The organism is Roseovarius sp. 10, from assembly GCF_033100315.1.
Lineage (GTDB): Bacteria > Pseudomonadota > Alphaproteobacteria > Rhodobacterales > Rhodobacteraceae > M30B80.
This window is the reverse complement of the sequence record NZ_JAWLVH010000003.1, coordinates 461191-517555: the sequence shown is the minus strand read 5'-3', so window position 1 is coordinate 517555 and position 56365 is coordinate 461191. Positions and strand designations below refer to the sequence as shown.

Genomic DNA, 56365 nt, shown 5'->3' with positions numbered 1-56365 from the left:
AAAATGGGCGAAATCCGATTGGCAATTTGATACCACCGCGAATTTGATCCAGGGAAATTGAGCGGCAAAATTGTTGCCCCCGATGTGCGGATCATCTTTGCGGTAAACACATTCCATTCCGCTTCAACCGCAGGGCCAAAGGCGGTTTTTGCGGCGGCGACCACCCCTGATGGGAAAAGCGCAATCAAACCGCCCGCCTTGAGATGACTCATCGCTTTGTCGCGCATTTCAACCATTTTGCGCTGGGCCTCGGATTCATGGGGAAACGGCACGGGGATCATGTATTGAGCCGCGCTTTCATCAATCCCAGTCAACAGCGCGCGGGTCAAAATGCGGTAATCTGGCCTTTTGCGCCCGATCAGATCAGCCAAGATCATGCCATCCACCAAACCATGCGGATGATTGGCCACCAACACCACGGGCCCTGTTGCGGGAATACGGTCAAGCTGTGCCTCTGGGGTCAGCAAATCAATGCCCATGACCTTCATCGTAGCAGGCCAAAACTCCTGCCCTTTCGGGGCACCAAGTTTTTCAAATGCACGCACGCGGCGGATGATCGTGATCTTGCCCGTCATCCATTCTATCGCCCGAATAATCGTGCGTGTGACGGGGCTGTCGAATGTGTTGGAGTAGGTCAGGCTGCGCCGATCATAGACGGGGCCTTGCGGCACTTCGGCCGCCACGATGGGCGCTGCGCCAGATTTTGTTTCTGTCGTCTCAGTCACGCAGTCTGTCCCCTCCAGCCGCCTGTCGCAAACGGGCCTTAACGGCCTTCGCCAAATTTATCTGCGACAAGCTCCGTCAGCGCCTCTGCCAGAGATTGCGCTTGAGTGCCAGTTGTTTCAACCTCAATTTCAGTGCCAATCGAGGCAGCAAGCATCAAAAGGCCCATAATCGAGTCGCCCGAAGCAGAAATGCCATCTTTGCTCACTGTCGCTTCGGCATCGAATTTTTCGACTGTTTCGACAAATTTCGCAGAGGCCCGCGCGTGTAGGCCTTTTTCATTCACGATTTTCAGAACGCAGCGTACCGTCTCGGTCATTCANGACAAATTTCGCAGAGGCCCGCGCGTGTAGGCCTTTTTCATTCACGATTTTCAGAACGCAGCGTACCGTCTCGGTCATTCAGGGGTTCCATCAAAGCTGTTGATATAGCGCCGCCCCGCCTCGGTGGCGCGCGCCACCGCTTGATCCAAGGGCAAATGGCGCGATTTGGCCAATTTGATCAGCATCGGCAGATTAACGCCGGTCAGAATTTTGCGGTTGGCACTGCGACACGCGGGCAAGGATAAGTTCGAGGGTGAACCACCATACATATCGGTGACCACAACCACGCCATAGCCAGTATCCACGGCATCTGCGGCGGCAGAAATATCACGTTGGCAGGTGGCGCGATCATCTTCGGGGCCGATGGGAATCGCGCGGGCCGCGTGAACAGGCCCCACCACATGTTCAGTCGCGGCCAACAATTCGCGGGCCAATCCACCATGTGCAACGATAACAATCCCTATCACCCGCAAGACCCTATTGTATTTCAGGGCGTGGCGATGAGGCCGCGCCGCTCCAATTCTCTATGACGTTTTGACACTTGCCAGCCGGCTTGTGCAAGGTGGCTTACGATGATTTCCGTCATTGCAACAGAGCGGTGTTGCCCCCCCGTGCATCCAAACGCAACTGTCAGATGCGTTTTTCCTTCGTCAACATAAGCAGGAAGGAGCGTTTCAATCAGTCCCAAGACTTGGGTGGAAAAGGGTGCGAACCGCGGATCTTTGGCAATGAAATCGCGCACGGCTTGGTCGCGCCCATCAGATCGGCGCAGATCATCGTGCCAATACGGATTTTCCAAAAAGCGACAGTCAAACACCATATCGGCGCCAGTCGGCAGGCCGCGCTTGTAAGAAAAGCTTTGGATCGTCAGCGCCAAGCGATGCGGGGTTGTTGCGCTAAAATGGCGCGCAATCTCCTCGCGCAACTCATGCGGGCTGAGGGTGCTGGTATCGATCAGGCTTGTGGCGCGGGCGCGCACGGGGCTAAGCAATTCCTTCTCACGGCGTATGCCTGTCAGTGTATCCTCAGCGGGGGCCATTGGATGACGCCGCCGCGTCTCTGAAAAGCGGCGAACAAGAACATCATCGGCGCAGTCGAGATAAACCAGTTCGGATAAAACCTGCTCATGCGCGGCCAATCCATCGACCGCAGCAATCAATGCCTGTGCGGAGAAATCGCGGTTTCGTGGATCTGTGCCCAGCGCCAGAGGCCGCGTTAAAGGTGGGCCTTCCAAGAGGCGGGGCAAGAGCGACAATGGCAGGTTATCAATCGCCTCGTATCCCAAATCCTCTAATGTATGAATGGCGCTACTGCGGCCCGCACCAGATGGCCCTGTAACAAAAACCACCCGTTGCGCCTCGTCATCTCCTGAGGGGCGCTTGTGCTTTGGGTGGCCTGTTTTATCTTCGCGATCCATCGGCTTGGCACTTGTTAAGGACGGGTGGCATTGGCGCTTGTTCACAACTGTAGCGCAAATGGGCTGCGATCCAAGCGATTACGCGAGCGGGGCGAAGCCATGTCGCAGGGCGTGAACCACCGCGCTGGTCTGCGGGACGCGCGCATTGACACCCAAAAGACGCGCAAAATGCCCGCGCCACATCGCCATGCGGGTGGCAGGCAGGCGTGGCTGCGGCATATCTTGCAGATATAAGACAAGCGCAAGGGCGGCCTGATCCACCAATGGCCCCGCATTCAAAAGCCCAATCCCCCGCGCCTCAATCATCGGCAGGCGTTCAGGCGGCGCGCGCAAGCTCAAACCTTCGGTATCGGCCTCAAGCAGGATCGCGTCATCGCAGATCAGCTCTGCACCAAACGCTATCAAATCAAGCGCAAGCGAGGATTTGCCTGCACCAGATGCCCCCAAGATAAGAACCCCCCGCCCTTCATACGCCACCGCCGTGGCGTGCAAACGCAGCGCAGCACCATGCATATGGCCAAACTGCGCCAAATCGAGCGCATTGGCGAAATCCCCACGATCCTCAGCCATAGATTAAATCGGCAAGCCCACGATGAACCGCGCACCAAGCGGGTCGGAGGTGACATCAGCCTCAGTGGGGCGAATATTTTCAGCCCAAATCACCCCACCATGCGCCTCAACAATCTGCTTGGAAATCGCAAGGCCGAGGCCCGAATGGTTGCCAAATTGTGCTTGGGGCCGCTCTGAATAGAAACGGGTGAACACTTTCGTCAGCGCGTCATCAGGAATGCCTGGCCCTGTATCTTCTACCACCACCAAAATGCGATCCTCTCTTTTGCGCGCCCAGATGCGGACAGCATCCCCAGCATCGCAGAAAGACAAGGCATTGGACAAGAGGTTGACAAAGACCTGCGCCAAACGCCCCTCTAGCCCAGTGATCAGGATGGGCGCATCTGGCAAATCCGTGATGAAACTTACATCTTTCGCGCGCGCCTCGCCCGCGTGATAGTCGCAGATGTTGCGCAAGGTTCGCAGAAGATCGAATTCTTCTTCTTCCTCCTTTACCAAATCAGCATCTAATCGCGAGGCATTCGAAATATCTGACACAAGCCTGTCCAATCGTTGCACATCATGGGTGATCACCTCATAGAGCCTGCTGCGCTGATCATCCGTATTGGCGCGCTGCAAAGTGCTGACCGCTGACCGCAAACTGGCCAATGGGTTTTTGATCTCATGGCTGACATCTGCGGCAAACTGCTCGTTTGATTCAATCCGATCATAGAGCGCGCCCACCATACCACGCAGGGCCGCAGAGAGACGGCCTATTTCATCTGGCCGCCCCGTCAGATCAGGGATGCGCACACGGGTGGGGCTAAGCTTGCGGGCATTTTTATCGCGGCCCAGTTCGGCGGCATCGGCCAAATCGGACAGAGGGTTGGCAATGGTTGAGGCCAAGACAAGCGACAAAACAATCGAAATCAACAATGCCACAACAAAGAACTGCAAAAGCTGTTCACGTTCTGCGCGCACCAGATCATCCACCTCACCTGCCGCGGTGCTAACGGCAACCACCGCGGCAATACCCGCACTTCCGTCAACGGCGCTGACGGCAAGATAAATTGCACCATCAGGCGATTGCCCGCGGCTTAAGACCGTGGCCCCAGACAGCGCCTCAGGGATAAGGGCCTGCGCCTGTGCCTGAACATCAAGCGGCGCGGCCCCGCCCGTGTCGCGGGTGATCAGGTCGGCCGTATAGTCCCAAAGACGGTTGAGAAAATCCGTGATCCACATGATCCGTTCGGGGCGCTCAACCAATCCCTGCACAGGTCGAGCGGGGTTGACGGAGATGTCGCTGCTGCTGCTTAAGACTGTTCCATCGGGTGCAAAAATATGAACAAACAAACCTTCGGCCAGACCAATGCGTGCCAATGCCTGATCCGCGCGGGACGGGTCTATCGTGCCGCCAAAACTCGCGATACGTTCCTCTAAGACATCGGCAATGAGCTGCGCTTTGAAGGCAAGCGCACGCTCGCGCTGCAATACAAGGCTGTCACGAAACGGGTTGAGATAGAGCATCCCCGCCACCAGCACGACAATACCCAAAAGATTAAACAGAATGATCTTGCGCGCCAAAGGGGATCGGTTCAGCGCGAAAACGCTGCGCCGATCACGGGCAGCGCGCAGTTCTTGTTCCACGACAATTTCTGGCTTTTCCCAATCCTCGCCTAAAACCACTTCAGAGCGCGGGGTATCGCGCCCTGAGGGATCGGAAGTCGAAAAGTCAGAGGTCAGTGTCATCTATTCCTCATTATAGCGGTAGCCGATGCCGTAGAGGGTTTCGATGGCATTAAATTCATCGTCTACTTCGCGCATCTTTTTGCGCAGTCGCTTAATATGGCTGTCGATGGTGCGATCATCGACATAGACCTGATCATCATAGGCCACATCCATGAGCTGATCGCGGTTTTTGACAAAGCCTGGCCGCTGCGCGAGGGCCTGAAGCAGCAGGAATTCGGTCACAGTCAAAGAAACATCCCGACCCTTCCATTTCACCGCATGGCGGAGGGGATCCATCGTCAATTCGCCCCGCACCAAAATCTGGCTTTCTTCAGGAACGCCCGTTGCATCCGTGGCGATTGCCTCTTAGCGGCGCAGAATAGAACGAATGCGTTCTACCAAAAGACGTTGAGAAAATGGCTTTTTGACATAGTCATCCGCACCCATGCGCAGACCCATCAATTCGTCAATTTCATCATCTTTTGAGGTTAAAAAGATCACGGGGATGTTTGATTTTTGCCGCAAGCGTTGCAGCAAATCCATGCCATCCATACGGGGCATTTTGATATCCAACACAGCCAATTCGGGCATCCGCCTGTTGAACCCATCAAGGGCCGATTGGCCGTCATTATAGGTTTCGACCTCAAACCCTTCTGCCTCCAATGTAATAGAAACAGAGGTCAGGATGTTACGATCGTCATCCACAAGAGCAATCCGCGACATTGTCTTGGCTCCTTATGCCTGCTCAATTTATATTTATTTTTTGTGTATAACACTTTTTCTGAGCGAGAGAATCAATCGAAATATTTCGAATCACGGTTTTTCTGCGGCCAGAATGTGGCATCTGCGTGTGAACGAACCGTTAGCGCCTCAACAAATCGGGCGAGTTCGACAAAATTTGTCCAATCGGGGAAATGGTTGCGCTAACTGTGCGGATGCGTCCTGTTCAGTAATAAAACCGTCATGTTATACGGGGCTTACGCGGGGTTGAGTGCAGCTCTGTTCCCGCGTTGATTTTCATCACTGCCGAGCAGCATCGGCACAGGAGCATAAGAGAACATGAGCACAGGACGCGTGAACCCCGCCCATCGGCTGGAGCATCAAGGCATTTCGGATCTGGGCCAGGTTCACTATAACCTGCTTGAACCTGCACTGATTCAGGCCGCTTTGACCCGCAATGAGGGTCGCCTTGGCAACGGCGGCACTCTGTTGGTCAGCACGGGAAAATATACGGGCCGCTCTCCTAAAGATAAATTTGTTGTCGCAACCCCGTCGGTCGAGCCGCATATCTGGTGGGACAACAACGCCCGCATGGAAATGGATGCCTTCGATCGCCTCTATTCCGACATGGTCGCGCATATGAAGGGCGGCGAATATTTCGTGCAAGATCTCTATGCCGGCGCGGATGCAGACCACCGCCTTGATGTGCGCGTAATCTCGGAGTTGGCATGGCACAACCTGTTCATCCGCCACCTGCTGCGCCGCCCATCGCGCACAGAACTGGACAGCTTTGTGCCCGAGTTTACAATCATCAATTGCCCCAGCTTTAAGGCGGATCCTGCGAAACATGGCTGCCGCACGGATACGGTGATCGCGCTGAATTTTGACAAAAAACTGATCTTGATCGGTGGCACCGAATATGCGGGCGAAAACAAGAAATCGGTTTTCACCTTGTTGAACTATCTCTTGCCTGAGAAGGGCGTCATGCCAATGCATTGCTCGGCCAATCACGCCACGGGCAACCCTGATGATAGCGCGGTGTTCTTTGGTCTTTCTGGCACAGGAAAAACCACGCTTTCCGCTGATCCTGCTCGCGTCTTGATTGGTGATGATGAGCATGGATGGTCAGAAAACGGCATCTTCAATTTTGAGGGTGGCTGTTACGCCAAGACCATCAACCTGCGCAAAGAGGCAGAACCAGAAATCTACGCCACGACCCATAGTTTCGGCACTGTGATCGAAAATATGGTCTATGACGAAGAAACGCTTGAGCTTGATTTTGACGATGCAAGCCTGACGGCAAACACCCGCTGCGCCTATCCGTTGGAGCAGATCTCAAACGCGTCCGACACAGGGCTTGGTGGGCATCCGAAAAATATCATCATGCTGACCTGTGATGCTTTTGGTGTTTTGCCTCCGATTGCGCGCCTGACCCCTGCGCAGGCGATGTATCATTTCCTGTCAGGTTTCACCTCTAAGGTTGCCGGCACAGAGCGCGGCGTGACCGAGCCAGAACCAACCTTCTCAACTTGTTTTGGCGCCCCCTTTATGCCGCGCCGCCCTGAGGCCTATGGCAACCTTCTGCGCGAAAAAATCGCCACTTACGGGTCGACCTGCTGGCTTGTGAACACGGGCTGGACGGGCGGGGCCTATGGCACAGGGTCGCGTATGCCCATTAGAGCAACACGCGCCCTTTTGACCGCGGCACTGGATGGGTCACTCAATCAAGGCCAATTCCGCAAAGACCCCAATTTCGGCTTCGAAGTGCCTGTCAGCCTTAAAGGGGTAGATGATGCCCTGCTTGATCCACGCAGCACATGGTCAGATGCCGCAGCCTATGATGCGCAGGCCGCAAAATTGGTTGGGATGTTCGCCGATAACTTTGCGCAATATGTGCCCTACATAGACGAAGACGTAAAAGCAGCAGCGATCAGCTAAACCTCATCGCAAGAGCAAGGCTTCGAAAACCGCCCCCGACACAGGGGCGGTTTTTTTATCAGCCCATCAAACCACGGCGCACCAAATTGGCCCCTGCCACAAGTAGAACGACCAATGTGATCTTGCGAAATTTGACGGGATCAAGCCGATCAGACAGCTTAAACCCCACCTGCATGCCCAGAAAGGCAGGGATGAGCAGCGCCACCGAAAACGGTGCCGTGGTCAGGTTCAGCACCCCTGAGGAAAGATGCCCCGTCAACAGGCTGACCGACCCCAGACCATAGACCACACCCTGCACCAACATTTGGCGGGCCTTTGGGGTATCAAGGGCAATGAGATAAAGAACCGTGGGCGGCCCCCATGTGCCTGTCAGCCCCCCCAAAGCCCCCGCCAAAGTGCCGACACCCCATTCCGCCTTGCGGCGGTGCTGCGGTGGAATGTGAAATTTGATGCCCATCAACTGGATCAGGGTTAACACCACCACAGGCAAACCAAGGATCAGATACATCGTTTGGGTTGGTATGACGGTCACAAATTGCGCAACGATAACGATCATCACACAGACGATCAGGATATACCGCCAATATTCCTCAAACGCCGTTTTGGCCTCAGCCCATCCATAACGGGCCACCTGCAATCCGTTGGAAAGGACGATCGGGAAAATGATGCCTGCAATCGCCAATTGCGGCTCTAGAAACATCGACAGACCCGAAATCATGATCAAGGGCATGGCAAAGCCAACCGCACCTTTCACGAAACCTGCTGCAAAAGTCACGCCAAGGGCGAGGGCGAAAGCCCAATATGGCATAAGGTGTAAGAAATCTGTCATGGCTGCTCCCTGCCTTGGTCAGGGTATTGCGCACATCCAACACCAAAACAAGCGCGACATTTTAATTCTTTTCGATGCATTTTTTCGAATTAATGTTGCGCTGCATCTGCAAAATGATTTAGAAGCAGGTGCAGAATCGAAAGATAAGCTTGCCCTTGCGCACCCTCAATTTGGAGAGACGCTATGCCCCGTGACGCCGAAATGACCGCTGCCCCTGTGATCTTGGCCAATCTCACCGCTTTGACAGCAGAGGCCCTGCCCCCAGTCGAGGCGGTTTTGGCCCGTGCCAAAGACGCCGTGCGCGATTTGGTGACAGTGGACGGGAAAATCTCAGGCGCGGCGATTGAGGCGGAACAGACTGCTGCCCATGGTCTGGCCTGGCTTGCCACCTATGTTGAGGCGCTGCGCCAGATGCAAACATGGGCCGAACTCTTGGGCAGTGAGGGCAAGTTTGGTGATATTGAACAATTAATCTTGCAAATTGCCTTTGGCGAATATCTGGCCCAACTTCAGGGCGGGATTGCTATGAACCAAGGCGAAGTGCTGCGCCTGTCTGAACTTGGGCTTGGGGACGCAGATGCAAATCTTCTGAAAACGGATGCAATCGCCACATTGGTCACACGAGGCAACACCCAAGCAGCCCGTTTGCGCCTTGTTGAGTTGATGCAGGAACGCGCCGCAGAAATCACTGTTGGCGCTTCAGGCCTTGAAGATGAACTGGAAATGATCCGCGAACAATTCCGCCGCTATGCGCTGGAAAAGGTCGAGCCTTTCGCACATGACTGGCACCTGAAAGACGAGCTGATCCCCCTCTCGGTGATCGAAGAGCTGGCAGAGATGGGCGTGTTCGGCCTCACCATTCCAGAGGAGTATGGTGGCTTTGGCCTTTCCAAAGCGGCGATGTGTGTCGTCTCGGAGGAACTTAGCCGCGGATATATTGGTGTGGGGTCCCTTGGAACGCGTTCAGAAATCGCGGCTGAGTTGATCCTTGCTGGGGGAACGGATGAGCAAAAGGAAAAATGGCTGCCCGCCTTGGCAAGCGCGGAGAAGCTGCCAACAGCCGTGTTCACCGAACCCAACACTGGCTCAGACTTGGGCAGCCTGCGCACCCGCGCGGTCAAGGATGAGGCGGGCAATTACCGCATCACGGGTAACAAGACATGGATCACGCACGCGTCACGCACCCATGTCATGACCCTCTTGGCCCGCACTGACCCCACGACCACCGATTACCGTGGCCTGTCGATGTTCTTGGCTGAAAAGACACCGGGCGATGACGAAAACCCCTTCCCCACCGCAGGTATGACGGGCGGCGAGATCGAGGTATTGGGTTATCGAGGCATGAAAGAATATGAACTTGGCTTCGACAATTTCGAGGTGAAGGGCGAGAACCTTTTGGGCGGCCAAGAGGGGCAAGGCTTTAAGCAACTGATGCAAACTTTTGAAAGCGCGCGCATCCAAACCGCTGCCCGCGCCATCGGCGTGGCACAATCCGCATTGGATGTTTCGATGCAATATGCCCAAGATCGCAAACAATTCGGAAAATCCCTAATCGAATTCCCGCGTGTTGCCTCAAAATTGGCCATGATGGCCGTAGAAATCATGATTGCGCGGCAATTGACCTATTTCTCCGCTCGCGAAAAAGACAATGACCGCCGTTGCGACCTTGAGGCAGGAATGGCCAAATTGCTTGGCGCACGGGTGGCATGGGCCGCCGCGGATAACGGATTGCAAATCCATGGCGGCAATGGGTTTGCGCTTGAATATAAAATCAGCCGTATTTTGTGCGATGCCCGTATCCTCAACATCTTTGAGGGCGCGGCAGAGATCCAAGCTCAGGTGATTGCGCGCCGCCTTCTTGGCTAATCATGCGCGCCTTGAGGGCATGTGCCGCCCTTCTGGCACTCGCCGCCTGCAATGAAGACAAGCCCATGCCCCCTGTCGGGGCATGGGTATTGCAGTCTGATCCAAGCATAACCTTGGAGGTGGACGCAGAATTTAACTTTTACGGTCAAGGCCCCTGCAACCGTTATTTTGGTCGGTTCGAAGTGGTGGAAACTGGCCTCAGGTCAGGCCCAATTGGCGCTACGCTGATGGCCTGCCCCAATCTCGACCAAGAATTCGCCTATTTCAGCGCCCTTGAGGCGACCCGCAGCACGGCTGTGGAGGATGGGCAATTGGTTCTGCGCAGTGCTGAGGGCGCAGCCCTCGTTTTCAGCCCTCAGCCTTGACGGTTGAGGATATCCACCAAGCGCCCACGCGCGGCGGGAAGTGGGCGATCCCCCAAACTGGGGGCCAAATGATTGGCCAAGAAATGCCCTGTCAGGCGCAAGCCTGCTTGCCGTTCAGCGTGATCAGCGGGGCCAACCCCCTGCAAAAAACGCGGCAAGGGCAAAAGGCGATCTGCCCATTCACCCGCCGCATCGCGCGCCACAGCGCGCCCTGTGCGCGGCGACACATAGGCCAAATCCTGCGACACGCCTGTGCGGGCGCAGTGGCTCAGATCAAGGCCAAAGCCCAACTCAGACAACAGCGCCAATTCCCATTGCACATAGGCATCGAGCCAATGATCCGCACCAAGCCCATCCAACAGTGCAAGGCTATGTGCATAAAGCGCGGGGTAGGCGCTGCGTTCAGGCAGGGCAAAAGACAAAAGGGCGCAAACCGCGTTGAGCCCTGCAAGCTGCACAGGGTCGCTCATTACAGGGGCCGCGCGCGCGATCAAAGGCTCGATTGTGAAGACGCCCATATGATCCGCGAGGCGCGCGCGCCATGTCGCCTGAAGCTGCGTGCCAACTTGCAAATGGGCGGCCATTTTGCGAGAGGCGCCACCCCGCAAAACGCCCACGAAACGGCCCTGCTCTGCCGTGAAAATTTCAAGGATGGCGGCAGATTCCCCATGGCGCCGCGCCGCGAGCAATACACCTTCTGCGTGCCATTCCATCAGATCAGACCCTTTGCTGCGGCTAAAGCAATCCCTCTTGATCTAGCATATGCCGACCCGCACGATCTTCCACCTCAATTACCCAAAGATCAGGGTCAAATTCGCGCTGTTTGGTGATGGCTGCATCGACCTCCGCCTCTGGCCCTTGCGTCAGCACATCCCAGACCCGCGCACCGGTCTCTAGATCAAACCCACGATGAAACAAGGAGGCGGTGCCATCAAGCAAGGACAGCTTAACCAAGACCGCACCCGCATCACTATCACCCCGCGCCACGACAAAGGCGGGGATCTCGGACAAAGACAGCCGCCGCAGATAGGCTTGAACCCAAAACTCTGCGCGCAGACGGGGGGTCACTTGGTGTTCCCGTCCTTAAAATCGAGGCCCATTTCTGAATAGCGCTCAGATTCTTCGAGCCAATTCGGGCGCACTTTAACCTGCAAAAATAGATGCACCTTGCGGCCAAGAAACTCGGCCAATTCTTCGCGCGCGGCGCGCGAAACGGCCTTAATTGTTTCGCCCCGATGGCCCAACAAAATGCCCTTATGTCCGTCACGGCTGACGTAAATCACTTGATCTATGCGCGCGCTGCCATCATCGCGTTCCTGCCAGCTCTCGGTTTCCACCGTCAATTGATAGGGCAATTCTTGATGCAGGCGCAGGGTCAGTTTCTCACGGGTCATCTCTGCCGCGATCATGCGCATTGGCAAATCCGCAATCTGATCCTCAGGGTAAAGCCACGGCCCCTCTGGCATCTCTTGCGCCAACCATTCGCGCAAATCGCCCACACCATGGCCGCGCTCTGCGGAGATCATAAAGGTTTTCACAAATGGAAAAGCCGCGTTGGCCTCTTCGGTCAGCTTCAACAACTGAGGGGCCTCAACACGGTCGATTTTGTTTATCGCCAAAGCGATCTTCCGACCCGAGGCCTTTTCAAGCAAACCGCTTAAGATTTCCTTGACCCCTTCGGTCAATCCACGATGGGCCTCGATGAGCAGGACAACCACATCCGCATCTGCGGCCCCTGTCCAAGCGGCCGCGACCATCGCCCGATCCAAACGGCGGCGCGGCCGAAACAGACCAGGCGTGTCGACAAAAACAATCTGGCTGTCGCCCTCAAGCGCCACACCACGAATACGCGCGCGGGTGGTCTGCACCTTATGGGTCACAATTGAAACTTTTGCCCCGACCATATGATTAAGCAAGGTAGATTTACCTGCGTTCGGCTCACCAATAAGGGCAACAAATCCAGCGCGGCTGGTCATAGGCAGTTCCTTTTTTCAACGATCTTTGGGCATAGAGGGAAATCAGCCCTAGCGCCAGACGCATTAAGCGGAACCACCCTCGAGGGCGGCAAGCAATTTTTTTGCGGCTTCTTGTTCGGCGTGGCGCTTGGCTTTGGCACTAGCCTGCGCGGCCTCGCCCGAACTGAGCGTCACTTCGATGGTGAAGGTGGGGGCATGATCTGGCCCTTCACGGCTTAGCTCGGCATAGCGAGGCAAGCCTTTCCCCTTGGCCTGCGCCCATTCCTGCAAGGCGGTTTTCGCATCGCGGGCATCATCGGCCACAGTATCGGCCTTGCCCGCCCAAAGACGGCGGATCAGCCCACGCACTGCGTCATAACCTGCATCCAAGTAAACGGCGGCAATCACAGCCTCCATCGCATCGCCCAAAAGGGCATCTTTGCGGCGCCCCCCCGTCATCATCTCGGATTTGCCCAATTTCAACACCGCGCCCAAATCTACGCTGCGCGCGACTTCGGCACAGGTTTCCTTGCGCACAAGTGCGTTAAAGCGGGGGGCCAATTGCCCCTCTGGCGCGTCTTGATCCTGTTCGAGCAACAGCTCAGCAATGACCAATCCCAACACGCGATCCCCCAAGAATTCCAAGCGTTGATTATCCGCACGGGTCGGAGAGGAGAGCGAAGAATGGGTCAAAGCCCGCAAAATCAATTCGGGGCGGGAAAAGCTATGCCCTAAACGGGCGCAAAACTCATCAATCTCACGCGATAATTTCACTGTAATGCTCTAAAAAACCGATCACTGCGCCATGTCCAGAAATAGACCATGCGATCCCCTGCAGAAGAAAAGATCACCCGATCTGCGCGACCCAAAAGATTTTCAACAGGCACGAATCCAACCCCGCCAATAGAACGTGGGAAACGGCTATCTTGAGAGTTGTCACGATTGTCGCCCATCACGAAGACATGACCCTCGGGCACGGTAAATTCGGGGGTGTTATCCGCGAAGGAGCGATCATCAATATTTAACACCGCATGCGATACCCCATTGGGAAGCGTTTCAATCGCGCGGTCTTTTTCGCAGACCCCACCCGCCCCAACAGGCGCATTGGAACAGCGCGGCAGGTGGCCCAGCGGGCCTTGTGGCTCAAACGCCTCCACGAAAGGTGCTGTTGGCTCTTGTGGGACGGGCGTGCCGTTGATGATCAACTGGCCGTCTTGAACTTGGATCACATCCCCGGGCAGACCAATAACACGCTTGATGAAATCTGCATCATTGGTGGGATGGCGGAATACGGCGATATCGCCACGCTCGGGCAATGTCTCGAAGATGCGGCCCGAGAAGGGACACATCGAGAAAGGGCAGCTGTGACGCGAATAGCCATAGGCCATTTTGTTCACAAACAGGAAATCACCGATCAGCAACGTGTCTTTCATCGAGCCTGACGGGATCCAAAATGGCTGAAAGAACAAGGTGCGAAAGACACCTGCAATCAGCAGCGCGTAGACAATCGTTTTGATCGTCTCGCCGATTCCCTCTTTTTTTGCCTTATAGCTTGCCATGCGTTTTGCCCCATCCGCTAAAAAATCGCGGTGGCCTTCGCCTGTGGCACCCTTGTGTCGCATCGCGGCAGGATTGCCAAAACGTCAACCGACCCACGCCCCTCATGGGCCGCGCGCGCCCTGCTGTCAAGCAAGCGAACGGTTTGGCGGGGTTGGCATAGCGGGAAGTTGCGCAGATATCCCATCTGGCAGCGCCTCGATCACCACGAATGCCTGCGCCCATGGGTGATCATCGGTCAATGTAACGTGGATAACGGCATCATACCCTTCTGGGGTCATTTCGTTGAGCCGCTCTTGCGCCCATCCTGTGACGTGCATCACGGGCTGGCCCGTTTCCAAATTCGTCACCGACATATCGCGCCACGCAATCCCCATGCGCAGCCCCGTTCCCAGTGCCTTGGAACAGGCCTCTTTGGCGGCCCATCTTTTGGCGTAAACCGCAGCGGGGTTTTGCATGCGTTCGGCACGTTTTTGTTCATGTTCGGTGAATACGCGGTTGCGGAACCGATCACCAAACCGATCAAGCGCACGTTGGATGCGTTCGATATTTGCCAAATCCGTTCCGATGCCCAAAATCACGCGCGGGCCTCCTCCATCAGGCGACGCATTTCACCAATAGCGGCAGATAACCCTGTAAACACCGCCTCGCCGATCAAGAAATGACCAATATTCAATTCGCGCACCTCTTTGATGGCCGCAATCGGGGTGACTGTCTCATAATTCAATCCGTGCCCCATATGCACCTCAAGGCCCAGATCAGCCGCCTGTTTTGCACCTGCAATCAAGCGGGAAAGTTCGGCTTTGTGGGCCTCCATCTCACCCTCGGCGTGGTAATCGCAATAGGCCCCCGTATGCAGTTCAATCACAGGCGCCCCAATGCGCGCGGCTGCCGCAATTTGCTGCGGGTCTGCGGCGATGAACATCGACACACGGATACCGGCATCGCGCAAAGGCGCAATGAATTCCGCAAGGCGCGCCTCGTCCCCTGCCACATCAAGGCCACCTTCGGTGGTGCGTTCTTCGCGCCGCTCAGGAACGATACAGGCGGCATGCGGGCGATGAGACAGGGCGATTTTTTGCATCTCTGCGGTGGCGGCCATCTCGAAATTGAGCGGGGTTTTAATCGCCGCCATCAGCCCCGCGATATCTTCGTCCCGAATGTGACGGCGGTCTTCGCGCAAATGCGCCGTAATGCCATCAGCCCCCGCCGCTTCGGCCAAGAGGGCGGCCCGCACAGGATCAGGAAGCGCACCACCGCGCGCGTTTCGCAATGTTGCGACATGGTCAATATTGACCCCCAGCCTAAGATCGCGGGTCATCTGGTGCCTCCCACCCATTGGACAATGAAAGTTAATCTAGCGTTTTGCGGCCGAAGTGCCAGCCTGTTCGCGGCGTTTCTCAATCTTCGCTCTGCGCTTGGCAATACGGCGCTTTTGATACGCACGGATCAGAGGCACACTGATAAAATAGGCCAAGATTGATGATAAAATCCCTGGAATAATCGCCCCAATCATCCATGGGAAAAATACCGTGTCATAGAAAATCTTGAGTTCATGCCAATGCGCGGGCGCCCCTGAGAAGATCGACCACAGGTTATGCAGCAAATCACCCGCCGCCCCCCGAAACCGCGCAATCAACCCTGCATTCACATCACTGCGCATCGTTGAGCCAAGCATGAAATGCCCTGTTTCAAGCGAGATTATCGCAATCGGCACATAGGTCAGCGGGTTGCCGACAAAAGTCGCCAGAAGCGAAGCAATCACATTGCCCCGCAAAATCCATGCAAGCAGAGCTGCGATGAAAAAGTGGAACCCGAAAAAGGGCGTAAAGACAGCAAATACACCAGCGGCAACACCACGCCCGATCGATTCCGCCGATCCCGGCAGGCGGTTCAGACGATGGGTGACATATTGGAAGGCACGCATCCATCCGCCACGCGGATAGACCCATTCGGCCACAATCCGAAGCAAGGGTCGCTGATCCCTTCGCTTAAACACCACGGATTGTTCCTCTCCCTTACTCGCGTAGCTACACCCGCGCCGTGTCGGGTCTAAGGACGCCTTTCTACATCTCGATAACGGCCAAGCTTGGCGACATCGCTATCAGCCTCCAATGCCATCATCACCGCATGCAGATGTTCAGCATCCCTTACATCAACATCAATTAATAAACGAAAGAAGTCTGGCTTTCGGTCGATAAAATGTAAATCAGAGATATTGGCATTTTGTTCGCCAATCAATGTGCAGATTCTTCCCAAAACACCGTTAAAATTCGAAATCGTCACGTTGATCGTGACGTTATGCACCGCAGCGTGCCGACCTTCTGACCAATGCAGATCAATCCAACGCTCGGGCGCGTTGTCGAATTCAGCCAAAGATTCGCAGTCAATCGCATGAACCATTGGCCCACGCCCGCGATAGGTGATGCCCACAATCCGTTCACCTGGCACAGGCTGGCAACATTGGGCACGCTGCACATCTGACCCCGAGGGCAAACCAATCACAGCCCGCTTTTGATCGACATCGACAAAATCACCGCTGGTGGCGAGTTCTGGATAAAGCTTGGTCACCACATCGCGCGCCGAAATTTCAGCAGATCCGATCCGCGCCAAAACCTCGTCACCATCTTCGAGGCCAAGCGCCTTGGCGGCTGTGTCCAAGGCCTTGGGGGTGGATTTCTTATTGGCATGCTCAAACGCCACCCGCGCCAATTCGCGCCCCAATTTGATATAACGCCCCCGATCCTCTTCGCGGAGGCGGCGGCGGATTGCGGCCTTAGCACGGCCTGTCACCACAATATCAATCCATGTGGCCTGCGGGCTTTGACCTTCGGCGGTCACAACCTCGACCGATTGGCCATTTTTCAGGCGTGTCCAAAGCGGCACGCGAATGCCATCAACCTTGGCCCCCACGCAAGAATGGCCAATGCGCGTGTGAATCGAATAGGCGAAATCCAACGGGGTCGCCCCGCGCGGCAACTTCACAACATCCCCTTTAGGCGTGAAGCAAAACACTTGGTCGGAATACATTTCCAACTTCACATGTTCGAGGAATTCATCATGGTCCTCGGCCATCTCAAAGCGTTCTGTCAGCGTGGACAACCATTTTGCAGGATCAACCGCAAACGGGTTCGCCGCGCGCACCCCGTCTCGATAGGACCAATGCGCCGCGACACCAGATTCAGCAACTTCGTGCATCTGGCGCGTGCGGATTTGGATTTCAACACGCTTACCATCTCGCCCTGAAACAGAGGTATGGATCGAACGATAGCCGTTCGACTTGGGCTGGCTGATGTAATCCTTGAATCTTCCCGGAACAGAACGCCATCTTTGATGCATCGCCCCTAAAACGCGATAGCATTCATCCTCTGTCTCAACGATGACGCGAAATCCGTAAATGTCAGACAAACGCGAAAAGGCGAGGTCTTTTTCCTGCATTTTGCGCCAAATCGAAAAGGGCTTTTTGGCACGGCCATAGACATCGCCAGAAATGCCATGCTTAGCTAAAACGGCTTCGATATCATCGGTGATCTTTGGGATCACATCGCCCGATTCTTTCTGCAGGGTCAAAAAGCGGCGCATGATCGAATTGCGGGCTTCGGGATTTACCACGCGAAAGGCAAGGTCTTCCAACTCCTCGCGCATCCATTGCATCCCCATACGGCCTGCAAGCGGCGCGTAGATATCCATTGTCTCGCGCGATTTTTGCAGCTGCTTTTCGGCGCGCATATGGCGGATGGTGCGCATATTGTGCAATCGGTCGGCCAGTTTCACGAGGATCACGCGCAGATCCTTGGACATGGCCATGAACAATTTGCGAAAGTTCTCAGCCTGCTTTGATTCGCGATTGGATAGCTGCAAATTGGTCAGCTTGGTCACGCCATCGACCAATTCCGCAACATCCGTCCCAAAACGGCTTTCCAGTTCGGAATAGGTGCCCTTGGTATCTTCGATCGTGTCATGCAGCAGCGCCGTTGCGATTGTGGCATCGTCCAGCCGCATCTCGGTCAGGATCGCGGCCACCGCAACAGGGTGGGTGAAATAGGCCTCACCCGATTGGCGCATTTGCCCCTGATGCATATCCTGCGCATAGGAATAGGCCCCCCGCAGGAGGGCCTCATTGCATTTTGGATTGTAGTTTCGGACAAGACTGATCAGATCATCGGCATCGAGAAGGCCGCTTCGATCTGATCCATTTCCGTCCATAAATCGCCTGTTTTAGTTCTGCCCCTGCGCTTCAAGCAGGGCACGCAACATCTGTTCTTCAGTCATATCATCCGCTTGTGGACGATCCTGATCGGCGCTTTGCAACAATGTCATCGTGTCTTCTTCAGGCTCATCAACCTCAATCTGAGTTTGATGCGATTCAATGAAACGCTCGCGCAGGCCATCTGCGGATTGTGTCTCTTCTGCAATCTCGCGCAACGCAACGACAGGATTCTTGTCATTGTCGCGATCCACAGTAAGCGGCGAGCCAGACGCCATTTCGCGGGCGCGATGTGCAGCAAGCATCACCAATTCAAAGCGGTTGGGAACCTTGTCTACGCAATCTTCTACCGTCACGCGGGCCATACTAAACTCTCCAAGGCTGATTAAGGGAGGGGCGCAAGCCTCGTAAATAGTCAGACCGCCCCCGAAATACAAGTGCAAAAGACCGCACGCGCCCTCACAGTGGATTGATCTCACGACACTCTTCGGGCGACAATTTTGCGCGCAATTCAGAAACCGTTTCGCCAAGGATCGGGTGACACCAATTTGGGGCAACATCACAGAGCGGGATTAAAACAAAGCCGCGCTCAGCCATGCGGGGGTGAGGTAAAATCAATTGATCAGGCGCGCGCGATTGCGCCTCTTTTGTCGAGAGATTGGCCCAAACTTGCCATGTGTCTGGGTCTGGCAAAACCAAATTGCCGAGGCCCAAAAGATCCAAATCCAACCCACGCGCGGCCCAGCGTTGTGAACGGCTGCGGCCAAAATCGGCCTCTATAGCATGCAGCTTTTCCAGCAGCGAATTTGGGTCTAATGGCCAGTCAAAGGAGATCGCCGCATTCACAAAATCAGGGCCAGAACCTGCAGGAAATGCAGGGGTTCGATAGAGTTGGCTCAATTTGAAATCGCCACCACCCTGTGCGGTCACATAGTCCCGCAACTGTGCAATCGCACGATCCAAAACCACGCGCGGCGCCTGCCCCTCGACAGGTAGATTTGAGCCAAGCGCGACAAGTGCTTTGCGCGGCTCCGCATTAGAAAGGAAAGCTTGCGCCAAATGATTTATCCCCTATTTTGCTCTGCATTGCTGATCGTGATATTTTGACGAATTATTCAAGGCCGCGATTGGTCTGTTTGTTATAAGGTCTTTCAAATGTTTTATCGTGATGAGCGCCTCGCGCTCTTTATTGACGGCTCAAATCTTTATGCGGCAGCCAAGGCTTTGGCGTTTGATATCGACTATAAACTCTTACGCCAAGAATTCATGCAACGCGGAAAACTTCTTCGCGCATTTTATTATACGGCCCTTCTTGAGAATGACGAATATTCCCCGATTCGCCCTCTGGTGGATTGGTTGAACTACAACGGGTTCACCATGGTGACGAAAGCCGCCAAGGAATTCACAGATGCGCAAGGGCGCCGCAAGATCAAAGGGAATATGGATATTGATTTGGCGGTCGATGCGATGGAAATCGCAGACCATGTCGATCATATCGTGCTGTTTTCTGGCGATGGCGATTTTCGTCCGCTTGTGGCTGCCATCCAACGCAAGGGCGTTCGGGTTTCGGTTGTGTCCACCATCCGCTCGAACCCACCCATGATTGCCGATGACCTAAGGCGGCAGGCGGACAATTTCATTGAATTGGACGAGTTAAAAGACGCAGTAGGACGCCCCCCGCGCGAAAATGGCGGTGAGGATGACTTTGAGGAAAGCTATTAAGGCGCCCTGCGCATGGCACCGCGCCCCTCTTCCTCCCCCACCAGATAGAGCGACAACATCTGCGACAAATCCCCCAAGCGCACAGGCTTGGTCAGATAGGCATCCATGCCGACATCAATCCCCTTTTGGCGGTCATGGCCAACGGCGTCAGCCGTGATGGCGATAATAGGGATTTTTGAGAACCCTGACGCACTTTCACGCGCCCGAATTTCGCGGGTCATTTCAAAACCATTCATCGTGGGCATGTGACAATCGGTGAGGATCAGATCGAAACAGTCTTGATCCAGCGCCGCAAGCGCCTCGCGCCCATTGATGGCAATCTGGCTTTCATATCCCAGAAGTCGCAATTGTGATGTCAGCACGATTTGATTCACCTCGTTATCCTCAACCAACAAAATCCGTGGCTTGGTATTGGGTGAATTTGTCTTGCCGATATCGCGGCGGTCCCGTTCGGCATTCTCAAAGGCTAGATCAGGGCGGTGCATCATATCGGCGCTTAAAAGCGGGGATTGTGCCGCAATGGGATGCCCTGTGAGGTGGCGTAAACCTGCAAGCAGGTCACTGGCCAATAGTGGGCGAATTTGGGCAACAAATAAATCTGGGGACAAATGTCCCGTTCTCATCCCACGGCGGCGCGTGAGGCCCAAAAGCTTGACCTTCGAAAACGCGCCCAAATCCTGCGTAGGATCAGGCAGGTCAGCATTTTCTAAAACCATTACAAAAAGTGACTTATCGGGTGCCGTTTCCGCGAGGCTCTGCAAATCTTCCATGGTTTCAACCCAATTTTGGGTGGCGCCAAGGGCCTCAAAATAGGGGGAAAGGGTCGCACGATCTTCGGGGGCATTCGCCCAAGCTTGGATCGCCCATCCATCAAGCTGCGGGCAATCCAATGTTTCGCATGCCTCAATGAGGGGCAACGTGATGCGAATGGTTGTGCCCTTGCCAACAGCACTTTGCACGGCAATCTGGCCATCCAATTTATCGACCAATTGCTTGACAATTGTCAGGCCCAAACCTGTGCCGCCAAAATGCAAGGCCGTAGATGCGCCCGATTGTGTGAAGGGCTCGAACATCTCGCGCATGAAGTCAGCATCCATGCCAATGCCATTATCGCGGAACTCTAATACAAATTGCCCGCGGCCATCATGGATTTCACCCAAGCGGGTAACCTGAACAACCACTTCCGCGCGGGGGGCTGACAATCCATCGCGATCGCGGGGACTGGAGAACTTAATCGCGTTGGACAAAAGGTTCAGCGTGATCTGCCCCAAGCGGCCACCATCCATCATCACAAATTTTGGCAGGCTTAAATCATAACGGAACCGCACAGTGACATTGCGTTCATCAGCATAGCCGCGCATGACCTCGACCGTGCTTTCAACCTGCGCCAAGAGATCCGTCTTTTCTGGGGCAAGTTCAAGTTTGCCCGCATCAATTTTGGAGACGTCTAATACGTCATCAATGATCCGCAAGAGGGCATAGGACGAACGGCGCGCTGTTGCTAAGAAGCGTTTTTGTTCGTGGCTTAAGGGGGACTGATCCAATAATTCCATCATCCCCACCACCCCATTCATTGGGGTTCGGATTTCGTGGCTCATCGCAGCAAGAAAGGCAGATTTTGCCTGATTGGCGGCAATGGCGCGTTCCTCACTTTCGGTCAGGCGCTGATTGAAGGTTTCTGTCAGATTACCGATCAACAATAATTCAATTGCTAAAACTGCAAACACGGTCAGATAGACCACATAGCGCAGCACGCTGCCGATCTCTTCCGAGATGTAAGGCCCGCCAAAATAATCATACCCAAGATATTCAGCGAGCATCCATGTGCAGATAGCAATGGATAACAGCGTCACAATGAGGCCGCGTTGATAGCGCGTGGAAAAAACCAAAAACGGCCCCGCCACCACCGCGAAATACATGAATTCAACCCGCGCTGTTGGATGTGAGACAAAGAATGCACCCGTAATTGTCACCAAGCCTGCAAAAAACCACAGGATTTTGCCGATGGTGTGATGACCAAAAAACGTGACTAAAATGGCAAGCGTGGTCGAGCCCATCATGAACAGGGCAAGATAGACAATCGGCATTTCCCCAAGCGCGAAGCCAATCGCGCACCACCCTGCGGCGGTTACGGTTACCACAATATTTGACACATAGACGGAACGATTGCGGAGCGCATTGAGTGTTTGGCTCGAATGGGTGGGCTGCATCTGCACCGTTTGGTTTGATTGCCTTTTCATCACATCTCCCCGCGATGGCGGCCAATTTGGAAGATAATTCTGAACATCGCCTTAGCACCGCACATAGCACTCACCCTCACGCGTTAAACCCATGCAAATATCGTGCCGAAAAATATTAAATTTATCGATAACCAGAAGATATTTTGATCGATGGGTTGATCAACCTTGCCCATTGATGCGCAGGAAATGTGGCATGTGTGAGGCGCTTGCACGGATGCGGTGTAGGTAGAAACGCTAGACGGCGGGGCCACAAAGACTTAACTGTGGGGTGATCGGAGAGATACTATGCAAAAACCGCCCCTCACCCTCTATTTGGCCGCACCGCGCGGATTTTGCGCAGGTGTAGATCGCGCAATTAAAATCGTGGAAATGGCTCTCGAGAAATGGGGCGCACCCGTCTTTGTGCGCCATGAAATCGTGCATAACAAATTCGTGGTGGATGCCCTACGCGAAAAGGGCGCAGTTTTTGTCGAAGAATTGGACGAGTGCCCAAATGATCGACCCGTGATTTTTTCTGCCCATGGGGTGCCCAAATCTGTTCCCGCAACCGCAGAGCGGCGGCAGATGATATATGTTGATGCAACCTGCCCGCTTGTATCCAAAGTGCATATCGAGGCGGCGCGACATCATGAGGCGGGGTTGCAGATCGTGATGATCGGCCACGCGGGCCATCCTGAAACGATTGGCACTATGGGCCAATTGCCCGAGGGCGAAGTTGTCTTGGTTGAAACAGTGGCGGATGTTGCGACCCTCACGGTACGCGACCCTCTGAAACTGGCCTTTGTGACGCAAACCACCCTTTCGATTGATGACACCGCCGATGTTGTTGCGGCCCTCAAGACACGGTTCCCTGCGATTATCGGCCCGCACAAAGAAGATATTTGCTACGCCACCACCAACCGCCAAGAGGCCGTCAAGGCGATGGCGGTCAAGGCAGATGCCATGCTTGTCGTGGGCGCGCCCAATTCCTCAAATTCAAAACGCTTGGTCGAGGTGGGGGCAAAAATGGGCTGCAACTATGCGCAGCTTGTGCAACGGGCGACCGATATTGACTGGCGCGCGCTTGAGGGGATTACCAGCCTTGGTCTGACGGCGGGCGCATCTGCGCCAGAGCTGTTGGTCAATGAAGTGATTGATGCCGTGCGGGCGCGTTATGATGTGACAGTCGAACAGGTTGAGACTGCCGTGGAAAATGTTGAGTTCAAAGTGCCGCGCATCCTGCGTGAGCCTGCCTAACCATCGCCCATGGATCCGCTTTACCCATTTGTTTTTGCAGGGCTGTTTTCGCCTGGGCCAAATGTTATCCTCTTGACCACATCAGGCGCGCTGTTCGGGTTTCGCGCGACCATTCCGCATATTTTCGGTGTCGCCGCAGGGGTGGGGGTGATTGCCGCGGCCTCAAGTCTTGGCGTCAGCGCAATTTTATTGGCCTATCCAGTGGCTGCCTTATTGATGAAAATAGCCGCAGCATCTTGGATCCTTTATATGGCATTCACCCTATGGCGGGCCAAACCGGCGGATCCTAAGGCGCGACAGGTCGCAAAGCCGTTTACCTTTCTTCAGGCTGTGATGTTTCAATGGGTCAATCCCAAGGTCTGGGCCGTCAGCCTTGCCGCCGCCGCGGGCTTTGGCGCGGGCGGCACGCTTTTGACAGAAGCCTTGCGCCTTTCCTCCGCCTTTTCAGGAATTAATCTTTTTGTCTGTCTGTTTTGGGCCGCGGCAGGAACGGCCTTAGCGCGGCTTCTGACCACGCCGCGTGCATGGAATATTTTTCGCAAAACCATGGCAAGCGCCCTCGCGCTGACAGCCGCAATGGTCTTTATGTGAGCCCCGCCCTATATTGCGCCACAGGGTCAGGCTGCGACCCAATCAACCAATCAGGCCCGATGCAATGTTCCGATTTTTCGAAACACTGGTAGATCCCTATACGCCCTACGCCGATGAGGATACGCCCCCCAATCGACTCTGGCCATTTTTGCGCAGCTATGCGCAACCCTTCAAACGGGTGTTCATCGCAGCCGCCTTTATGTCGATGGTGGTCGCTTCGATTGAATTGGGGTTGATCGTCTATTTGGGGCGCGTTGTTGATCTGCTATCGGTCAATAGTCCCGCAGAACTCTTTGCAAATCACGGGCTCGAGCTTGGCTTAGTCGCGCTTTTTGTGGTGCTAGTCCGCCCTTTGATGCAGCTTTTGGATGTGGGGCTTTTGAACAATGCGATCCTGCCGAATTTCGGCACGCTGATCCGTTGGCGGGCACATCGGCATGTTTTACGTCAATCGGTCGGATGGTTTGAAAATGATTTTGCGGGCCGTATCGCAGGGCGGATTATGCAAACCCCACCCGCCGCAGGCGATGCGGTTTTTCAGATTTTTGACGCCATCACATTTTCCATCGCCTATTTCATCGGCGCGCTGATCCTACTGACCCAGTCAGACCCACGGCTTGCCGTGCCCTTGGTGATTTGGTGCGGGCTTTATGGGCTGTTGGTGCGCTGGACAATCCGCAATGTCACCCCCGCCTCCAAGGCCAGTTCAGATGCGCGATCCATGACAACGGGACGGGTCGTTGACAGCTATACCAACATCCACTCAGTCAAGCTTTTCGCGCATACAACACGCGAACTGGACTATGCCCGCGAGGCCATTGAGCACACCCGCCAAACATTCGCCCGCGAGATGCGGATATTCACGATAATGGACGTCACGCTATTGACCTTGAACGGACTTTTGATCGTGTCCGTTGTCGGTTGGTCGGTTTGGTTGTGGTATACGGGAACGGCAACTGTTGGCGTTGTGGCTGCGGCAACCGCCCTGACCTTACAGCTCAATGCAATGACGGGCTGGATCATGTGGGCTCTCTCAAGCCTATTCCGGGAATTGGGGGTGGTGATGGAGGGGATGGAGACCATTGCCCAACCGATCACATTGCGTGACCACCATAACGCATCCGCCCTCAAATTCGAAAAAGGATTGATCGAATTTGACGCGGTCAGTCACCATTATGGGCGCGGCGCGGGTGGCTTAGATCGCCTCAGTTTAACCATCCAGCCCGGCGAAAAGGTCGGGCTTGTCGGGCGCTCTGGCGCTGGGAAATCAACCCTCGTGAAACTTTTGCTGCGTTTTTATGATTGTGAAGGCGGCGTAATCCGCATTGATGGCCAAAATATTGCCGATGTGACACAAGACAGCCTGCGCGCCACAATGGGCGTTGTGCAGCAAGACAGCAGCCTGTTGCACCGCTCCGTGCGCGACAACATCGCCTATGGCCGCCCCGATGCAAGTGATGCTGACGTAATCCGCGCCGCAGAATGCGCCGAGGCCTTAGGGTTCATCCATGATCTTGAAGACCCAGAGGGCCGCACAGGGTTTGAGGCCCATGTTGGCGAACGCGGGGTGAAACTTTCGGGCGGGCAAAGACAGCGCATTGCGCTTGCGCGGGTGGTTCTGAAAGATGCGCCGATTTTGATTTTGGACGAGGCCACAAGCGCGCTTGATAGCGAGATTGAAGCGAGCATCCAAAACACGCTGAGCGACCTGATGGCAGGCAAAACCGTGATTGCGATTGCGCATAGACTGTCGACCATTGCGCAGATGGATCGCATCATCGTTTTAGATGAAGGCCACATCATCGAAGATGGCCCGCATGAGGTGCTTTTGGCAAAGGGCGGGCTCTATGCTTCGCTGTGGAACCGCCAATCGGGCGGCTTTCTTAATCCAGACGGAGGTTCCGCGTGAGCGAAGAAACCCTCACAATCACCCGCCTCGGACATCGCGGCGATGGTATTGCACAGAACGCAGACGGAGGCCAAATCCTCGTCCCCCTCACCTTGCCAGACGAGGTGGTGCACGGCGTGGTAAACGAAGGTCAATTGGACGGGGCCAAAATTGTGACCCCTTCCCCCGCGCGGGTAAAACCTGTCTGCGTGCATTATAAATCCTGTGGCGGGTGCAGCCTGCAACATGCCTCGGACACATTTGTCAGTGCGTGGAAGGCAGACCAAATTGCCATTGCGCTTGCCGCGCACGGGATCACAACCGATATCCGCGCAACCCTAACTTCGCCTGCGCACTCACGCAGGCGCGCCACCTTTGCAGCGCGGCGCACGAAATTGGGGGCGATGGTGGGATTTCATGCCCGAAAATCGGACGTCATTGTGCCAATCGGCGAATGTCACCTTTTGCCCGATGAGATGGTGGCCACGCTGCCCGTATTGGCCGAGATCGCCCGTTTAGGGGGATCGCGCAGTGCGGTTTTGGGCTTTAGCCTAACCCAGTCCGACATCGGCCTTGACCTCCACGTGACGGGCGGCAAGCCCTTAGATCATGCGCTGCGGGCTGAATTGCCAAAATTCCGCACCGAATTTCTGCGCCTGACATGGGGGGATGAGGTCGTCTTTATGGAAACCCCACCCTATCACCAAATGGGGCACGCGCGTGTCACCCCACCCGCAGGTGCATTTTTGCAAGCCACCAAATCGGGCGAAGCAGCGCTTTTGGCCGCTGCACGCAGCGCGATTTCGGGGGCCACACGCATCATTGACCTTTTTGCGGGATGTGGAACCTTTACCTTTCCGCTGGCCGAAACAGCACCCGTGCACGCAGTCGAAGGCAGCGCCGATATGGTCAAGACCTTGCAAGACGCCACCCGCTATGCGGACGGGCTAAAGCCCATTACCGCCGAAACCCGCGACCTGTTTCGCCGCCCCGTTTTAAGTGACGAATTCGCCAAATATGACGCGGTGGTCATCGACCCGCCCCGTGCAGGCGCACAGGCACAGGTGCATGAATTGGCGAAAACCGAGATCCCCCAGATTGCATTTCTATCTTGCAACCCGATCAGTTTTGCCCGTGACGCAAAAACGCTCATTGACGCAGGTTATTGCCTTGAATGGGTGCAGCCCATCGACCAATTCCGTTGGTCGCCGCATATAGAACTTGCCGCCCGCTTTACCCGACCCCATATGGCGCGGTAACGCGCTCAAGGATGGCTGCTATGACCCGTGATTTTGCGACCACGCGACAGATACTTGCCGATTGGCTAGACCGCCCCCGCATCCGCCAATTCATCATCGGCGTGATCATTTTTAACGCCATTCTTTTGGGCCTTGAGACATCGCCCGAAGTTATGGGCACGGCGGGCACCATTATCCTGACATTGGACTGGATTTGCCTTGCGATTTTCGTGATCGAAATTGCGCTGAAACTGGTGGCCCATGGCGCGCGGTTTTTCCGCTCAGGATGGAACGTTTTTGATTTCTTGATCGTTGGGATCGCGCTGATGCCCGCCACCCACGGGCTGTCAGTTCTGCGCGCCTTGCGCATCTTGAGGGTGCTTCGTGTCATTTCAGCCGCGCCACGATTGCGCCGCGTGGTCGAGGGGTTTGTCACCGCCTTGCCAGGAATGGGCAGCGTATTCTTGCTGATGGGGATCATCTTTTACATCGGTGCCGTGATGGCAACCAAACTGTTCGGGGCGTCTTTCCCCGAATGGTTCGGCACGCTTGGCGCGTCTTTCTATTCCCTTTTCCAAATCATGACATTGGAAAGTTGGTCCATGGGCATCGTGCGCCCCGTGATGGATGTTTATCCTTATGCGTGGCTGTTCTTTGTGCCATTCATCATGGTCACGACCTTTGCGGTGGTGAACCTGCTGGTTGGCCTGATCGTCAATTCCATGCAAGACGCGCATGCCGAAGAAAGCAACGCCGCCACTGATGCCTATCGCGATGAGGTGCTTGAGCGGCTGCGCAAGATTGAGGAGCGGTTGGGGAAATAGGCGTTTAAGCCCGCTTCCCCAAAACATCTACACCCAAGGTCATGAGAACCTTGGTCACGATATCCTCGGCATTCATGCCTGCGACCGCATACATGTCGCGCGGGCTGGCTTGGTCGATGAAAATATCGGGCAGCACCATGGAGCGATATTTGATCCCCCGATCAAACACGCCCGTTTCCGCGAGATGCTGCGCCACATGGCTGCCAAAGCCGCCAATCGCCCCTTCTTCGATGGTGATCAGCGCCTCGTGATGGCGGGCGAGTTGGTCGATCAAATCTGTATCCAAGGGTTTGGCAAAACGCGCGTCAGCAATCGTGGGCGTGATCCCTTTCTGGGCCAAAATCTCTGCAGCTTCGCGCACTTCTTTCAGACGGGTGCCAAAGTTCAAGAGAGCCACGCGATTGCCGTCCGCGATCATCCGCCCCTTGCCGATTTCAAGCGCCTGACCGCGTGCAGGTAACTCGACCCCAACACCTTCGCCGCGCGGAAAGCGGAAGGCAGAGGGGCGATCCCCAATCTCGAGGGCGGTGCGCACCATATGCACCAATTCCGCTTCATCGGCGGCCGCCATCACCACGAAATCGGGCAAATTTGCCAGATAGGCGATGTCAAAACTGCCCGCATGGGTGGCGCCATCGGCACCAACAAGCCCGGCGCGATCAATCGCAAAGCGCACAGGCAGACGTTGTATGGCCACGTCATGCACAACTTGATCATAGCCGCGTTGCAAGAAGGTCGAATAAAGCGCGCAGAAGGGTTTTAATCCACCCGCGGCCATACCCGCCGAAAAGGTCACCGCATGCTGTTCGGCAATGCCCACATCAAAACAGCGTTCGGGAAAGCGTTCTGCAAAAAGGTTCAGGCCTGTTCCGTCTGGCATCGCCGCCGTGACAGCCGTCACCAACGGATCCTCGGCGGCTTCGGCAATCAGCGCATCTGCAAAGACACGCGTATATGAGGGCGCGTTTGAGGGTGCTTTATGTTGCTTGCCCGTGACCACATCGAAGCGCGCGGTGGCGTGGCCGCGATCTGGGCGATCTTCAGCATAACCTTTGCCCTTCTTGGTAATCGCATGAATGAGCATCGGCCCATCCGCCCGCGCCTTGACGGTGCGCAGAACCGCAAGCAGCTGATCCATATCATGCCCATCAATCGGGCCGATGTAATCAAAGCCCAATTCTTCGAACAAGGTGCCGCCGACTGTCGCGGATTTCAGCAGTTCTTTCGCGCGGCGCGCCCCATGTTGGAAAGGCTCAGGCAAAAGCGATACTGCGCCCTTGGCGGCGGCTTTGAATTCCTGAAACGGCGCGCCTGCATAAAGGCGGGACAAATAAGCCGACATCGCACCTGTCGGCGGTGCAATCGACATTTCATTGTCGTTGAGGATCACAATCAACCGCTTTTTCAGATGGCCCGCATTGTTCAGGGCCTCATAGGCCATGCCTGCGGAAATCGAACCATCACCGATAATCGCAATCGCATCTCCCAAACCTGTCTCGCAGGCACCGCTTAAATCGCGCGCAACGGCAAAGCCAAGCGCCGCAGAAATAGAGGTGGAGCTATGCGCAGCGCCAAACGGGTCATAGGGCGACTCGCTGCGTTTCGTGAAGCCTGACAAGCCACCCTTTTGGCGCAGACTGCGGATACGATCCCGCCGCCCTGTCAAAATCTTATGCGGATAACATTGGTGGCTGACATCCCAAATGATCTTGTCACGCGGGGCGTCAAATACGGCGTGAAGTGCCACGGTCAATTCAACTACACCCAGACCAGCCCCCAAATGCCCACCCGTCTCGGAGACAGCCGAAATCGTCTCGGCGCGCAATTCATCGGCCAAGCGGATCAGATCATGATCAGAAAACCGCTGCAAATCACGCGGCGTGGTCACTTGATCCAAAAGCGGTGTTTTAGGTCTATCTGTCATCGGCCCTCCAGTGGTCGCCATATAGCCATGACAGGGGCCAAGGGCAACGGATCACGCCTATCTGTCGCGGGCAATGATGAATCGGGCAAGGTCGCGCAGGCTTTGGGCTTTATCCCCGAATGGTGCGAGGGCCGTTTCCGCCTCAGCGACCAAGCGCGCTGCCTCAGCCTTGGCACCGTCTAGCCCCAGAAGTGTGACAAAGGTCGCTTTGCCCGCATCGGCATCTTTGCGCAGGGCCTTACCTGCCTTGCTGCTGTCACCCTCCACATCCAAAATGTCATCAGCAATCTGAAAGGCGAGGCCAATTGCACGGGCATATGCCCTCAGTGGTGCGGGATCTTGGCCCGCTATGATCGCTGCGGCATGGGCGGGCCATTCCAACAGCGCGCCCGTTTTATTGCTTTGCAATTCCGTGATTTGCTCAAGGGTCAAGGGGGACGCAGCGGTTTCTGCAGCAATGTCCTGCGCCTGACCTAAAACCATACCGCGCGCACCTGCGGCTTCAGCCAAGGTCGCCACCAATTTGATCCGCACCTCCGCAGCCCCAAGATTAGGATCAGCCAAAAGCGCGAATGCAAAACTTTGCAGCGCATCCCCCGCGAGAACCGCAATCGCCTCGTTCCATTTCTTGTGAACAGTGGGTTGACCGCGGCGCAGGTCGTCATCGTCCATGCAAGGCAGATCATCGTGGATCAGACTATAGGCGTGGATGGCCTCAACCGCACCCGCCGCAGGAAGCGCGGAGGCCGCAGGAATGCCATATAGCGCCGATGCCTCAAGCACCAAAAACCCACGCAAACCCTTGCCACCCTGCAACGCATAGCGCATCGCCGCAGCAACATCATCTGAGCCATATTGTGCAAGCGCCTCGGTCAAGAACGCAGCAATGACGCGGGACTGGGTGCTGAGGCGGGTTTGAAACTCAATAGGGGCCAAAGGCGCTCAAAGCCCCTCAACTGGGGTGCTGCCCGTTGGCGCGCCTGTGCCATCTAGGGTGATTTTGGAGACTTTTTCTTCGGCCTCTTTGAGCTTGGCCTCACAGCGTGCGCGCAGCGCAGCCCCCCGTTCATAGAGCGCGATGGATTGGTCAAGTGGCACATCCCCACGCTCAAGCTTGGCCACGACTTCCTCTAGGGCGCGCAAGGCGTCTTCAAAACTCATCTGCGCAAGGTCGTTGTCATCTGTCATTTAGAAGCTTCCATCAATTCTGTGACATGGGCCGCAACACTGCGCCCCAGTGAGGGCAGATCATAACCGCCCTCTAGCGCCGAGACCACCCGCCCCGCGCATTGGGTTTCGGCAAATGCGCAAATTTCTCGCGTCAGCCATGCAAAATCCGTTTCATCCCAATTTAGATTGGCCAATGGATCCGCCTGATGCGCGTCAAAACCTGCGGAAATCAGGATAAGGTCAGGCGCAAATTCAACCAATCGCGGAAATACATCGCGAAGATAGGCCTGTTGCATCAGGGCCCCGTCTGAATTGGGTGGAAGGGGCACATTCAGAATATTACCCGCCACGCCACGTTCGCCACGCGCCCCCGATCCGGGATAAAGCGGCATCTGGTGTGACGAGACAAACAAAGCGCGGGTTTCACCCCACAGCAAATCTTGCGTGCCGTTGCCGTGATGCACATCGAAATCTATCACGGCCACCCGTGCGGCCCCCGCCCGCTCGAGTGCATGTTTGGCCCCAATCGCCACTGACCCAAACAGACAAAACCCCATGGCTGTTGCAGTTTCGGCGTGATGCCCAGGTGGCCGCGTGAGGACAAATGCGTTTTTGGCGCGGCCCTCCATCACGGCATCTATTGCTGCAATCACACCCCCTACGCCCGAAAGCGCGGCCTGCCATGAGGCGGGCGACAGAAAGGTATCGCCATCAAGCGCAACTTGCCCCTGCGTGGGCAAAGCCGCTTTGAGTTGGTCAATATAGGCTTGGGGGTGGCACAATCGCAGATCGTCTTCCGTGGCCAATGGGGCCGCGTGGCGTTCAAGCCCCACGAAATCTAAGCTATCCAAATGGGCCTTTATGGCCGCAATGCGCGCCACCTGTTCGGGATGGCCCTCTGGCGTCCGATGATCTTGCGCAAATGGATTTTCAAAAAGCCATGTCGCCATCAGTCAGGCACCAACATATAGCCCGCGCCGCGGACAGTTTGCAGATAACGGGGTTGTTTCGGGTCAGCTTCAATCTTGCGGCGTAGGCGGGTGATTTGCACATCAATTGCGCGCTCTTGCGCAGGGTCACCGCCTGCCATCTTGTCACGGCCCAATTCTTCGACCAACTGCTGACGGGTCACAGAACTGTTCACATGGGTTGCAAAGATCCGCATCAATGCGGCCTCGGTGGCAGTCAGGCGTAAAGGCTGATCACCCTGCCACAACTCGCCACGATCAATGTCAAAGCGCATGGCCCCAAGATGCAGCAATTTGGGCAGATTTTGGCTGGCTTCGGGTTGCGGCATACGGCGCAGGATCGCGCCGATACGCAATAGCAATTCCTTGGGCTCAAAGGGTTTTGGCAAATAATCATCTGCCCCCGCCTCAAAACCCGCAATACGATCTTGCGCCTCGCCCTTGGCCGTCAAAAGCAAGATTGGGCAATCCATCGTTTTGCGCAAATCTTGTGTCAGGCTAATGCCATCCTCACCCGGCATCATAACATCAAGCACAATCAAATCGAAATCCAACCCTTGCAACAGGCGGCGGGCTTGCGCAGCATCGCGTGCAACACTGGCCAGAAACCCGTTGCGGATGAGAAATTTTTGCAACAGCCCGCGGATGCGTTCATCATCATCCACGATCAAGATATGCGGGTTGGTGTCTGCCATTTTAGGTATCCAAACCTGCTTGGAAATGGCGCAGCATCTCAGGATCCATCATCTGCTCAAGGACAGCACGAAATCCTGCCACGGCCTCTGGCCCCGCATTGCGATAGGCCGCGCGCATGCGGTTGCGCTGCGCCTCTGACAATTCGCGTTCAAGCTTGGCACCTGTTTCGGTGAGATAAAGATGCCGTTCGCGCTTATCCTGCACCCCAACGCGGCTTTCGACCAAACCATCAGCGATCAGACTGCGCAGAACGCGATTGAGGGACTGCTTGGTCACGCCCAGAATATTCAGCAGGTTATTGACTGTCGTTCCAGGGGTGCGGTTGATGAAATGGATGGCACGATGATGAGCGCGACCATATTCGTAATTCTGCAAAATGCGATCAGGATCAGCGGTAAATCCCCGATAGGCGAAAAACATCGCCTCAATCCCGCGGCGCAGCTGCTCATCCGTCAAAAAGAGCAAGCTTTCGCCCGTGCCGATAGGGTTATTGACTGCACGCTCTGCCATCTTCACCTCCCGCATCATTTTTGATCTTTGGCATCGGAACCAAGGAACACTTCACAGTTTATGTCAGCCTTGTTGACTTTCCAAGAATCAATTGTTACCGAATTGCCAGTTTTGCGAAATATTATGTCCGAAACGGCCGTATTTTGCACAACATTTGCAAACTGGCGCAGATATGCGCCCTGAAGGAAAGATGGGATTGGAAAGATGAGCGGCACCTACGATAACCGCGATGGGAAAATCTGGCTGGATGGGGCTTTGGTCGATTGGCGCGAGGCCAATGTGCATATTCTGACCCATGCGATGCATTATGCATCTTCCGTCTTTGAGGGCGAGCGCGCCTATGGTGGCAAAATTTTCCTCAGCCGCGCCCATTCCGAACGGCTGCATTTTTCCGCAGGCCAATTGGACTTCGAAATTCCGTTTACTGTTGACCAAATTGAGGCTGCCAAGGCCGAGGTTCTCGCGGCCAATGGCCTGAGCGATGCCTATGTGCGCGCGGTTGCGTGGCGCGGCGCGGGTGAGGATATGGGTGTCTCCTCTCGCCGTAACCCCGTTCGTTTGGCCATCGCGGCATGGGGCTGGGGCAATTACTATGGGGATGCAAAAACCAAAGGCGCCAAACTTGATATCGCGCGGTGGAAACGCCCCTCGCCCGAAACGGCGCCAAGCCATGCCAAGGCAGCAGGCCTTTATATGATCTGCACAATGTCCAAGCATGAGGCCGAAGCCAAAGGCTGCTCGGATGCCATGATGTTTGATTATCGTGGCTATGTCGCCGAGGCGACAGGCGCAAATATCTTCTTCGTCAAAGATGGCGAAGTGCATACGCCAAAGCCAGATTGCTTCCTCAATGGCCTAACCCGCCAGACAGTTATCGGTATGTTGAACGATCGCCAAATCAAGGTGCATGAGCGTCATATCATGCCCGAAGAATTGGAAGGGTTTGAACAATGCTGGCTGACGGGCACCGCCGCAGAAGTCACCCCAGTGGGTCAGATTGGCAGCTATAATTTCGAGGTTGGCGCCCTGACGCGGAACATCTCGGACGCCTACGAAAAACTGGTTCGCGCCTAAGCGACACCGCGCATCACGGCCCGCAAGATCAGCTGACCTTGCGGGCCTTTTTATGATCTCCCTTGCATTTCTTAGAATTCATGCCACCATCAGCCTATGGTGATGCATACTCAATCCTTTGGCGCTTCCCATATTCCCGAAAAGGTCGCCTTTGATCGCGGCGAATTATCGGCGATCCTGTCGATTTATGGCCGCATGGTGGCTGCAGGTGAATGGCGCGATTATGGAATGTCGCTGCTGAGTGATGTTGCGATTTTCTCAGTTTTCCGCCGCACCGCCGAACACCCCATTTATCGGATTGAAAAGCGCCCCAAATTGGCAGGCAAGCAGGGAATGTATTCCGTGATTGGGATGGACGGGCGCATTCTCAAGCGCGGGCATGATCTGCGCAATGTCCTGCGCGTGCTAGAGCGCAAATTGATCCGCGCCGTAGACGATTAATACCCCGTCATTCTATCAAGACATGTTTGCGCGCGGTGATCTCGCCACCGCCAGACGTGCGAATACGCGCCTCGGCATGGGCAAGCGGCTCATAGGCCACCGCCATGTGATGGGCATTTGCGTGCAACAGCATCTCTTCATCGGCCATGATCCCGACATGACCCTTCCAAAACACCAAATCCCCGCGGCGCAGCGGTGCATCCTCGGGCAAAAGCGCGCCGAGCGCTGCCTCTTGTTGGTCACTGTCCCGTGGGCAGTCTTGTCCACAGGCGCGCATCGCCAATTGGATCAGGCCAGAGCAATCAATGCCCCATCGGCTGCTGCCGCCCCAAAGATAGGGGGTTCCAAGGAATAGATCAGCCACGCCCACCGTATCCGAAAACCGCGCTGTTAAGGGGCGCAGGTGGGATTTTGGAACATGATGCCCCGTCTGGATGCGGTGAAAGCTTTCGCCCTCTTTCGCAGGCTCAACCACATTCACACGTGCGCCGAAAAAGATCGACACATCGGGCGGCGATTTTACATCGGGGCGCGGATAGAGATGGGTTGCAGGGGCGGTGACCCAATGGGTGACGGGCGTTTCTGCCGCAAGGGCCTGCGATAAAATATAACCGACTTGGCCGTCCCGCTCTGCTTGACCGAAAACTTGCCCATCGCGCGTTTCAAGCGCCAAAAACCGCTCGCCAAACAACAATTGGCTCGCCCGTGTGCCCTTTGGTTCGGTCATGATATTGGCCAACGGTTGCTGCACCGTCATCCATGTGCCATCCAAGAATTCATCCGCCATAACCTGACCTTGCAGCGCCCGAAGCGCCACCCGCCCATTGCTTGCCGTGATCCGTGGATCGCTTGCCATGTCTTAAACCCCTTCAGACAGCACCGCGTATAGCGCACGAATGCCCTGACCCAAACCCCCTTTTGGGCGCGCAGGTGCATCACTTTGCTGCCAAGCAAAAATATCGAAGTGACAATAGCGCGCGGCGCCTTGGGTGAAGCGGCGCAAAAACAAGGCCGCCGTAATCGACCCTGCCATGCCCCCAGAGGGCGCGTTATCCAGATCGGCAATGCCCGGTTCAATCATAGCCTCATAAGGGGCGTGAAAGGGCATACGCCAAACAGGGTCGAACTGTTCAGGGCTCTTGGCACTGATCTGCGCGGCAAGACCCTCATCATCAGTGTAAAATGGTGCAAGATCTGGCCCCACTGCGACCCGCGCAGCCCCAGTTAATGTTGCCATAGAAATCATAAGATCGGGGCTACCTTCGGCCCCAAGCGCCAAGGCGTCAGCCAAGACCAACCGCCCCTCGGCATCAGTGTTGTTGATCTCGACCGTCATGCCGTTGCGCGCGGTCAAAATATCACTGGGGCGAAAGGCTGAACCATCAACGGCATTTTCAACTGCAGGGATCAAGACCCGTAACCGCAGCTTTAGACCCGCATCCATAATCATCCGAGCAAGGCCCAAAACATTGGCAGCCCCCCCCATATCCTTTTTCATCGTGCCCATAGATGATCCAGGTTTCAGGTTCAAACCGCCTGTGTCAAAACACACGCCCTTGCCCACCAAGGTGATTTGCGGCCCGCCTTCGCCCCAAGTCATATCAATCAAACGAGGCGCGCGGGGACTGGCCCGACCGACCGCATGAATCATCGGGAAATTCTGCGCCAATAGATCGTCCCCAAGGATCACGGAAATCTTGGCGTTATAGCGCGCCGCCAAATCGCGGGCGGCCTCCTCCAATTCTTCGGGGCCCATGTCTTGCGCAGGGGTGTTAACCAGATCACGCACCATGGCCTCGGCTTCGGCGAGCCGTTCAAAATGCGGGGCATCTATGCCCGCAAGCGCCACCAAGGCCGCCTCGCGACCTGATTTTTGACGATAGCGGTCAAACCGATATCCCGCCAGTAAATACCCCAGTGCAATTTCTTCGCGAAGGTTTTGCGGGTGGCCCTCCAATGAGGCTGAGGCCACCTCATAAAGACCTTTTGGCAAATCAGAAATCGCGGCACCTGCAGCGAACCGTTTCCTGATCCGATCAGCGGACGTTCCCACCCCCAACAAAACGGCGGCAATTCCACCCGCCGCATTGGGCAGAAGACAGGTTTTGCCCAATGCCCCGCTAAAGCCATGGGTTATGGCCCATTGCCGTGAGGCCGCGTCCAACTGAGCCAAAGCCGCATCAGCCCCATCGGCGCTGATCACATGAACGGGGATTGCATCCGTATCAGGAAATTCATCTGGGCGGGCAAATCGCAGCGCGTGGGACATTCCGTCATTCCTTTGAGGTCAGGGCAATATCGCTGCAACGCAAAGTAACAACACCATCCCGCGCCGCAAGGGCGATCACACACTCATATCCTCAATATCGTAAATCGCATAAACTGATCGCTCACCCACACGGCGCAAACGGGCCAAGGTTGCGCCGATTGCGGCCATATCTTGGCGCGCCATCACGATATGAACATCGCGCGCCACCCGCGCCAAAGTCGCCATACCGATCTTGCTGGCAGAGTCGGCAATCTCAGCAACAATCTTTTTCCGTTCAAGCGTGCTGTCGACACAGTCAATCTGCGCGAGCGCGATCATGATGCGCTCTAGCCCCACAGCCACTTCATATTCTGCTTGCGTCTCGCCAATATCGCGACAAAGCCGCTCTAACCTGTCGGGATCAAACCGCGCAGGTTCCTCAAAACGCAAGACGGTCACCACATCCGTCATTTTCCCATCCCACCATGCGCTGCATGTGGTCACAGGGTGATATTTGGGGGTGAAGAAAAGGTTGATTTGAGGCAGGAATGAAAAGACAGTTTATAGAAAAATATCAGAGATTGTGATCAAGTGCTCTGAAGGGACGTTATGGATGCACCGCATTAAATCACTGCCAAGTTATTTGCTTGAACGCTATCAGGATTGGAAAGTGAAATCCTTTCCTGAGAACCGGGATTGGTTTCGCAAATTGGCAACCGAAGGGCAGAATCCAAAGGCCATGGTCATAGCCTGCTGCGACAGCCGCGTTGCTGTGACATCCGTGTTTGGGCAACGCACAGGCGAATTATTCATTCACCGCAACATTGCCAATCTGGTGCCCCCTTTTACCCCTGACGGGCAGCATCACGGCACCGCTGCCGCGGTCGAGTTTGCAATTAAGAACCTCAAAATCGAGCATCTCATCATCATGGGCCATTCCAATTGCGGCGGCGTGCGGGGGTGTATTGACATGTGCCAAGGCCGCGCCCCCGATTTGGAAAAGAAAGAAAGCTTTGTGGGCCGTTGGTTGGATGTTTTGCGGCCAGGATTTGACAGGGTCAAAGATATCACCCCCCCTGAGGTTCAACAAACCATGCTTGAGAAAGAGGGGATACAAGTCTCGCTTGAAAATCTGATGAGCTATCCCGTGGTGGCCGAGGCTGTAGGTTCAAAGAACCTGACCCTGCATGGGATTTGGGCCGATATCGCGGATATGGATATCGAAAGCTATGACGGCACATTACGCCATTTTGTCAAAGTCTAAACTTTACCACTTGGCCCCGCTTCGTTAGGCAACGCTGAGCAAAATCTGGAGGTGTTCATGGACTCGATCCTGTCGCTCGCGGCGCAGAACCTGATCTCGCCCATCATCTTGTTTTTCGTCTTAGGATTTGCAGCTGCTTTTGCGCGCTCTGACCTCAGCGTGCCCGAGGCCGTAGCGAAAGGGATGTCGCTCTATTTGCTCTTTGCCATTGGCTTCAAAGGCGGGGCTAGCGTGGCCGCGCATGGCATTGACCAAACGTTGATCTTCTCAATTTTGGCTGGGGTGATTTTGTCGTTTGTTCTGCCTTTCATCGCCTTCGCTTTGCTGCGCGTGATGACAGGGCTAACGGCCATTGATGCCGCCGCAGTGGCGGCACATTACGGCTCGATCTCGATCGTGACCTTTGTCGCGGCAAGTTCAGTGCTGCAAACTGCAGGTTTGATGAGCGAAGGCTATATGGTCGCGGTCGCCGCCGCGATGGAGGCCCCTGCAATCTTGGCCGCCCTGTGGCTTGTGGCACGGGCCGATGCAAAAGCGGATCAAGGCGGCGGTATGGATGCGGGTCTGCTGCGGGAAATCCTGCTGAATGGGTCTATTGTTTTGCTCATCGGATCCTTCATTATTGGCGGGATCACAGGCCAAGAGGGCTTGGATAAAATTGCCTCTTTCATCGTATCTCCCTTCCAAGGGGTGCTGTGCCTTTTCCTTTTGGATATGGGCCTTGTAGCGGGGCGCGGCCTGCGGGATGCGCGGCATTTGCTGAAGCCAGGGCTTTTTGCCTTTGGCGTGCTGATGCCCTTAATCGGCAGTTGCCTTGGCCTCGGAGCTGGGTTGCTTTTGGGTCTGTCGACAGGCGGCGTGATGTTGATGATGACGCTCTCCGCCTCGGCCTCTTATATCGCGGTGCCTGCTGCAATGCGCGTGGCCCTGCCTGAGGGCAATCCTTCAATCTATCTCACCCTATCGCTCGGGATTACGTTCCCGTTCAATTTGACATTGGGCATACCAATTTATCTGGCATTGGCGCGCGCCGCCACGGGAGGCTAAGGCAATGGAAACGCATAAGGCAAAACGGGTTGAGATCACAATTGAGGCGGTCATGGAAACCCGCCTCACGGATGCATTGGTCAAGGCGGGGGTGACAGGCTTCACCATCCTGCCCGTGTTGGGCGGGTCGGGCCGTTCAGGACAATGGAGCCGCGAGGGTCAGGTCAGCCGCGCAGGCGGAATGATCAACGTGGTCTGCATCATTCGCCCAGAAAAGCTAGAGGCGCTGCTCAAAGCGGCATTCGCGGTGGTGGAGCGGCATATCGGTGTGGTCAGCGTGACTGACTGCGAAGTCCTCCGCGCCGAACGATTTTAAGAAAAAGGGGGGCCAATGGCCCCCCGTCATATTTGTTGCGCAAAGCCATGCGTCAGCCTTTTTTCAGAACCCGATTGCCCAAGGTTTCTGCAATCTGAACCGCATTCAACGCAGCACCTTTGCGCAGGTTGTCACTGACGCACCAAATATTCAGACCATTCTCAATCGTGCTGTCCTGACGGATTCGGCTTATAAAGGTGGCATAATCGCCGACACATTCCACGGGCGTTACATAACCGCCCGTCTCACGCTTATCGACCACCATCACACCTGGGGCCTCGCGCAGGATGTCACGGGCTTCTTCCTCGTCTAGGAAATCTTCAAACTCGATATTGATCGCCTCGGAATGGCCCACAAAGACAGGCACACGCACGCAGGTTGCAGTCACCTTAACCGAAGGATCGAGGATTTTCTTGGTCTCAGCGACCATTTTCCACTCTTCCTTGGTAGACCCATCTTCCATGAACACATCAATATGCGGGATCACGTTGAAGGCAATCTGCTTGGGGTAAACGCTCGGGGCAACTTCCTGACCTGGAACGAACATTCCCTTGGTCTGGTTCCACAGCTCATCCATCGCATCTTTGCCTGTGCCAGACACAGACTGATAGGTCGAGACCACAACACGCTTGATCCGCGCGCGATCATGAAGCGGCTTCAATGCCACAACCATCTGGGCGGTGGAGCAATTGGGGTTTGCGATGATGTTCTTCTTCGCATAGCCCTCAACCGCCTCAGGGTTCACCTCAGGGACAACCAAAGGCACATCAGGATGATAGCGATAGAGCGAGGAATTATCGATCACGATACAACCCTGCGAGGCCGCAATCGGTGCATAGGTTTTTGTGGCTTCAGACCCAACCGCGAAAAATGCGATATCCCAGCCTGTGAAATCGAATGTATCGAGATCCTTGGTCTTTAGGGTCTTGTCACCAAAGCTGCATTCCGTGCCAAGCGATTTACGCGAGGCAAGCACGGCGATCTCGTCAACGGGGAATTGACGTTCGTCTAGAATGTTGAGCATTTCGCGGCCCACATTGCCCGTGGCGCCGACAACGACAACTTTGTAACCCATGTTCCATATCCTTCAGGCTTACGACTGCGCATGCCCTTAAATCATGTGCGACCAAAGCGAAAGGGGCACTTGGCGCGCAATCTGGTCGCGCTTAGTCAAGGCGATCTTCGCTAAAGAGGTAAATTGCGCATCCGATCAGAACGGCAAGCCCAAAAACCCCAAACAAGGCCCCGTAGGCGGCAGGCAAGGCCATCGTGCCTGACAGCGCAGTGAAGAAAGGGGCTGAGGCGAATTGCATCACACCCACCCCACCGATGCCAAACAAATTCATTAAGGTCACACCACGCCCAACCAAATGCGGGGGAAAGAAGCTGCGCCCATGGGCAACAAGGGCAGGGAAGGACGCCCCAAATAACCCCAAGGCCGCAACCAGAACGGTGGCTGTCAAAATACTGCTTTCGGGCACAGCCCAAATCGCCAAACAGGCGAGGGCGCCCAACAGGTTCCCAATCAAGATAACCCATTTGCGCGTGCCAAAAAACCGATCCAGCGGGCCATAGGCAAAACTGCCCACCACCATCGCAACCCCCATGATCAGGCTTACCGTGCCGATCTGAGCAACAGTTAGACCAAAGACATCCTCCATATAAGGCCCAACCCACAGGCCACGCACCCCCGCTGACGGGGCATAGCCCACGAACATCAACGGGAAGATAAGCCAAAGCGCAGGAATGCGCAGCAGATCCATCAAGCTGCCTTTTTGATCCCCCTCTGGTTTGGCGGGGTCTTTGATCAAAAGGAACAAAGCCAGCGCAACAAGACCTGTCACAAGCGCCAAGCCCCAAACAGTTTCGCGCCACCCCACGGCCTCAACCGCCCAAGCCATGGGTGTTGCAGCTGCCAAGTTGCCCATTGATCCAATGCCAATCGTCACACCTGCGAGCGTGGCAAAGATGGCCGCAGAATAAACCCGCGCAAAGATGTAATAGGTTGCCATCAAAACGGGCGAACAGCCCAATCCGATCAACCCCATTGCAATTTGCACATCGCGCACATCCGCCGCAGTCGCAAACAGCGCAGCACCCCCCGCACCGCCAACAAGCAGCAACACCGATGCGGTCAGGCGCGGTCCAATACGGTCAAGTGCGATACCCACAGGAATTTGCATCGCTGCAAAAACGGCGAACCACACGCCCGAAGCTGTCGCCAAGCTTTGCGGCGTAGCCCCGATATCCGATGCCAAAACAGGGGCCATGACGGCCAAAAATGCACGATAAAACTGGCTCAGCACATAGGCGAGCACAAGAAAAGCAATGCCCGCTTTCATGGCTGGCTGTCCTCCTCATCCCTTAGCCAAACTGATGCCGTAGCACCAAGGCAAGGGCAAGCCAGAAGTTAAATCTGATAATTTTTGTCGGAATTTATTTGACCCGCTGCGTGAATCGTGATCAAAAGCGGCATCCCGACTAAAATTGTAGGAAATAACTCGAACAGGAGCTTTAGGATGACCCGACCCCTCTCCCTGCTGCTTGGCAGCGTCGTTTTTCTAACCACCCTGACCGCGGCACAGGCGCAGGAATTGAACCTGTATTCATCCCGCCATTACGACACGGATGAGCGGCTATATTCTGATTTTACCGCTGCAACAGGCATCACCATCAACCGCATCGAAGGCAATGCAGATGAGCTGATCGCGCGGATGCAGGCCGAGGGCGCCAATAGCCCTGCAGATGTGTTTTTGACTGTTGACACAGTGCGCTTGGCGCGGGCTGCCGAAATGGGACTGCTGCAGCCCGTGGAAAGCGATGTGCTAGAAACCCGCATTCCTTCTTATCTTCAAGATGACAGCAACCAGTGGTTTGCGTTCTCGCAGCGCGCACGGATTTTGTTCTATGACAAAACCGATGTCGCCAACCCGCCCCAAACCTATCAAGATTTGGCCAAGCCAGAATATGCAGGCCAGATCTGCATCCGCTCTGCCACGAATGTCTATACACAGAACTTCACAGCAGCCTTGATCGCACATTTGGGTGTCGATGCTGTGCAGGACTGGGCCAACGCCGTGGTTGAAAATTTTGCCCGCGCGCCCCAAGGTGGCGACACGGATCAGCTGCGCGGCATTGCCTCTGGTGAATGTGATATTGCGATGTCGAACACCTACTACTTCGCCCGCATCCTGCGCCAAGGGGATGACCAAATCACCCCCGACCAACTGGCCAATATCGGATGGGTCTTTCCAAACCAGAACGATATCGGCGCGCATATGAACGTGTCTGGCGGTGGGGTCGCGGCCCATGCCCCGAACCGCGAGAACGCGATTGCCTTTCTGGAATATCTGACCTCGGATCAGGCGCAACAGTATTTCTCAGCGGGCAATGATGAATACCCTGCCGTTCCGGGTGTTGGCCTCGCCCCATCGGTCGCGGCACTGGGCATCTTCCGCCCTGATGCGATTGATCTGTCGGATATTGCCGAAAATGTCGGCGCAGCGGTTGAGGTTCTGAACACCGCAGGTTGGGAATAGATTCGCGCAACAGGCCACGAACCACCAAACAACTCACGAGCGCCCTCTCAAGGGGCGCTCGTTTGCTTTTGGGGCGCTGAGGCGTGTTATGTCCTGACCCCAGATTGCCCACCTATGGGCGCGGGGTATGATCAACCCGTTCACCTATCTTCTCGGCTTAGGCTCCAACATAAAATGGCCACTGGGATCAAACCAACGGCACCGATGATCAGACTGGGAACTGCGGCCTCAGCCAATCGTTCATCCGCGGCCAATCGGTGCGCTTGCACGGCGAGCGTATCATAGTTGAAGGGGCGCAGGATCAAGGTGGCGGGCAGCTCCTTCATCACATCCACGAAAACAATCAGCAGCGCGGTCAAGATCGAAGGCTGCAAGATCGGCACATGGATCCGCCGCAACATAGGTGCAGGCCCATGCCCCAATGTGCGCGCGACCGCGTCCATATTCGGGTTCAGGGTGGCCATGCCCGCCTCATAGGTGTTCAGCGCCACCGCCATGAAACGCACCATATAGGCCATGATCATCAGCCAGATCGACCCGCTGATCAAAAGGCCCGTATCAATACCGAAATTCGTCTCCATGAAGTGGTCAAGCGCATTGTCAAAAGCCGCAAAGGGAAACAACAGACCCACCGCAATCACACCACCGGGCACAGCATACCCAATGCCCGCTACCCTAAGGGCCGTTTTTGACATCCGCGTGGGCCGCAAGCGCGCACGAAATCCAAGCGCAATGGCCGCCCCGACAGTCAGGAAGGCCGCAATCGCGGCAAGTGTCAAAGAGTGCCGCAAGAAGCCCAAATAGCGTTCTGTGAAAAGGATATGCGCTTGATCAGCCGCAAGCGTGATCAAAATCCACACGGGCAAAACAAAGCCAAAGAGAACGGGCAAACCGCAGAATAAAATAGCCCCCAAAGCAGCGCGGCCATTGAGGGTGACAGGCTCCATCACCTCAAATCTACGGCCCGCGTCATGATGACGGGAATGGCGGCGCTGTCGGCGTTCGAACGTGGCAAGGGTCAAGGCCACAACCAACAGACACAGGGCAAGCTGCGCCGCCGCCGCGCGGTCAAACAAGCCAAACCAACTGACATAGATGCCCGTGGCAAAAGTCTGAACACCGAAATAGGCGGTGGTTCCGTAATCAGCCAAGGTTTCCATCAAAGCAAGCAGCACACCCCCTGCAATCGCCGGGCGAGCAACAGGCAGACTGACGCGCCAGAATGCGCCCCATGGCCCCTGCCCCAACGTACGCGCCGCGATATAGGCGGTAGCGCTTTGGCGCAGAAACGCTGCGCGCGCCAGAAGATAAACATAAGGGTAAAGCACCAAGACCAACATTGCCGCTGCACCACCAAGTGATCTGATTTCAGGGAACCAGTAATCGCGAGGGCCCCATCCCATAAAGGCGCGCAAGGTGGACTGCACAAGACCTGGATGATCAAGCAAATCCGTATAGGCATAAGCCAGAACATAGGCTGGGAAGGCCAAAGGCAGGGCGAGGGCAATTTCCAACACCCGCCGCCCAAAAAACCGCGTCATGGTGACAAGCCATGCGGCACCCGTCCCAATTACAGCCGTTCCTAGCCCTACGATCACACTGAGTTGCAAGGTCGCCCCGACATAGCGGGGCAGAACGCTTTGGCTAAGACTAACAACTGTGTCGAACCCACCCGAAAGCGCGGCAATCGCCACAGCAATCATCGGCAGAAGGCATAATGCGACCACAAGCTTGCCCAAAAGGCCAAACCAATGATCCCCCGTGATGCGCATTTTCTCAGTCATGAGAGAGGGCTTATGTGATTTTCAGACCTGAGGGAAGACATCCGATTAAAACAGTCGGAAATATGCACGACTAGTCTGTTTCTTCCTTGCCGCGCAAAATTGCCGTCATCCGTGGCACGCTTGGTGCCCCAATGCGGCCATGGGTGCGCAAGACAGGCTTTTGGCTATCCGCAGGACGGCTATCTTCGCGCAGCACGATATAAACACCTGACGCGATGATAACGGCTGCACCGATTACTGTGGCTTGATCCACCCCTTCGCCGAAAAACATTGTGCCAAAAAACACGGCCCAAAGGATCTGCGAATATTGCATGGGCGCAACGATCACCGCATCCGCCATGCGATAGGCCAAAATCACAAGCCACATCGCAAGCAAGGCCAAAATTGCGACCAGCGCCATCAATGCCATATCCAAGAGCGGCATCGGCTCGTAGACGAAAGGCAGAAGCGCGCCCATGACGATAAAATTGGCCATCATCGGATAAAGCATCAGGGTAACGGAGCGTTCCTCAGACCCGATCTTGCGCAAAATCACCGAGACTAAGGCGCCGCCAAATGCCGCCGCCAACGCGGATAAATGCCCAAGGTTCAAATCCGCCGCCCCTGGTCGAAGCACGATCAAAACACCGACAAGCCCCACGACCACCGCGCTTGCGCGCCGAATGCCAATGCGTTCGCCCAACATAGGGATGGCCAGCAATGTGATCAGAACTGGCATCGCAAAAATGATCGCATAGGTCTGGGTCAAGGGCAGGGTTGAGAATGCGTAAAATGCAGTCGCCCCCGTGAACACCACCGCAATTGACCGCAATGCTGTCCAGAACGGGTATTTGGGCCGCAATGTTTCTGGCTTGGGCTCGCCCATCAGCAACAACATGGTGACGGGAAAGCCAAACAAAACCGAGAAGAACACGATCTGAAAGACCGAATAGCTTGAGCCAAGATATTTGATCACCACATCGTGGGTCGCGTAAATTCCGAATGCCGCCAATGCGATCAATGCGCCTTTGATATTGGTGCTCTTGCGATCTTTGGACATGGCATTTCCTTGGCTTATTCCTCAATCAAGGCATCGGCACAGCCGCTTGCCAAGATTGAATATGCGAGATGGCGATATTCCTGCCCCCGATGCTGCAGCTTTGCATCGTGTGGCGTATCTGCACAAAAACACCCGCTCAACCGTGCGGTCAAGCGGGTGCAAATCAGAACAGGGCCGAAACTTACAAAGACGCGTCTAGCGCTTTGACAATGGCATCACCCATCTGAGCGGTCGAAACGGGCGAGCCGCCTTCTGGCCCCATCAAATCGGCTGTGCGCAGGCCATCGGCCAAAACGGCCTCAACCGCTTTTTCCAAACGGGTCGCCTCATCCCCTTGATCAAAGCTATAGCGCAGCGCCATCGCAAAGCTGAGAATGCACGCAATCGGGTTTGCTTTGCCTTGACCTGCAATATCAGGTGCAGAGCCGTGAACGGGCTCATACAATGCTTTGGGGCGGCCATTGGCCATCGGTGCGCCCAGACTTGCCGAAGGCAGCATGCCCAAAGACCCTGTCAACATTGCTGCCAAATCCGATAGCAGATCACCAAAGAGGTTATCCGTCACGATCACATCAAACTGCTTTGGCCAACGGGTCAGCTGCATTGCGCCTGCGTCAGCATACATGTGCGACAATTCCACATCAGAATATTCAGCAGCATGCACTTCGCTCACAACCTGACGCCACAACACGCCCGATTCCATAACATTGGCCTTCTCCATTGAGCAGACCTTATTGTTGCGGCGGCGCGCCAGTTCGAAGGCCGACCGCGCCACGCGGGCGATTTCGCTTTCAGTGTAACGCTGGGTGTTCACGCCAACGCGCTCATTGCCTTCTTTATGGATGCCGCGTGGCTCACCGAAATAAACGCCGCTGGTCAGTTCACGGATAATCATGATGTCGAGGCCGCCGACCACATCCGCCTTCAACGAAGAAAAATCCGCGAGGGCATCAAAACACTGCGCAGGGCGCAGGTTCGCATAGAGATCCATCTCCTTGCGCAGGCGCAGCAGGCCGCGCTCAGGCTTTACGCTGAAATCGAGATTGTCATATTTCGGGCCGCCGACCGCGCCAAGCAACACGGCATCAACGCTTTGCGCTTTTTCCATCGTCTCATCGGTCAAAGGCGTGCCATGCGCATCATAGGCGCAACCGCCCACCAGATCTTCGGTGACATCAAAGGTCAGGCCACGCTTTGCGCCATACCAGTCGATGATTTTGCGCACCTCGGTCATAACCTCGGGGCCGATCCCGTCACCGGGAAGAATGAGAAGCGATGGGTTGCTCATGGAACTAATCCGTCTTGAAAATCCTGATTGCACACGCCCTATCCTTTGGCTGCGTCAGGGTCAAGAAAGGGCCAGTCTTTCATCAGGTGTCAGCGCCGCGATGATCCTCTTTTGATAGCTGCGGATCATGTAGCGCAACCGCAGCAGGGCCATTGCCCTGATCAACAGGCACATTGGCAAAAAGGCCCATAGGGTCACAACCCAAACCGCGCCTTGCCCATCATAGGCAAGGGTGCTGCCTGTCTGTGAAAACACAGCCCCCAAGACGGGCGGCAATATCAGCGGCAGGCCTAAGCCCCATATGATATTTCTGCGCGCATCACATTTTAAACGATGGGTCACATCGCTGCCCACTGTCGGGTCGAACATGGGCAAGTTCACCCACATATTGATCGACATTCCCCGTCCGGGCCATTTGCTAAAACGTATGAACAGGGCGAATAAGAACAATGTGCCAAGGGCGATGGTCAGGGCCAAAGCGGCCATGACCCTGACGTGATCCATGGCCTGCACGGATAGGGGCGCTGCCCCAAACAAGCGTTGCAACAAATAGTCAGGGCTAAGGTGCGAAAGCCCGCTGTCAAACAGCACGCCACCCCAATGGTGCGCTCTATTGGCCATTGCACTGACTGCACCCTCTGGCCCGTTGAAATGCTGCAAATGAACAGGATCAGCTGAAACAAGGCTCAGCAAGAATAACATCGAAAACAGGGCCAAAATGCGCAGACGATTATAGGGCGGCGCATCGCGAAACTCGATGATAGCGGGATGACGGGCGCTGTATTCAAACACCACAAAGAGGGCCGCAATCAATCCAAACAGCATAACGCCTTCCACATCCCCGCGGGATGTATCGCCAAGGACAAGCGATGGTGTCGCAATGACAAAAAACACCAATACTGCCCTAAGCACAGCGCCAAAAAGCTGTGAAAGCACCTGCTCTTCCTCGTTCTGGATGGGGTCGGTTCGTGCCTGCCCCTTATTCCACAATTTCGCCTCATTCTGACGATAAGGCCGCCTCAATTGCCACAATATTGCCTAAATTTAATACCTAATGCAACACATTAAAAAAGACCCCCACACCGATGAGGATGCAGGGGCCTGAAATTTATCCAGTCAGATCAGGGCAAAAGCGCAGACGCGCTTGAAACTAGACCCAAGGACGCGCGGCTTGCGCGGTTGCTTCAAAGGCGTCAATGGCCTCGACCTTGGTCAAGGACAGCCCGATATCATCCAATCCATTGAGCAAGCAATGTTTGCGGAACGGGTCGATTTCGAAGGCGATCTTCTGGCCATCGGGGCGGGTGATCTCTTGAGCCTCAAGGTCGATGGTCAAGGTGGCATTCGCGCCGTTTGACGCGTCATCCATCAGTTTATCGACCTCTTCCTGCGGCAGGGGGATCGGCAAAATCCCGTTCTTAAAGCAGTTGTTGAAGAAAATATCAGCAAAGCTCGGTGCAATCACGCAACGAATGCCAAAATCCAACAAGGCCCAAGGCGCGTGTTCGCGCGAGGAGCCGCAGCCAAAATTGTCGCCAGCGACCAAAATCTGCGCGTCCCGATAAGCAGGTTTATTCAGAACGAACTCGGGGAGTTCATTGCCTGATTGATCAAAGCGCATCTCGTCAAAGAGGTTTTTTCCCAAACCAGAGCGTTTGATCGTTTTCAAAAACTGCTTGGGGATGATCATATCTGTGTCGATATTGATCAGCGGAAGCGGGGCTGCAATCCCCGTCAGGGTTGTAAACTTATCCATAGGCCTCTCCTTGAGATCGGTCAGGCTTTAGCCAATCTGGCACGCAGGGGCAAGCCATACTCACACCCTGCGTTCATGGGATCATAAAACTCAGGCCTGCCCAACGCGTGCCCCACACGGGGCCATCTTCTTGGGGTGTAATCTCATCCAAAACCACAGCATCGGCGAAATAGGCGTAACCTGACATGACAGGCAAGTTCACCTCGCCTTGATCATTGGTGCGATGCAGCGTGATCGTAACCTCGCCTTCGGGGCTGCGCGCAAACAGCTCAACCTGAACAGCGGCGCGCGGGGTGTCTTGGTCAAAAAGCTGCAGCAAGAACCCATCGCTCACATCGTCAAGATAGGGGTTCTCCAATGCAACGAATTCGGTCGACAGACCAAATCGCTGATCTTGTCCCGCCCCCTCGCCTACGGCGAACAACGCCTTTACATGGCGGGTATAGGCCTCGGAAAAACCTGCGCGCGGCAGTCCGCGTGCATTGTGGCGCGCTTCGATGGCGCCAAAATCTTTATGGGCGGCAAATGCTGCAAATGTTTCCCACTCTGACCATGTGACCAATTTCGGCGTGCTTTCGTGGATCATCACCACCAATCCATCAGCAACACCCGAAACATGGGCGGCAGGGCGATCCCCAAAACGCCCCTCAACAGGCCGCAAACCATTGGCATCAGCAATTTCAAACCGCGTGAAATCTCGCGGCAGATATACCATCGGCGCACCACGAAATTCGGTGCCCACACGCAGGTCAGCGCGAATATCCCCGCCTGACGGAACCATGTATTCGAGGGGATCAATCCAAAATTCATGCGCAAATAACTTGCCCGCCAACAAAATTGCGCCAATGTTCAAACAAACGGCCAGTTTCATTGCATCTCTCCCCTTTAATCTAGGCAGTGACCATGATCTTAAGACGCATTTTGTCAAACAATTCCCACATCACTTTTTTGTTGGCGGCCCTCTGCTTGATGTTCAGCACATCAGCGCGGGCCCATGAAATCCGCCCTGCAGTGGCCGATGTGTCTGTCACCGCCGATGCGGTGGAGATGAGCATCTCCCTGACGCTAGAGCCGCTGATTGCAGGTATTAACCTTGCGGGTCTAGAAAATACCAATGACGCGCCAGAGGCGTTGATCTATGACCAATTGCGCGCGCAATCGCCCGAGGCCCTGCGCGCCGCGTTCGAGGGGGCATGGCCGCGCATTCAGGAAAATATCCAGATTATCGTGGATGGAGTGACACTGCCCCCTGAATTTGTGGGTGTCAGCATCACCCCCAATCCCGATTTGGAACTACCACGCGACACCACTTTGACCCTGCGCGCCGATTTACCTATGGGGGATGCGCCCGTTCAAATTGGCTGGAGCGCGTCTTATGGCGAATTGGTGCTGCGTCAGGTGGGCGGCGGCGCGGATGCCTATCAAGGCTTTCTCACCAATGGCGAATTATCAGCACCCTTGCCCCGCGGCACTGCCCTTAGCGAGGGGGCATGGCCCGTCTTTACCCGATATGTTGTCGCAGGGTTTGAGCATATTATCCCCTTAGGGATAGATCATATTCTGTTTGTTTTGGGCCTGTTTTTCTTCTCGCTGCGCCTCAAGCCTTTGTTGCTTCAGGTCAGCGCATTTACCTTGGCCCATACCATTACGCTTGCCCTTGCAAGTCTTGAGATTGTGCGCGTCCCCGCCTCGGTGGTCGAGCCATTAATTGCTGCTTCAATCGTCTATGTGGGTGTCGAAAACATTCTTGGCCGTGAAAACCTACGCGCCCGCACGGCGTTGGTGTTCGGGTTTGGCCTGCTGCACGGGCTTGGCTTCGCTTCAGTTCTTGGGGATTTTGGGATCACCGCAGACCGCTTTGGCGTGGCATTGGTCGGGTTCAATATTGGGGTCGAATTTGGTCAGCTTGCGGTAATCGGTCTGGCTTTCCTTGCGGTTGGCCTCTGGTTTGGCAAGCGCGATTGGTATCGCCCCTTCATCGCAATCCCCGCCTCGGTGGTCATCTCCGCCATTGGGGCCTATTGGGTGGTCGAGCGCACCTTGCTGTAACGCAACAAAAAAGCCCCGCCAAATCGGCGGGGCTTTTTCGAAATTCACAAAGGGCGAAATTACATCATCTCGCGCACATCAGTGAGGCGGCCTGTTATCGCCGCAGCCGCAGCCATTGCAGGGCTCATCAAATGGGTGCGACCACCGCGCCCCTGACGCCCCTCAAAGTTGCGGTTTGATGTTGCCGCACAGCGTTCACCGGGCTGAAGTTGGTCGGGGTTCATCGCAAGACACATGGAGCATCCCGCAAGACGCCATTCAAAACCTGCCTCGATGAAGATATCAGCCAAACCTTCTTCTTCAGCCTGCGCGCGCACAAGGCCAGAGCCGGGCACAACCATCGCGCGCTTTACAGCGATTTTCTTACCCTTCAGAATTTCAGCTGCCGCGCGCAAATCTTCGATGCGGCCATTTGTGCAAGACCCGATAAACACCGTGTCAATCTCGACATCCTGCAAACGCTGACCCGGTTTGAGGCCCATATATTCTAAGGAACGGCGCGCCGCATCGACCTTGCCGCCTTTGAAATCTTCGGGTGCAGGGACAAAATCGGTGATTGGCAACACATCCTCAGGGCTAGTGCCCCATGTCACCACGGGCGCAATGTCCTCGCCCTTGATGGTGATGACCTTATCCCAATGTGCGTCCTCATCCGAGAACAGGGTCTTCCACCATGTCAAAGCGGCCTCCCATTGCGCGCCCTTTGGCGCGTGGGGGCGGCCCATGACATAGTCAAAGGTCTTTTGATCAGGCGCGATCAGGCCCGCGCGCGCGCCGCCCTCAATCGCCATGTTGCAGACCGTCATGCGCCCTTCCATCGACAATTCACGAATGGCTTGGCCGCAATATTCGATCACATAGCCTGTGCCGCCCGCCGTGCCCGTATGGCCGATTACGGATAGGGTAATGTCCTTGGCCGTCACGCCTGGGCGCAGACTGCCTGTGATCTCGACCTTCATATTCTTGGATTTTTTCTGAATCAGGGTCTGGGTGGCCAGAACATGCTCAACCTCAGATGTGCCGATCCCATGCGCAAGCGCCCCAAAGGCCCCATGGGTCGCGGTATGGCTGTCGCCACAAACCACGGTCATGCCTGGCAATGTCCAACCCTGTTCAGGGCCAACAATATGCACAATGCCCTGACGAACATCAGAAACGGGGTAATAGTGTATCCCAAAATCTTTGGCGTTTCTATCAAGCGCCTCAACCTGAATGCGGCTTTCCTCATTCATCCCACCTTTCAAACGATCAGGTGTGGTGGGGACGTTGTGATCTGGCACAGCGATGGTTTTCTCTGGCGCACGCACAGTGCGCCCTGCCATACGCAGACCCTCGAAGGCCTGCGGGCTTGTCACCTCATGCACAAGGTGGCGATCAATATACAAAAGGCAGGTGCCATCCTCAGCCTCATGGACGAGATGGGCATCCCAGATTTTGTCATAAAGCGTTTTTCCTGCGGTCATGTCTTTACTCCTTACGGGCGATTGGATCAGGGAAATCGGTTTGCGTCACAAGGACGGCAAACGCCCCCTGTCGCCAGAGGCACGCCCGAAAAAGCGCCACGGCAGGCGCGCGCGATCATCCATGTCAAACACCCGTGTCATATGGGCCATTTACTGCGCTTGAGGCTGCGGCGCAAGCGGTGAGCGCGCCACCTAGCCTTTGAGATCAGAGAGGTTAAAGGATGGCGCCAGCATATCTGGGTCAAGCTGCAATTCGATCAGATGCAAGCCTCCCTCCAAAGCCACCTCAAAGGCAGGCGCAAATTCAGCTGTGCAGGTCACCAAATGACCCGTCCCGCCATAGGCCTTTGCCAAGGCAACATAATCAGGGTTGAATAAATCCGTGCCAGACACGCGCGCTGGATAGGTTTTCTCTTGGTGCATCCGAATGGTGCCGTAGCGGCCATTATTGGCGATCAGCACGACAATATCCGCCCCGAATTGCCGCGCGGTCGACAGCTCCTGCAAGGTCATTTGCAAACAACCATCCCCCGCCATGCAAATCACAGGGGTTTCACGATGCGCCAATTTGGCCGCGACCGCCGCAGGCAATCCATATCCCATCGAGCCAGAAGTCGGCGCAAGCTGTTGACCGTAGCGGCGATAAGAGAAATAGCGATGCACAAAAGCCGCGTAATTGCCTGCGCCATTGGTCACGATCCCACGCCCCCCAAGAATACGGGACATCTCAAGCACGACTTCCTCAAGGCGCACATCACCCGTTGTGGTTTGGGGGTTTTGCCACGCGCGATAGGCCGCATGCGCGCGCGCGGCGCGACCCTGATCTTGTGCGGGGATATCATCTAGAACCGCCCGCGCCACCCGCAGAAAAGCGGGGATGTCACAAACCATAGTTGCATCAGGGCGATAGACGCGACCCAATTCATCCGGATCAGGATGCGCGTGATAAAGCCGCCCCTGCCAACCCTTGCGCGGATCGCGCAACACATATCCGCCTGTCACCACCTCACCCATGCGGGTGCCTAGGGCCAGAACCCCATCCGCCTTGGCAAAACTTTGCATGGTTGCGGGACAGGCCCCGACACCCAGATACCCCGCGAAGCAAGGGTGATGATTATCAACGTAATCCTGCCGCCTGAAACTGGTGGCGATTGGGATGTCCAAATGTGCTGCAATCGTTTCAGCATCCGCGCGGGTCTGTTCTGACCAATCGCTGCCACCCACCACGATCATGGGTGATTTGCACGCGGCGAGGGCGCCAAGCCATTCCCGAACAATCTGCGGATCAGGCAAAGAGGACGAAACACCCGAAGGGGCCAAATCAACACAGTCCGCCACAGCCGAAAGAATATCCTCGGGCAGAGCCAAAACCACGGGCCCCTTGCGGCCCGATTGCGCTACGCGAAACGCGCGCGCGATATATTCTGGCAATCGGTCAGTTTGCTCCACCTCCGCGACCCATTTCACGAGCGGGCCAAAAAACGCACGATAATCAACCTCTTGGAAAGCTGCGCGATCCCGATGCGCCAGCGGAACCTGCCCGACAAAACAGACCAACGGGGTGCTGTCATGCATGGCCACATGCAGACCAGAGGCGGCATTGCTGGCCCCAGGCCCGCGGGTAACGAATAAAACGCCCACCTCGCCCGTGGTTTTTGCATGGGCCTCGGCCATCATGGCCGCACCCCCCTCTTGGCGACACACGATGTTCTCGATTTGGTGATCGTAAAGCCCATCCAATGCGGCCAGAAAACTTTCACCTGGAACAGAGAAAACACGCCGTACCCCATGCGCTGCAAGTTGATCTGCAAGGATTCTGCCGCCATGGCGTGAAGGGGGGGTCATTGTTTCAATCTCTATCCTGACTATCTTTGCGAGGAGCATAGACGAAGAAGGGTGCGAGATGTCCAGAGGAAGATTAATCGGGCTGTGCGGGGCGTTGCGCAAAGGATCAAGCAATCGAAAACTGATGAACGCGGCTGCGCAGAGCTTTGACCCCGCCGAATTTATTGAGGCGAATTTGCAGCTTCCGCTCTATGATGGGGATGTTGAAGACAGCCAAGGCATCCCTGAGGCGGTGATCCGCCTGCGCGATCAAATCGCAGCGGCGGATGCGGTGGTCATCTCGACCCCTGAATATAACAAGGCGCTGTCAGGTGTTTTGAAAAATGCGCTTGATTGGATCAGTCGCACCGACAGCAACCCGTGGCGCGATAAACCCGTTGCGATTATGTCTTCAGCAGCAGGGCGCGCAGGCGGCGAGCGGGCGCAATATTCGCTGCGCCTCTGTCTAACGCCATTTCGTCCACATCTTTTGACTGGGCCCGAGCTCTGTTTGGCGCAAGGGCCAGATCAATTTGATGGCGAGGTCCTGATCAATGCGCGCGCGCAAAAAACCCTTGATGAATTGATGGGTGAATTGCGGCGTGCAGCGGGGCTTTAGGCCTGTGCTGGCAAGGACACAGCGGGTGCGAAATCAGAGGGGATAGTATCGCGCCCCTCTAGCACCAAATCGGCCATGACATCGGCAACACGGGGGGCAATGCCGAACCCAATCTTAAAGCCACCATTTGCAATAAAGTGATCCGTCCGAAGCGGATGCCGCCCCAGCATCGGCGCGCGGCTTTTGGCGCGGGGGCGCAGCCCCGCCCAACGCGTGACGACCTGCGCCTTTGCCAAAGCAGGGCATAGCCTGCGCGCCTTTTCAATCAAAAGATCTAGATTGGCGTCCGTGGTGGATGGATCGTTAAAGTCGCGCTCTGACGTTGACCCGATGGCAACCTGCCCGCGCCCCTGCGGCGCTTCATGCGGCACGAAATGCACCCCATCTATGAAAAGCTGTGGAAGGCGGCCCATATCCGCATCAAGGATTGCCGCCTGTCCCTTTTGGCCCGCGCCCACCACCCCGCCAAAAGCATCGGATAGCTCTGCCAAACCTGCGGCACCTGTAGCCTCAACCACGGCCCCCATCAGCGGGGCATCACTGACGATCTGCCCACCCTTGGCCCGCAAAGCTGCGGCCAAGGCGACCAAACCCTGACGCGGGGCAAGCCTTGCGCTGAGACTGTCGAAAATAACCTGCGCGGTGGGGCTTGTGATCCATGGCGCATAATCGGCGGCAGGGCGGATGTCCCAGATATAACGGCCCTGCCAATGGGTCTTGGCCCCGCTTTGACGCGCGCGCGCCAGATCAAGCCCTGCCTGATCCATGATCGGCTGCACGCGTCCGACCCGCGCAAAGCCAGAAGGCAGGTTTGCAGCATCAGCGACACCTGCCCAAAATACGGCTGCCCCATCAAGAGCTTCAAATTGGAATTGTTTTTTCGCGTTCCATTGTTCGGGCACGTGAGGGGCCAAGGCCCCCACAACACCGCCAGAAGAACCTGCGCCAATGCCGTTAGGATCGATGACTTGCACCTTTGCGCCGCGCGCGGCACAGGCCCATGCAATGGCAAGCCCAAAGATCCCTGCCCCCAAAACTGTTACATCGTAGCGCATGATTTCGCCCCTTGCCAAATTTCGGCGACAGGCTCAGTTTGCCACAAGCCCGCAATGTCGCGGGTCTTTTAAGGCAAGCCATGAATAAGAGCCAGCCACATCCCCTTGAATGGCGGACGGGTGATATTCCCGTCTCGCGCCAATTCGATGATCCGTTCTTTTCGCTCGATAACGGATTAGCGGAAACCACCTATGTTTTCCTCAGCGGCAATGACCTACCCGAACGGTTTTGCGATGGGTTTCACATTGCGGAACTTGGCTTTGGCACAGGCTTGAATTTTCTGGCCAGCCTTGCCGCGTTTCGCGCGGCCAAGACCACGGGCGTTTTACATTTCACATCTTTTGAAGCCTTCCCGCTGCAAAGTGATGACTTGA

The 56365-nt window shown here is 55.6% G+C and carries 58 protein-coding genes and 1 pseudogene (2 of these 59 running past the window's edge); 19 read left to right on the top strand and 40 right to left on the bottom strand.

Going from position 1 to position 56365, the window contains the following annotated elements; all coding sequences use genetic code 11:
- From RYZ18_RS12960 to RYZ18_RS12930, 7 genes and pseudogenes are all read right to left on the bottom strand, one after another.
- Window positions 1–725: the 5' portion of a lysophospholipid acyltransferase family protein gene (locus tag RYZ18_RS12960; protein WP_411567118.1), read on the bottom strand. It extends 193 nt beyond the left edge of the window; only the first 725 of its 918 coding nucleotides appear in the window; it begins with the start codon at window positions 723–725; the stop codon falls past the left edge of the window.
- A gap of 38 nt (window positions 726–763) precedes the next feature.
- On the bottom strand, window positions 764–1042 hold the full coding sequence (locus RYZ18_RS12955; protein ID WP_317657279.1) for an HPr family phosphocarrier protein: 279 nt from the start codon (window positions 1040–1042) through the stop codon (window positions 764–766).
- 78 nt (window positions 1043–1120) lie between these two features.
- Window positions 1121–1513, bottom strand: a complete 393-nt coding sequence (locus RYZ18_RS12950; protein WP_317657278.1) for a PTS sugar transporter subunit IIA — start codon at window positions 1511–1513, stop codon at window positions 1121–1123.
- A gap of 20 nt (window positions 1514–1533) precedes the next feature.
- Complete coding sequence (gene rapZ / locus RYZ18_RS12945) at window positions 1534–2463, bottom strand: RNase adapter RapZ (protein ID WP_317657277.1); 930 nt, start codon at window positions 2461–2463, stop codon at window positions 1534–1536.
- Window positions 2464–2541: 78 nt separating this feature from the next.
- Complete coding sequence (locus RYZ18_RS12940; protein WP_317657276.1) at window positions 2542–3033, bottom strand: HPr kinase/phosphorylase; 492 nt, start codon at window positions 3031–3033, stop codon at window positions 2542–2544.
- Window positions 3034–3036: 3 nt separating this feature from the next.
- Window positions 3037–4761, bottom strand: a complete 1725-nt coding sequence (locus RYZ18_RS12935; RefSeq protein WP_317657275.1) for a sensor histidine kinase — start codon at window positions 4759–4761, stop codon at window positions 3037–3039.
- Window positions 4762–5463 (bottom strand): annotated as a pseudogene (locus tag RYZ18_RS12930) (response regulator).
- A 336-nt stretch (window positions 5464–5799) separates the two neighbouring features.
- Between RYZ18_RS12930 and RYZ18_RS12925 the strand changes: the two are divergent.
- Window positions 5800–7398 (top strand): phosphoenolpyruvate carboxykinase, encoded by a 1599-nt coding sequence (locus RYZ18_RS12925; protein ID WP_317657274.1) that lies wholly within the window; start codon window positions 5800–5802, stop codon window positions 7396–7398.
- 58 nt (window positions 7399–7456) lie between these two features.
- Here the strand turns inward: RYZ18_RS12925 and RYZ18_RS12920 are convergent, their stop codons facing one another.
- Window positions 7457–8227, bottom strand: a complete 771-nt coding sequence (locus RYZ18_RS12920) for a sulfite exporter TauE/SafE family protein (protein WP_317657273.1) — start codon at window positions 8225–8227, stop codon at window positions 7457–7459.
- Here RYZ18_RS12920 and RYZ18_RS12915 point away from each other — a divergent pair.
- From RYZ18_RS12915 to RYZ18_RS12905, 3 genes are all read left to right on the top strand, one after another.
- Entirely contained in the window at window positions 8226–8432 is a 207-nt protein-coding gene (locus tag RYZ18_RS12915) for a hypothetical protein (protein WP_317657272.1), read from the top strand. The two genes, RYZ18_RS12920 and RYZ18_RS12915, sit on opposite strands and share 2 nt — an antisense overlap.
- The gene (locus RYZ18_RS12910) at window positions 8411–10093 is read left to right on the top strand and encodes an acyl-CoA dehydrogenase family protein (protein ID WP_317657271.1); all 1683 of its coding nucleotides are present in this window, start codon (window positions 8411–8413) and stop codon (window positions 10091–10093) included. Before RYZ18_RS12915 ends, RYZ18_RS12910 begins: the two co-directional genes overlap by 22 nt.
- A gap of 65 nt (window positions 10094–10158) precedes the next feature.
- Window positions 10159–10458: an META domain-containing protein gene (locus RYZ18_RS12905; RefSeq protein ID WP_317657270.1), complete on the top strand. Its 300-nt coding sequence runs from the start codon at window positions 10159–10161 to the stop codon at window positions 10456–10458.
- On the opposite strand, the gene recO is transcribed toward RYZ18_RS12905, so the two are convergent.
- From recO to folK, 11 genes are all read right to left on the bottom strand, one after another.
- Window positions 10449–11171, bottom strand: coding sequence for a DNA repair protein RecO (gene recO, locus RYZ18_RS12900; protein WP_317657269.1), 723 nt, complete (start codon window positions 11169–11171; stop codon window positions 10449–10451). The genes RYZ18_RS12905 and recO overlap by 10 nt on opposite strands.
- A 22-nt stretch (window positions 11172–11193) precedes the next feature.
- Window positions 11194–11526 carry a DUF1491 family protein gene (locus RYZ18_RS12895; RefSeq protein ID WP_317657268.1) on the bottom strand — a complete coding sequence of 111 codons (333 nt, stop codon included), beginning with the start codon at window positions 11524–11526 and terminating at the stop codon, window positions 11194–11196.
- A complete protein-coding gene (gene era / locus RYZ18_RS12890) occupies window positions 11523–12434 on the bottom strand; it encodes a GTPase Era (RefSeq protein ID WP_317657267.1) in 912 nt (303 codons plus the stop codon). The genes RYZ18_RS12895 and era overlap by 4 nt, the downstream gene beginning before the upstream one ends.
- Before the next feature lie 63 nt (window positions 12435–12497).
- Complete coding sequence (gene rnc / locus RYZ18_RS12885) at window positions 12498–13187, bottom strand: ribonuclease III (RefSeq protein WP_317657266.1); 690 nt, start codon at window positions 13185–13187, stop codon at window positions 12498–12500.
- Window positions 13184–13972: a signal peptidase I gene (gene lepB, locus RYZ18_RS12880; protein ID WP_317657265.1), complete on the bottom strand. Its 789-nt coding sequence runs from the start codon at window positions 13970–13972 to the stop codon at window positions 13184–13186. Before lepB ends, rnc begins: the two co-directional genes overlap by 4 nt.
- A gap of 126 nt (window positions 13973–14098) precedes the next feature.
- On the bottom strand, window positions 14099–14551 hold the full coding sequence (acpS, locus tag RYZ18_RS12875; RefSeq protein WP_317657264.1) for a holo-ACP synthase: 453 nt from the start codon (window positions 14549–14551) through the stop codon (window positions 14099–14101).
- Entirely contained in the window at window positions 14548–15291 is a 744-nt protein-coding gene (locus RYZ18_RS12870; RefSeq protein WP_317657263.1) for a pyridoxine 5'-phosphate synthase, read from the bottom strand. Before RYZ18_RS12870 ends, acpS begins: the two co-directional genes overlap by 4 nt.
- A gap of 36 nt (window positions 15292–15327) precedes the next feature.
- Window positions 15328–15942, bottom strand: coding sequence for a DUF2062 domain-containing protein (locus tag RYZ18_RS12865; protein ID WP_317657262.1), 615 nt, complete (start codon window positions 15940–15942; stop codon window positions 15328–15330).
- Between the two features lie 80 nt (window positions 15943–16022).
- Window positions 16023–18176 carry a RelA/SpoT family protein gene (locus tag RYZ18_RS12860; protein WP_317657261.1) on the bottom strand — a complete coding sequence of 718 codons (2154 nt, stop codon included), beginning with the start codon at window positions 18174–18176 and terminating at the stop codon, window positions 16023–16025.
- Window positions 18177–18188: 12 nt separating this feature from the next.
- Window positions 18189–18542 (bottom strand): DNA-directed RNA polymerase subunit omega, encoded by a 354-nt coding sequence (gene rpoZ / locus RYZ18_RS12855; protein ID WP_213675507.1) that lies wholly within the window; start codon window positions 18540–18542, stop codon window positions 18189–18191.
- Window positions 18543–18636: 94 nt separating this feature from the next.
- Window positions 18637–19236: a 2-amino-4-hydroxy-6-hydroxymethyldihydropteridine diphosphokinase gene (gene folK, locus RYZ18_RS12850; RefSeq protein WP_317657260.1), complete on the bottom strand. Its 600-nt coding sequence runs from the start codon at window positions 19234–19236 to the stop codon at window positions 18637–18639.
- Window positions 19237–19332: 96 nt separating this feature from the next.
- On the opposite strand from folK, the gene RYZ18_RS12845 reads away from it, so the two are divergent.
- Complete coding sequence (locus tag RYZ18_RS12845; RefSeq protein ID WP_317657259.1) at window positions 19333–19899, top strand: NYN domain-containing protein; 567 nt, start codon at window positions 19333–19335, stop codon at window positions 19897–19899.
- Here the strand turns inward: RYZ18_RS12845 and RYZ18_RS12840 are convergent.
- Window positions 19896–22139: an ATP-binding protein gene (locus tag RYZ18_RS12840; RefSeq protein ID WP_317657258.1), complete on the bottom strand. Its 2244-nt coding sequence runs from the start codon at window positions 22137–22139 to the stop codon at window positions 19896–19898. The genes RYZ18_RS12845 and RYZ18_RS12840 overlap by 4 nt on opposite strands.
- Window positions 22140–22424: 285 nt before the next feature.
- On the opposite strand from RYZ18_RS12840, the gene ispH reads away from it, so the two are divergent.
- The 5 genes from ispH (at window position 22425) to RYZ18_RS12815 (ending at window position 27916) form a co-directional block, all read left to right on the top strand.
- A complete protein-coding gene (gene ispH, locus RYZ18_RS12835) occupies window positions 22425–23375 on the top strand; it encodes a 4-hydroxy-3-methylbut-2-enyl diphosphate reductase (RefSeq protein ID WP_317657257.1) in 951 nt (316 codons plus the stop codon).
- A 9-nt stretch (window positions 23376–23384) separates the two neighbouring features.
- Window positions 23385–23966, top strand: a complete 582-nt coding sequence (locus RYZ18_RS12830) for a LysE family translocator (RefSeq protein ID WP_317657256.1) — start codon at window positions 23385–23387, stop codon at window positions 23964–23966.
- Between the two features lie 64 nt (window positions 23967–24030).
- Window positions 24031–25875, top strand: a complete 1845-nt coding sequence (locus RYZ18_RS12825) for an ABC transporter ATP-binding protein (RefSeq protein WP_317657255.1) — start codon at window positions 24031–24033, stop codon at window positions 25873–25875.
- Entirely contained in the window at window positions 25872–27113 is a 1242-nt protein-coding gene (locus RYZ18_RS12820) for a class I SAM-dependent RNA methyltransferase (protein WP_317657254.1), read from the top strand. The genes RYZ18_RS12825 and RYZ18_RS12820 overlap by 4 nt, the downstream gene beginning before the upstream one ends.
- 20 nt (window positions 27114–27133) lie before the next feature.
- Window positions 27134–27916: an ion transporter gene (locus RYZ18_RS12815; protein ID WP_317657253.1), complete on the top strand. Its 783-nt coding sequence runs from the start codon at window positions 27134–27136 to the stop codon at window positions 27914–27916.
- A gap of 4 nt (window positions 27917–27920) precedes the next feature.
- Here RYZ18_RS12815 and dxs read toward each other — a convergent pair whose 3' ends face one another.
- The 6 genes from dxs to RYZ18_RS12785 are packed head-to-tail and all read right to left on the bottom strand — an operon-like array spanning window position 27921 to window position 33184.
- Window positions 27921–29840, bottom strand: a complete 1920-nt coding sequence (gene dxs / locus RYZ18_RS12810; RefSeq protein ID WP_317657252.1) for a 1-deoxy-D-xylulose-5-phosphate synthase — start codon at window positions 29838–29840, stop codon at window positions 27921–27923.
- A gap of 57 nt (window positions 29841–29897) precedes the next feature.
- Window positions 29898–30767 carry a polyprenyl synthetase family protein gene (locus tag RYZ18_RS12805; protein WP_411567124.1) on the bottom strand — a complete coding sequence of 290 codons (870 nt, stop codon included), beginning with the start codon at window positions 30765–30767 and terminating at the stop codon, window positions 29898–29900.
- A gap of 15 nt (window positions 30768–30782) precedes the next feature.
- Window positions 30783–31028: an exodeoxyribonuclease VII small subunit gene (locus RYZ18_RS12800; RefSeq protein ID WP_317657251.1), complete on the bottom strand. Its 246-nt coding sequence runs from the start codon at window positions 31026–31028 to the stop codon at window positions 30783–30785.
- A complete protein-coding gene (locus RYZ18_RS12795) occupies window positions 31025–31960 on the bottom strand; it encodes a histone deacetylase family protein (protein WP_317657250.1) in 936 nt (311 codons plus the stop codon). Before RYZ18_RS12795 ends, RYZ18_RS12800 begins: the two co-directional genes overlap by 4 nt.
- Window positions 31960–32673, bottom strand: a complete 714-nt coding sequence (locus tag RYZ18_RS12790; RefSeq protein WP_317657249.1) for a response regulator — start codon at window positions 32671–32673, stop codon at window positions 31960–31962. Before RYZ18_RS12790 ends, RYZ18_RS12795 begins: the two co-directional genes overlap by 1 nt.
- Before the next feature lies 1 nt (window position 32674).
- Window positions 32675–33184 carry a MarR family winged helix-turn-helix transcriptional regulator gene (locus tag RYZ18_RS12785; protein WP_317657248.1) on the bottom strand — a complete coding sequence of 170 codons (510 nt, stop codon included), beginning with the start codon at window positions 33182–33184 and terminating at the stop codon, window positions 32675–32677.
- A gap of 204 nt (window positions 33185–33388) precedes the next feature.
- On the opposite strand from RYZ18_RS12785, the gene RYZ18_RS12780 reads away from it, so the two are divergent.
- Both RYZ18_RS12780 and RYZ18_RS12775 read left to right on the top strand, forming a co-directional pair.
- On the top strand, window positions 33389–34258 hold the full coding sequence (locus RYZ18_RS12780) for a branched-chain amino acid aminotransferase (RefSeq protein WP_317657247.1): 870 nt from the start codon (window positions 33389–33391) through the stop codon (window positions 34256–34258).
- A 96-nt stretch (window positions 34259–34354) separates the two neighbouring features.
- Window positions 34355–34699: a DUF2794 domain-containing protein gene (locus tag RYZ18_RS12775; protein WP_340243739.1), complete on the top strand. Its 345-nt coding sequence runs from the start codon at window positions 34355–34357 to the stop codon at window positions 34697–34699.
- A gap of 7 nt (window positions 34700–34706) precedes the next feature.
- Here the strand turns inward: RYZ18_RS12775 and RYZ18_RS12770 are convergent, their stop codons facing one another.
- The 3 genes from RYZ18_RS12770 to RYZ18_RS12760 all read right to left on the bottom strand — a co-directional run bounded on the left by RYZ18_RS12770 (window position 34707) and on the right by RYZ18_RS12760 (window position 37418).
- The gene (locus RYZ18_RS12770) at window positions 34707–35555 is read right to left on the bottom strand and encodes a C40 family peptidase (protein WP_317657245.1); all 849 of its coding nucleotides are present in this window, start codon (window positions 35553–35555) and stop codon (window positions 34707–34709) included.
- Between the two features lie 3 nt (window positions 35556–35558).
- A complete protein-coding gene (locus RYZ18_RS12765) occupies window positions 35559–36968 on the bottom strand; it encodes a leucyl aminopeptidase family protein (RefSeq protein ID WP_317657244.1) in 1410 nt (469 codons plus the stop codon).
- A gap of 75 nt (window positions 36969–37043) precedes the next feature.
- Window positions 37044–37418, bottom strand: coding sequence for a hypothetical protein (locus tag RYZ18_RS12760; protein WP_317657243.1), 375 nt, complete (start codon window positions 37416–37418; stop codon window positions 37044–37046).
- Between the two features lie 142 nt (window positions 37419–37560).
- Here RYZ18_RS12760 and RYZ18_RS12755 point away from each other — a divergent pair, with 142 nt between their 5' ends.
- From RYZ18_RS12755 to RYZ18_RS12745, 3 genes are read left to right on the top strand one after another with little or no spacing between them, the layout of a single operon-like run.
- Entirely contained in the window at window positions 37561–38211 is a 651-nt protein-coding gene (locus tag RYZ18_RS12755; protein WP_317657242.1) for a carbonic anhydrase, read from the top strand.
- A gap of 57 nt (window positions 38212–38268) precedes the next feature.
- Window positions 38269–39258 carry a sodium-dependent bicarbonate transport family permease gene (locus tag RYZ18_RS12750; protein WP_317657241.1) on the top strand — a complete coding sequence of 330 codons (990 nt, stop codon included), beginning with the start codon at window positions 38269–38271 and terminating at the stop codon, window positions 39256–39258.
- Window positions 39259–39262: 4 nt separating this feature from the next.
- Window positions 39263–39574 (top strand): P-II family nitrogen regulator, encoded by a 312-nt coding sequence (locus tag RYZ18_RS12745; protein ID WP_317657240.1) that lies wholly within the window; start codon window positions 39263–39265, stop codon window positions 39572–39574.
- A gap of 52 nt (window positions 39575–39626) precedes the next feature.
- Here the strand turns inward: RYZ18_RS12745 and RYZ18_RS12740 are convergent, their stop codons facing one another.
- Together RYZ18_RS12740 and RYZ18_RS12735 are read right to left on the bottom strand one after the other, a co-directional pair.
- Window positions 39627–40649 carry an aspartate-semialdehyde dehydrogenase gene (locus tag RYZ18_RS12740; protein WP_317657239.1) on the bottom strand — a complete coding sequence of 341 codons (1023 nt, stop codon included), beginning with the start codon at window positions 40647–40649 and terminating at the stop codon, window positions 39627–39629.
- 91 nt (window positions 40650–40740) lie between these two features.
- Window positions 40741–41916 (bottom strand): MFS transporter, encoded by a 1176-nt coding sequence (locus RYZ18_RS12735; RefSeq protein WP_317657238.1) that lies wholly within the window; start codon window positions 41914–41916, stop codon window positions 40741–40743.
- Between the two features lie 177 nt (window positions 41917–42093).
- Between RYZ18_RS12735 and RYZ18_RS12730 the strand changes: the two genes are divergently transcribed.
- Entirely contained in the window at window positions 42094–43113 is a 1020-nt protein-coding gene (locus RYZ18_RS12730; protein ID WP_317657237.1) for an extracellular solute-binding protein, read from the top strand.
- A gap of 140 nt (window positions 43114–43253) precedes the next feature.
- Here the strand turns inward: RYZ18_RS12730 and RYZ18_RS12725 are convergent, their stop codons facing one another.
- The 6 genes from RYZ18_RS12725 to RYZ18_RS12700 all read right to left on the bottom strand — a co-directional run bounded on the left by RYZ18_RS12725 (window position 43254) and on the right by RYZ18_RS12700 (window position 49851).
- Complete coding sequence (locus tag RYZ18_RS12725; protein ID WP_411567117.1) at window positions 43254–44897, bottom strand: ABC transporter permease; 1644 nt, start codon at window positions 44895–44897, stop codon at window positions 43254–43256.
- A gap of 70 nt (window positions 44898–44967) precedes the next feature.
- Entirely contained in the window at window positions 44968–45936 is a 969-nt protein-coding gene (locus RYZ18_RS12720; RefSeq protein ID WP_317657236.1) for a DMT family transporter, read from the bottom strand.
- 181 nt (window positions 45937–46117) lie between these two features.
- A complete protein-coding gene (leuB, locus tag RYZ18_RS12715) occupies window positions 46118–47224 on the bottom strand; it encodes a 3-isopropylmalate dehydrogenase (RefSeq protein WP_317657235.1) in 1107 nt (368 codons plus the stop codon).
- Between the two features lie 60 nt (window positions 47225–47284).
- Complete coding sequence (locus RYZ18_RS12710) at window positions 47285–48160, bottom strand: hypothetical protein (protein WP_317657233.1); 876 nt, start codon at window positions 48158–48160, stop codon at window positions 47285–47287.
- Between the two features lie 214 nt (window positions 48161–48374).
- Window positions 48375–48980: a 3-isopropylmalate dehydratase small subunit gene (gene leuD, locus RYZ18_RS12705; protein WP_317657232.1), complete on the bottom strand. Its 606-nt coding sequence runs from the start codon at window positions 48978–48980 to the stop codon at window positions 48375–48377.
- Window positions 48981–49053: 73 nt separating this feature from the next.
- Complete coding sequence (locus RYZ18_RS12700) at window positions 49054–49851, bottom strand: DUF4198 domain-containing protein (RefSeq protein WP_317657231.1); 798 nt, start codon at window positions 49849–49851, stop codon at window positions 49054–49056.
- Window positions 49852–49949: 98 nt separating this feature from the next.
- Here RYZ18_RS12700 and RYZ18_RS12695 point away from each other — a divergent pair, with 98 nt between their 5' ends.
- Complete coding sequence (locus RYZ18_RS12695; protein WP_317657230.1) at window positions 49950–51029, top strand: HupE/UreJ family protein; 1080 nt, start codon at window positions 49950–49952, stop codon at window positions 51027–51029.
- Window positions 51030–51088: 59 nt separating this feature from the next.
- Here RYZ18_RS12695 and leuC read toward each other — a convergent pair whose 3' ends face one another.
- Together leuC and RYZ18_RS12685 are read right to left on the bottom strand one after the other, a co-directional pair.
- Window positions 51089–52492, bottom strand: a complete 1404-nt coding sequence (gene leuC, locus RYZ18_RS12690) for a 3-isopropylmalate dehydratase large subunit (RefSeq protein WP_317657229.1) — start codon at window positions 52490–52492, stop codon at window positions 51089–51091.
- A 192-nt stretch (window positions 52493–52684) separates the two neighbouring features.
- On the bottom strand, window positions 52685–54337 hold the full coding sequence (locus RYZ18_RS12685; RefSeq protein ID WP_317657228.1) for a thiamine pyrophosphate-dependent enzyme: 1653 nt from the start codon (window positions 54335–54337) through the stop codon (window positions 52685–52687).
- Window positions 54338–54395: 58 nt separating this feature from the next.
- On the opposite strand from RYZ18_RS12685, the gene RYZ18_RS12680 reads away from it, so the two are divergent.
- Window positions 54396–54935: an NADPH-dependent FMN reductase gene (locus RYZ18_RS12680; RefSeq protein WP_317657226.1), complete on the top strand. Its 540-nt coding sequence runs from the start codon at window positions 54396–54398 to the stop codon at window positions 54933–54935.
- Here the strand turns inward: RYZ18_RS12680 and RYZ18_RS12675 are convergent.
- Complete coding sequence (locus tag RYZ18_RS12675; RefSeq protein ID WP_317657225.1) at window positions 54932–55990, bottom strand: FAD-binding oxidoreductase; 1059 nt, start codon at window positions 55988–55990, stop codon at window positions 54932–54934. The two genes, RYZ18_RS12680 and RYZ18_RS12675, sit on opposite strands and share 4 nt — an antisense overlap.
- 80 nt (window positions 55991–56070) lie before the next feature.
- On the opposite strand from RYZ18_RS12675, the gene mnmD reads away from it, so the two are divergent.
- Window positions 56071–56365: the 5' portion of a tRNA (5-methylaminomethyl-2-thiouridine)(34)-methyltransferase MnmD gene (mnmD, locus tag RYZ18_RS12670; RefSeq protein WP_317657224.1), read on the top strand. The gene runs 383 nt beyond the window's last position; 295 of the gene's 678 nt are visible here — the first part of the coding sequence; its start codon is at window positions 56071–56073; the stop codon falls past the right edge of the window.

Bases quoted from the DNA above. Each gene is read 5' to 3' on its own strand.
- RYZ18_RS12910 (WP_317657271.1), top strand. From the start codon at position 8,411: ATGCCCCGTGACGCCGAAATGACCGCTGCCCCTGTGATCTTGGCCAAT.
- RYZ18_RS12870 (WP_317657263.1), bottom strand. From the start codon at position 15,291: ATGACCCGCGATCTTAGGCTGGGGGTCAATATTGACCATGTCGCAACA.
- rpoZ (WP_213675507.1), bottom strand. From the start codon at position 18,542: ATGGCCCGCGTGACGGTAGAAGATTGCGTAGACAAGGTTCCCAACCGC.
- RYZ18_RS12905 (WP_317657270.1), top strand. From the start codon at position 10,159: ATGCCCCCTGTCGGGGCATGGGTATTGCAGTCTGATCCAAGCATAACC.
- recO (WP_317657269.1), bottom strand. From the start codon at position 11,171: ATGGAATGGCACGCAGAAGGTGTATTGCTCGCGGCGCGGCGCCATGGG.
- RYZ18_RS12675 (WP_317657225.1), bottom strand. From the start codon at position 55,990: ATGCGCTACGATGTAACAGTTTTGGGGGCAGGGATCTTTGGGCTTGCC.
- RYZ18_RS12840 (WP_317657258.1), bottom strand. From the start codon at position 22,139: ATGAAAAGGCAATCAAACCAAACGGTGCAGATGCAGCCCACCCATTCG.
- RYZ18_RS12915 (WP_317657272.1), top strand. From the start codon at position 8,226: ATGGCTGCTCCCTGCCTTGGTCAGGGTATTGCGCACATCCAACACCAA.
- RYZ18_RS12730 (WP_317657237.1), top strand. From the start codon at position 42,094: ATGACCCGACCCCTCTCCCTGCTGCTTGGCAGCGTCGTTTTTCTAACC.
- leuC (WP_317657229.1), bottom strand. From the start codon at position 52,492: ATGACCGCAGGAAAAACGCTTTATGACAAAATCTGGGATGCCCATCTC.
- RYZ18_RS12800 (WP_317657251.1), bottom strand. From the start codon at position 31,028: ATGACAGATGACAACGACCTTGCGCAGATGAGTTTTGAAGACGCCTTG.
- RYZ18_RS12920 (WP_317657273.1), bottom strand. From the start codon at position 8,227: ATGACAGATTTCTTACACCTTATGCCATATTGGGCTTTCGCCCTCGCC.
- RYZ18_RS12760 (WP_317657243.1), bottom strand. From the start codon at position 37,418: ATGACGGATGTGGTGACCGTCTTGCGTTTTGAGGAACCTGCGCGGTTT.
- RYZ18_RS12940 (WP_317657276.1), bottom strand. From the start codon at position 3,033: ATGGCTGAGGATCGTGGGGATTTCGCCAATGCGCTCGATTTGGCGCAG.
- RYZ18_RS12765 (WP_317657244.1), bottom strand. From the start codon at position 36,968: ATGTCCCACGCGCTGCGATTTGCCCGCCCAGATGAATTTCCTGATACG.
- RYZ18_RS12680 (WP_317657226.1), top strand. From the start codon at position 54,396: ATGTCCAGAGGAAGATTAATCGGGCTGTGCGGGGCGTTGCGCAAAGGA.
- RYZ18_RS12780 (WP_317657247.1), top strand. From the start codon at position 33,389: ATGAGCGGCACCTACGATAACCGCGATGGGAAAATCTGGCTGGATGGG.
- RYZ18_RS12860 (WP_317657261.1), bottom strand. From the start codon at position 18,176: ATGGACGGAAATGGATCAGATCGAAGCGGCCTTCTCGATGCCGATGAT.
- RYZ18_RS12755 (WP_317657242.1), top strand. From the start codon at position 37,561: ATGCACCGCATTAAATCACTGCCAAGTTATTTGCTTGAACGCTATCAG.
- RYZ18_RS12790 (WP_317657249.1), bottom strand. From the start codon at position 32,673: ATGGCAGACACCAACCCGCATATCTTGATCGTGGATGATGATGAACGC.
- RYZ18_RS12830 (WP_317657256.1), top strand. From the start codon at position 23,385: ATGGATCCGCTTTACCCATTTGTTTTTGCAGGGCTGTTTTCGCCTGGG.
- RYZ18_RS12685 (WP_317657228.1), bottom strand. From the start codon at position 54,337: ATGACCCCCCCTTCACGCCATGGCGGCAGAATCCTTGCAGATCAACTT.
- RYZ18_RS12745 (WP_317657240.1), top strand. From the start codon at position 39,263: ATGGAAACGCATAAGGCAAAACGGGTTGAGATCACAATTGAGGCGGTC.
- RYZ18_RS12815 (WP_317657253.1), top strand. From the start codon at position 27,134: ATGACCCGTGATTTTGCGACCACGCGACAGATACTTGCCGATTGGCTA.
- leuB (WP_317657235.1), bottom strand. From the start codon at position 47,224: ATGAGCAACCCATCGCTTCTCATTCTTCCCGGTGACGGGATCGGCCCC.
- RYZ18_RS12775 (WP_340243739.1), top strand. From the start codon at position 34,355: ATGGTGATGCATACTCAATCCTTTGGCGCTTCCCATATTCCCGAAAAG.
- RYZ18_RS12795 (WP_317657250.1), bottom strand. From the start codon at position 31,960: ATGGCGACATGGCTTTTTGAAAATCCATTTGCGCAAGATCATCGGACG.
- RYZ18_RS12700 (WP_317657231.1), bottom strand. From the start codon at position 49,851: ATGAAACTGGCCGTTTGTTTGAACATTGGCGCAATTTTGTTGGCGGGC.
- RYZ18_RS12735 (WP_317657238.1), bottom strand. From the start codon at position 41,916: ATGAAAGCGGGCATTGCTTTTCTTGTGCTCGCCTATGTGCTGAGCCAG.
- RYZ18_RS12925 (WP_317657274.1), top strand. From the start codon at position 5,800: ATGAGCACAGGACGCGTGAACCCCGCCCATCGGCTGGAGCATCAAGGC.
- RYZ18_RS12770 (WP_317657245.1), bottom strand. From the start codon at position 35,555: ATGGCAAGCGATCCACGGATCACGGCAAGCAATGGGCGGGTGGCGCTT.
- RYZ18_RS12845 (WP_317657259.1), top strand. From the start codon at position 19,333: ATGTTTTATCGTGATGAGCGCCTCGCGCTCTTTATTGACGGCTCAAAT.
- RYZ18_RS12955 (WP_317657279.1), bottom strand. From the start codon at position 1,042: ATGACCGAGACGGTACGCTGCGTTCTGAAAATCGTGAATGAAAAAGGC.
- RYZ18_RS12695 (WP_317657230.1), top strand. From the start codon at position 49,950: ATGTTCAGCACATCAGCGCGGGCCCATGAAATCCGCCCTGCAGTGGCC.
- RYZ18_RS12720 (WP_317657236.1), bottom strand. From the start codon at position 45,936: ATGTCCAAAGATCGCAAGAGCACCAATATCAAAGGCGCATTGATCGCA.
- RYZ18_RS12725 (WP_411567117.1), bottom strand. From the start codon at position 44,897: ATGACTGAGAAAATGCGCATCACGGGGGATCATTGGTTTGGCCTTTTG.
- lepB (WP_317657265.1), bottom strand. From the start codon at position 13,972: ATGGCAAGCTATAAGGCAAAAAAAGAGGGAATCGGCGAGACGATCAAA.
- dxs (WP_317657252.1), bottom strand. From the start codon at position 29,840: ATGACAGATAGACCTAAAACACCGCTTTTGGATCAAGTGACCACGCCG.
- RYZ18_RS12740 (WP_317657239.1), bottom strand. From the start codon at position 40,649: ATGGGTTACAAAGTTGTCGTTGTCGGCGCCACGGGCAATGTGGGCCGC.
- era (WP_317657267.1), bottom strand. From the start codon at position 12,434: ATGACCAGCCGCGCTGGATTTGTTGCCCTTATTGGTGAGCCGAACGCA.
- leuD (WP_317657232.1), bottom strand. From the start codon at position 48,980: ATGGATAAGTTTACAACCCTGACGGGGATTGCAGCCCCGCTTCCGCTG.
- RYZ18_RS12785 (WP_317657248.1), bottom strand. From the start codon at position 33,184: ATGGCAGAGCGTGCAGTCAATAACCCTATCGGCACGGGCGAAAGCTTG.
- RYZ18_RS12750 (WP_317657241.1), top strand. From the start codon at position 38,269: ATGGACTCGATCCTGTCGCTCGCGGCGCAGAACCTGATCTCGCCCATC.
- ispH (WP_317657257.1), top strand. From the start codon at position 22,425: ATGCAAAAACCGCCCCTCACCCTCTATTTGGCCGCACCGCGCGGATTT.
- rapZ (WP_317657277.1), bottom strand. From the start codon at position 2,463: ATGGATCGCGAAGATAAAACAGGCCACCCAAAGCACAAGCGCCCCTCA.
- RYZ18_RS12935 (WP_317657275.1), bottom strand. From the start codon at position 4,761: ATGACACTGACCTCTGACTTTTCGACTTCCGATCCCTCAGGGCGCGAT.
- RYZ18_RS12825 (WP_317657255.1), top strand. From the start codon at position 24,031: ATGTTCCGATTTTTCGAAACACTGGTAGATCCCTATACGCCCTACGCC.